Origin of the sequence: Streptomyces sp. NBC_00286, assembly GCF_036173125.1 — a bacterium.
GTDB lineage: Bacteria > Actinomycetota > Actinomycetes > Streptomycetales > Streptomycetaceae > Streptomyces.
In genome coordinates this window covers 3,543,350-3,600,097 of record NZ_CP108054.1, presented here as the reverse complement: position 1 = coordinate 3,600,097, position 56,748 = coordinate 3,543,350, and the positions used below count along the sequence as shown (strand labels likewise).

Sequence of the window (56,748 nt, the reverse complement as noted above, 5' to 3'; positions counted from 1 at the left end):
TGATCCTGAGACTCGGAGTCAGGCGTGAACTCGTACATGACGTGATCGAAGAGGAGGATCCCGTCGACGACGGGCTCACCCTCCTTCGCGGGGTGCAGGATGCATGCAAAAGCGATGGTCTGCTCTGCCCACCAGTTGAAGCGGTTCCGTTCCGACGGCTGCCACTCGGACTCAAAGCCCTGGTTGAAGGCCTTGGCAGCACCCCAGGCTCTGACGAGGCTGCCTCGCACGCCGTAGTGCTCGGCGAACTGATTGAGCCCGACCCGGAGGGCGGCCTGGACCTCGGGGCTCATCATGTCGACCCCGCGGACGTCGAAGGCAGCTTGCTTCACCTTGGTGTCGTGGAGGTGGGCCAGCATGTCCACGCCGTCCCACGTGCCCGCCTTCACCAACGATCCGGTCGCAGAGTGCATCTTGATCACGTTCAGATACTGCTGGATCAGCGCTTGGTAGAACCTTCGCGATGTCCGGCTTGCACCCGGCAGGTCCGTGACCCAATCAGGACCCTCGTGTCTGCGGCGTCTGAAGAGAGCCACGTTGCCTCCCATGTTGAAGAACCCCACCCCTGGGGAAACTGCCTGATTATGGCAGGCCAGGAGCAAGACCAGCGGACTCGGCGGCCATTCGGCGGGCCCGTGATGGCGCTTTCAGGTCTCCGCGTTCAACGCTCTGCGTGCTGCCATCTGAAAGTCGCTCCCTGGTGCACGCTTTGCTTCAACTGCCTGCACGTATCGCGCGTCGAAGACTTCGAGGCGGCTGTCTCCCGCTTGGCGCGCGGCATCGTGCCAAGCCGTCCCCGCCATGTCCACGTCGTACAGCGTCCTTCGGAGTGTGTCGGCCGCGTCAGCCACAAACCTGGGACCCACGACTGTGACAGCGGCCGCAGCAGCACTGAATGGAGCCCATGCCGCATGGGCCTCGGCCGCAGGGTCCTGCCATTGCTCCTCTGTACTGCCTTCTTGCCGTAGCCGAGCCGCCGAAGCGGCGCTGGTGGTCGGCGACGAACTGGAAGCGGTTCGCCAGCGCGTCTCCCCGGCAAACCCACGTCGCCCGCACCACCGCCTACCCCTGACCGCCGCCTTCCCCGGTGGGGATGCGACCACCACGGAAGACGCTGAACGGACATCTCAGGCTCGGCCTGGCGTTCGCGGTTGTGTGGCGGACCAGGTCATTCCTTCTGTGGCGGAAATGTGATGGCGTGTGAACTACCCGTGTATTACCGCAGGTTGACAGTGTCCGGGCAGGCGATCCACCATGTGGTCTCACTGTGGCGCATGTGACCAATGAGCCCAGTGAGTCTTCGACCACTCACCCCGGTACGGCTGGCCGCTGCGTGCTGCCCTGCTGCCGTCACCCGGGTTCTGCACAAGCCAAGATGGGATCCGCATGTCCATAGCGAGACGTGTCACCCTGCGACGCCTGCTGGGGACGGGCGCCGCAGCAATCACCCTCTGCGCCGCCTCTGCCACCGGCGCCTGGGCCACCGGTACACCCGGCGGCGACGGCTGGAAGTCCGGCGACGGCTACAAGCCCGGCACAGGCGCGGGCACGAAGACTGAGACCGATCGCTGCCAGTTCTCCCTCGACGGGACCAACTTCTACGACTCGGTCAAGGTCGACGACCAGAACCTCAAGCCCAGCGACGACGGCAAGGTCCACGTCACGGTCCGTACCGCCGGTGACGCCACTACCTGCACCGCCTCGCTCGCCGCGTACCGTGCCCACGGAGCCACCTTCGAGGCCTCCGGCCTGCAGGTCTTCCACGACTTCGACAGCGTGACGGTCAAGCCTGGAGCCACCGGCTCCCTCGACATCGCGGTGCCGGACGCGGGCTGCTTTGCGCAGATCGACCTGTACCGCGGCGCCGTCAAGTTCGACGGCCACTTCGACGCGAACGACGGTTTCGAGCACGGCGACGTGCCCAAGGGCCCGGACCGCCCGGTCATTAAAGACAAGCTGATCGCCGCATGGAACGGCGGCACGAAGGACTGCACGCAACAGCCGTCCGAAACGCCGGGCACCCCGACTCCGACGGCCCCCGAGCCCGCCCAGCCGCCGACGCCGACCACCCCGGCATCCGAGACGCCCCCGCCCGCCTCCGAGACTCCGTCGAGCCCGACCCCCTCCGAGTCCGAGTCGTCCACCCCGCCTGCCGCGCCGACGCCCAACGGCTCCAATCCGCCCCTCGCCGAGACCGGCGGCAGCAGCGCCACCATGCCGCTCGCGGCCGGCGCCGCGGTGCTCCTCGCGGCCGGTGGCGCGATCATCATCGGGACCCGACGCCGCCGCGCGGCCAAGACCGGTTCCTGACTCCGCGGTTCCGTAGTACACCCGCAGTCCCGTAGTACGTCCGCCCCGGCGATGTCTCCCATGAGGCCGCCGGGGCGCTCGTGATCTTCGCCTAATGACGTCTGGTGCATTAACGATCTAGGAAACTATCTGCGTCCGCACTCCGAGGTCGAGCAGAGGAACTTTAAGCTTTGGGGTACGCCTGGTAGTGAAGTTTCCCCGTGATCTTGGACACGTGATGGTTACGCCGCGAGGGCGTGTTGATGGCGCTGCCTGGTCTCGGCCGGGGTGAGGTAGCCGAAGGTCTTGTGCTTGCGTAGGCGGCGGCGGTTGTAGAAGGTCTCGATGAAGTTGAAGACCTCGGCGCGGGCGGTGGCCCGGTCGGGCCAGGTGCGGGTGCCGATCTCCTCCTTGAGCAGGGCCCAGAAGCTCTCCGCGGCGGCATTGTCGAAACAAGATCCGGTGCGCCCGTAGCTCTGCCGAAGCCCCAACTCACGTAGTCGGTCGCAGAATTGGGCCGAGGTGTACTCGCTGCCGCGATCGCTGTGGATCACGCAGTCGGGCTCCAGTCCGCTGCGGCCGTGGGCCATGTCGAGAGCGTCGATGACGAGTTCGGCGCGGTGGTGGTCGGCCATGGCATAGCCGACGACCTCGCGGGTGGCCAGGTCCAGCCAGCAGGCGAGGTAAAGCCAGCCCTCGGCGGTCGGCAGGTAAGTGATGTCGCCGACCAGCTTGATGCCGGGACGCTCGGCGTGGAAGTCGCGGCCGATGAGATCCGGGGCCGGCTTCGCCTTCTTGTCCGGCCGGGTCAGCGAGCGGTGCTTGCGCCGGGTGACGCCGCGGATGTCGCGTTCGCGCATGATGCGGGCGATGCGCTTGCGGTTCACCCGCTGCCCCAAGCGCCGCAGTTCGGCGTGGATGCGCGGGAGGCATAGGTCTTCCGGGAGGCGATGTGCAGCACGGTGATCTCGTGCGCGAGCGTGTCGTCGGCCGCCTGGCGCTTGCGGCGGGCGGCCTCGCCATCGCGCCAGGCGTAGTAGGAGGAGCGGGCCACTTGCAGCGCCCGGCACAGCAGAACGATCGGGTCGTTCGCCTTCTCCGCGTGGATGAACCGGTACAACTCGCTCACCGGTCGTTCTCCTTCACGAAGAAGGCGGCGCTTTTTTCAGGATTTCGATCGTCTGCTGCTGTTCCCGGTTTTCTTTGCGCAGCCGCTTGAGCTCTTCGCGTTCGGCGCTGGTCAGCTCGCTAGGGGCGCCCTCTGCCCGGTCTGCCTTGGCCTCGCGGTACCAGCCGCGCAGGGACTCGGAGCTGATGCCGAGTTCCCGGGCGACGGCGGTGACCGTCTTGCCCGAGGAGTCGACGAGCGCGATCGCGTCCCGCTTGAACTCCTCGGTGTACCGCTTCGTGTACTTGCTTCCCACCTGGTGCTACTTCCTCTGGAACCTCCGGTCCCAGTCTCCAGGTGTCCACGATCAAGGGGAAGCTTCAGGTGCCATGTGACCCGTTACATCAGACAGTGACGCCAGGTGTGAGCGCCACCAGTCCTGCGAGGAAGCTGCCTACTGCTGCGAGCGTGACGAGGGCTGCCTTCCGGTCCGAGAACAGCCCAGAGCAGTTCGCGCACTCGCCGCCGGAAGATCAGCATCTTGAACTTCTGCCACCGGTTGACGGCGGCCAGCAAGATTTCCCCAAGTACGGCCAGATACGGGGTGACTGTGCGTAACCGCCCTCGGATTGTCGTCCTCGGGCTTGCATTGCCGCGTCCGGAGGCAGCCAGGTGGGTTGACCTCAACTCTGCTTGAGGTTGCAAGGTTGAGCCGTCGGGCGAGCCGCAGACAGGAGCGGCCGCCGCGAGGTCAGGGGTCATCGTGATCGACACACAAAGCATCTTGGTCATCGGCGCAACCGGTAATCAGGGCGGCGCCACCGCAAGACAGTTACTTTCTCGCGGATGGAGCGTCCGCGCCCTGGTCCGTAACCCGGACAAGCCCGAGGCCCAGGTCCTCAAGGAGCAGGGGGCAACCCTCGTCCGGGGCGATCTGGACGACGACGCGTCCCTGCGTAGCGCCATGACCGACATCCACGGCGTATTCAGCGTGCAGGCACTCGCGTATGAGCCGGCAACGCTCGCCGCGGAGGTCCGCCAAGGCAAGGCGGTGGCGGACGCGGCCAAGGCCATGGGGGTCGAGCACCTCGTGTACAGCTCCGTGGGAGGGGCCGAACGCCGCACTGGGATCGACCACTTCGAGAGCAAGGCCGAGATCGAGCGGCACATTCTGGCCCTCGATCTGCCCGCCACCATCCTGCGGCCGGTGTTCTTCATGAACAACCTGCTGCACTACGCCGACGCCGAGGGCGAGCGGCTCATGTCGCTGCCCGTGAAGCCGGACAAGCCGATGCAGTTGATTGCCAGCGACGACATCGGGTTCTTCGCTGCGGCCGCCTTCAACGACCCGCAGGAGTACATCGGCCGCCAGATCGAGCTGGCTGGCGACGAGGTCACCTTCCCCCAGGTAGCAGAGATCTATGAACGGGTCACCGGCGTTCCAACGCGCTTCGAGGCCCTGCCGATCGAGGAGCGCATGTTCGAGTGGTTCGCGGAGGAGGGCTACCAGGCGGACATCCCCGCCCTGCGGCGCCTGCATCCAGCCCTCATGTCCTTCGAAGACTTCCTGTCCCGACGGCTGCAGACACCCGTCTCCTGACCCCCTGTCCAACCCTGTCCACACTCGGGGCCGCAGCCAACCGGGCAGCGAGCGCACCGCCGGGAACATCGAAAGCGTCTGCACGACGCATATCGCCGGGGCATCCGAGCACGGAATGCCGTGACCCGCTGTCACATTTGCGGCCAGTTAGCTCCCCGCCAACTGGCCGTCAGTAAGGAATCGGAACTGGCCACCTACACACCGGTGTTGATGGATATGACAGCCCATGAGGATGCCGGTCGCGTTGTTACGGCAGTCGTCGGCGCGTCCTCTGATCCGGAGCCCCGCAGGTCACCAGAGCTTGAAAGAAGGACCGGAGGAGCACTGCGGCAGACGGGGTGATGAACACCACCGGGCTCGGCCGGCCGCTGGCAGGTGAGCGGGGCACAGGTCTACGCCTGCGACCGGTGAGCCAAGGGTTCTCCGGATTAGGGCAGCGGCGTGGGGAGGCAACCGGTGGGTGCACTCCTCGTGGCGGCCGACCGCAGGGCCGGTTGGACGGGCACGGAATCGCTTAGAACCCTCGTGCGTTGAGGGGAATGAGTATGGGAAGCCGGTGGTGTGCGAGCCGAGCAGCCCGAGTGACCGAGCTGACAGATATTGGAGGGACCGCAATGGCTGCGCAGACGCAGAGGGCCGTGCTCGCGGGCGGATGCTTCTGGGGGATGCAGGACTTGATCCGTCGGCTCCCGGGTGTGACGGCGACTCGGGTCGGATACACCGGGGGTGACGTGCAGAACGCGACGTACCGTAACCATGGCACGCACGCGGAGGCCATCGAGATCCTTTTCGACCCTGAGAGGACAGACTTCCGCGCGATCCTGGAGTTCTTCTTCCAGATCCACGACCCGAGCACCAAGAACCGTCAGGGCAACGACATCGGCCTCAGCTACCGCTCGGCGATCTACTACGTGGATGACGAGCAGAAGCGGATCGCCGAGGACACGATCGCGGATGTGGACGCCTCCGGGCTGTGGCCGGACAAGGTCGTCACTGAGGTCGAGCCGGTTGGCCCCTTCTGGGAGGCCGAGCCCGAGCACCAGGATTACCTGGAGCGTTACCCGGACGGCTACACCTGCCACTTCCCGCGCCCTGGATGGCGGCTGCCCGCCCGCGCGGCGGGCTGACTCGGGGAAGGGCAAAACAACGGTCCAGCGATCCCGGTTGAGCTTTGCCGTGCGGAGAAAGCAAAGACTGGCCTGACAATCACGGCGATCCGGCAGCGGAAAATGTGTCTCTCGGCTGGAGGGCGCTGTACCTGGCGCGGTGACAGGATGCACCTTCGCCTGGGCGAGTCTGAGAACCACTCCGTACGCATACCGACCCCGACCACCGTGGTCAGAGCCTGTACCGCTGAAGCCGTGCGTCTCAGCCGTCGGTCGTGGCGACGCCTATGGGGCAGGAAGCGCCCTTGTTGGTCTGGGAGGGGTCACCTAGCTTGCCCCCCCCGATCCCGCACCGCCGGATTCTTGTCGAGGTATTGCTGGTGATACCCCTCCGCCGGATACAGGGGCCGCCCCTCCGCCGGAGGTATCTCCGTGGTGATGGCGCCGTAGCCCGAGCCCGTCAGGACCTGCTGGTAGGCGGCGCGGGAGGCTTCGGCTGTCGTTGCCTGGGCCGGGGTGTGGGTGTAGATGGCCGAGCGGTACTGGGTGCCCACGTCGTTGCCCTGGCGGAAGCCCGGGGTGGGGTCGTGGGACTCCCAGATGAGCTTCAGGAGGCGCTGGTACGAGATGAGCGACGCGTCGTAGACGACTCGGACCGCTTCGGTGTGGCCGGTCAGGCCCGAGCAGACCTCCTCGTACGTGGGGTAACGAGCTGTTCCATCTGGAGTGTGCTCAAGCGTGTTCTGGTGAGCGGGAGTGGGTCCTGGCGCTCCTGGGCGTGATGTGTCTGTCGGTCATCTAGCCGGTCTTGCGGGAGGGAACGGAGGTACTGGTGTCGAATGTGTGACCTTTACGGGCCGGCTTCGTTGGATGCGGTGGCAGGGTTGGGGTTCTCGAGGCTGAGCTGGGCGGGGGTGACGGATGGGCGGGCTGCGGGAGGTGGTGGAGCCGTTCGTAGTGTCCGGCCCGGCCGGTGTCGCGATCCGTACCCGGATCAAGCAGCTGACGCCCGAGGACGAGAAGGTGCTGCGCCTGGTGGGCGCGCATCTGAGCGCGCTGGCCTCGAAGGACCTCAAGGCCCGGTGCGTGGACGGCCTGGAGCACTCCACCGAGACCTGGGCGGCCAGGAAGCGTGCGCTGACGCTGGTGGCGTCTTCGCGTTGGGCCGGGGCGATCACCAAGGCTTCGCACGACCAGTGGGCGCTGGCCCGCCGCGGCCAGCTCGCTCACATCCAGAGCCTGGAGGCGGGTGTCGCCACGATCGCGGACCGGCTGGCACAACCAGTCGGGCAGAAAGGGTCGAAGAATACGCCGGGCGGCTATCGCAGCAGGCAGGAGTGGTTCGCCAAGTCCCGCCGCCTGCACGTCCTTCAGGACCGGCTGGAGCGGGCGCGGTCCGATCGCCAGGCCGGGAGCGTGCACGTGGTGCGCGGCGGCAAGCAACTGGCCCGCACCCGGCACCATCTGCAGGCAGCGCAGCTGACCGAGGCCGGGTGGCGCGAGCGGTGGGAGTGCGAGCGGTGGTTCCTCCAGGCCGACGGCGAGTCCGGCAAGCGGTATGGCAATGAGACCCTCCGTGTCACCCCGGAGGGCCGGTTGAGCATCAAGCTGCCCGCTCCGCTGAAGGACCTGGCGAACGCCCCGCACGGCCGGTACGTCCTCACCGGCACGGTCCGCTTCACCCACCGGGGTACCGAGTGGGCCGACCGCATCGAGGTCAACAGGGCCGTCGCCTACCGCATCCACTACGACACCGGCCGCAACCGCTGGTATGTGACCGCTGCCTGGCAGTCTCCGCCGACCCGGATCATCGCGCTGGACGCCGTCCTCGCCGACGGGGTGATCGCGGTGGACACCAACGCCGATCATCTGGCCGCCTGGCGCCTCGATGTGCACGGCAACCCTGTCGGCAATCCCCGGCGGTTCTTCTACGACCTGTCGGGCAGCACCGCAGGTCACCGCGACGCCCAGGTCCGGCACGCCCTGACCCGGCTGCTGCATTGGGCGAAGGGCTGCGGCGTGGCCGCGATCGCCGTCGAAGATCTGGACTTCACGGCGGAGAAGACCCGTGAGAAGCACGGCCGCCGCAAGCGGTTCAGGCAGCTGATCTCCGGTATGCCCACCGGCAGGCTGCGGGCCCGGCTGTCGTCGATGGCCGACGCCATCGGCATCGCGATCATCGCGGTCGACCCCGCGTACACCTCGAAGTGGGGCGCCCAGTACTGGCAAAAGCCCCTCACCAGTAAGGACCGCACCACCACACGCCACGACGCGGCCGCCGTGGCGATCGGCAGGCGCGCCCTGGGACACCGGATCCGGCTGGGGGCACCTCCCAGCGGTAGCTGGGGGAGGACGACACCGCCCCCACCGCACCGGAGCGATGCGGTGGGGCATCGGACCGTCCAGGCCCCATCCGGCGTCCCCGGGCGTGAGGGACCCCGCCCCCACATTCCCGGACCACGGACACGATCCGCTGGCGCCGGGTGCGGAGCGAACGTGGGGAACCAGAACGCCCAACACCGTTCGGGGCGTTCGGCTGACCATGGGTCCTGGCAGCAGGACTCACTCCCGCTCAGTCTCTAGGAACGGTGGGCAGCTGCGGTGAACGGCTGTTCAGGAACATGCGGTCTCCTCGGCGGTGGGTCCGGTCAGTGAACGTACGGGGCCCGTCCGGAATTCCAACCGGGCCGTCAGCGCGGCAGCGTCGCCGGGCTCCCTCCGTTCGCCTCGTATCCCGCGACCGCCAGCGCCCGGTACACCGCGTAGTCCGCCGCCGGGTCCGGCGTCAGCGTCCATGGCAGCGCCCCTACGTGGCCGTCGACATGCACGAGCTGGCTCATCGCCTCCGCCCAGCGCTCGCCGCGTACCAGGAAGAACACCAGGAGATGGCGTACGTGGGCGAGCATCGGGTCGTCCGGGCGGGCCGCGTGCACCGCGTAGAGCGCGCCGTGGACCGCCTTGGTGACGACCTCGCTCTGGTAGAAGCCCTGGACGAGGTTGACCTCGGGCAGGTGCTCGAAGACCGCGAAGAGGGGCATCGCCGCGAGCAGCGACCCCTGCGGGGCGCGCGCCGCAGCGGCTTCCGCGAAGTTGTACGCCACCTCGCGCGAGCCGTGCCACTTCTCGCACCAGTAGTGCAGCGCCGCCAGATGCGCGCCCATGTGCGCGGGGGCGCGGTCGAGGATCTTCAGCCAGAGCTTCTCGAACTCCGCCTGTGGATACGCCAGTCCGCGCGCCACGGAGAGCTCGATGATGTACGGGATCGGGTCACCGGGGGAGAGCAGCGCCGCCTCGTCGCAGGCCGACTTCGCCTCCTCCATGATGATCCGGAACTCGTCCGTGCCCGGTGTCGACGTACGCCACGCCTGCTGCACCAGGAACTCCGCGTGCACGGCCGCGCCGCCCGCGTCCTTGGGCTTCTCGGTCCGCCAGACCCGCAGCCACTGCCCGCCGGGGCTGTCGCTGACCCCGCCGGGGCGCTGCTGCAGCTCCAGCGACGCGGCGCCCGCGAAGGCCTGCACGCGCTGCCAGCGCAGCTCGCCGTCTGTCTCCGTGCCGGCGAGGAGCTGCGACGCTCCCCGGTAGTCCTGGCTGTGCTGCACCAGGTCCAGGACCTCCAGCAGGTCCGGATCGGGGCCGGGCATACGGATGTCCAGCTCCTCCTGGCGCAGGAAGCCGTAGTTCGCCGGGTCGGCCGCGTCCGGGTCGCCGGGAGCGACCTGCTGGATACCACCGGCACGCCTGCGCATCAAGATCGGCCCGAGGACGAAGCCCATCATGACCAGCGCCATCAGGACCCAGAGAATCTCCATGTCTCAAGCGAACCAGACGGGTCCGACAATTGGCCAACCTGGTCGGCAGTTCCTGTGGAAAACCGTCGCTCGCACCGCCGTCCCGGCGCCGTCAGAGTCTCCGGCCGTCACGATCCGCGCAAGCGCATTACCCTCGGTGCCCATGAGCGACAGGCACATCAGCCAGCACTTCGAAACCGTGGCGATCCACGCGGGGAACACCGCGGATCCCCTCACCGGCGCGGTCGTCCCGCCGATCTACCAGGTCTCGACCTACAAGCAGGACGGCGTCGGCGGACTGCGCGGCGGCTACGAGTACAGCCGCAGCGCCAATCCGACCAGGACGGCCCTGGAGGAGAACCTCGCCGCCCTGGAAGGCGGTCGCCGCGGCCTCGCGTTCGCGTCCGGACTGGCGGCCGAGGACTGCCTGTTGCGTACGCTGCTCAGCCCCGGCGACCACGTGGTCATCCCCAACGACGCGTACGGCGGTACGTTCCGCCTCTTCGCGAAGGTTGTCTCCCGGTGGGGCGTGGAGTGGTCGGTCGCCGACACCAGCGATCCCGCCGCCGTACGGGCCGCCGTCACCCCCAAGACCAAGATCGTCTGGGTGGAGACCCCGTCCAATCCGCTCCTCGGCATCACGGACATCGCCGCGGTCGCCCAGATCGCGCGCGAGGCGGGCGCCAGGCTGGTCGTCGACAACACCTTCGCCAGCCCCTACCTCCAGCAGCCACTCGCGCTCGGCGCCGACCTGGTGGTGCACTCGCTGACCAAGTACATGGGCGGCCACTCGGACGTCGTGGGCGGCGCTCTCGTCGTGAACGACGAGGAGCTCGGCGAGGAACTGGCGTACCACCAGAACGCGATGGGCGCGGTCGCGGGCCCCTTCGACTCCTGGCTGGTGCTGCGCGGCATCAAGACGCTCGCCGTACGGATGGACCGGCACAGCGAGAACGCCGCCAAGGTCGCCGAGATGCTCAGCAGGCACGCGCGCGTGACGCGCGTTCTGTACCCGGGCCTCGCGGAGCACCCCGGTCACGAGGTCGCCGCCAAGCAGATGAAGGCGTTCGGCGGCATGGTCTCCTTCCAGGTCGCGGGCGGCGAGGAGGCCGCCGTGGAGGTCTGCAATCGCGCCAAGGTGTTCACCCTGGGCGAGTCCCTGGGCGGCGTCGAGTCCCTGATCGAGCACCCGGGGCGTATGACGCACGCCTCCGCGGCCGGCTCGGCACTCGAGGTGCCCGCCGATCTCGTACGCCTCTCCGTAGGCATCGAGAACGTCGATGACCTCCTTCAGGACCTCGCACAGGCCCTGGGCTGAGCGCAGACCTGTCGGCCAGGGCAGACCGGAATCGCGCCGCCCGGCCGGTGGCGGCTACCAGCCGGTGAGCGGTGGAGTCACCTCCGACGGCGGCTGCACCCACGGCCGGGCCATCGACGCCCACACCAAGAAGGCCAGGGCGGCCGCGAACAGCAGTAGCCACAGCAGCCGCCGGGCCGCCTTCTGGCGGCGCAGCATGCGGTTGCCGCGCCGTACGACGTCCGCGTGCAGGTTGGGCGGTACAGAGGGCGTCGCGTCCTCCAGGATGCGGCGGACGGCGCCCTCCCTGCGGTCCATCGGGCTCATGAGGGCACCACCTTCGCCACCGCCGGGGCCGCCTCACGCGGTGGATGCAGCAGGTTCGCCGTCGCCCGGGCACCGATCGCCCGTACGCGCTCCAGGGGCAGCCCCAGCAGTGCCGCCGTCTGCTCCTCGGCCACGCCCTCGAAGTAGCGCAGCACCAGGACCAGCCGCTCCTGGGGAGTGAGACGGTGCAGTACGCCGCCGGTGTCCGGCCCGCCACGAGGGTGCAGCCAGCTCAGCGCGCCGTACTGGTGCCAGGCCCCGCGCGCGAAGCGCACCGCCAGCTGCTGCCGGGTGCGGTCGTACGGGTCCTCGCCGCGCAGCCGGCCCCAGGAGGCGTACGTATGGGCCAGGGACGCCGTGAGCAGGCGCCGCGCGCGTGGGTTGTCGTTCGGCGACTCCGCCGTCAGGAGTGTGGCCGCATGCAGCAGCCGCCCTGCCGCGCCCGCGACGAATGCCTCGAACTCCCGGGCCCGGCGGGCGCCTTGGGACGCCTGCCGTTCTCGCACCGCGCCTCCCGACTCTGGGAAACCGGACCCCTGGGGCGTACGGCGAGGAAAATCGCGTACTACAGGGACCCGATCTCATATGAGGCCAGGCACGGCCCCTTGGTCAAGAGGCAGACGCATGCGGGCGGTCAGAAGGGGGCCGTCAGGAGGGCGAGGGCGCCTCTACGGAGGCCCCGTCCACCGCGGCCGCGGCCATCCGGGCGGACAGCGCGACGTTGAACCGCGTGAGGAGGGTGCAGAACGCCTCCCGCTCCTCCGCCGTCCAGTCCTCGGTGAGTTCGGCCATCAACTGCCGCCTGGAGGAACGGACTTCCTCCAGCCGCGAGAGCCCGCGCGGCGACAGCTGGAGCACCACGGCACGCCCGTCCTCCGGGTGCGAGGTGCGCTTGACGAGCCCGGTGTCCACGAGCGGCGCGACCTGACGAGTGACCGTCGACGAGTCGATGCCCATGCTCGCGGCGAGCGCCTTGACGCCCATCGGGCCTTCCTTGTCGAGGCGGTTGAGCAGCAGATATGCGGCGCGGTCCATGGAGTTGCGGACCTGCCCGACCCCGCCGAGCCGGGTCTGTTCTGCACGGCGGGCGAACACCGCCACCTCGTGCTGGAGCGATTCGAGAAGACCGGTTTCACCGACGGTCGTCATGTCCATCGACATTTCTGGTGTTGTGGGCATGGCCGGGGGCTCTATTCATGCGTGGGGCTGGGTTGGTGGACAGAGTACGCGGACGGCGGGCGGGCCGTACCAGCGCTGCGCAAACAGGCGCCGGAGCTTGGTCACAGCCCGTGGGGCGGTGCATGAGCTGCGAGACTGGTGGTCATGAGCTACAGCACGGCTGACTCCTTGCCGACGGTGACCCTCGACGACGTGCGCGGCGCCCAGAAGATGCTCGCGGGCGTGGCACGGGTGACCGCCATGGAGGGCAGCAGGCATCTGTCCGGCCTTGTGGGCGCGCCGGTGCACTTCAAGTGCGAGAACCTGCAGCGGACGGGCTCGTTCAAGCTGCGCGGCGCGTACGTGCGGATAGCCGGACTGCTGCCCGAGGAGCGCGCCGCGGGAGTCGTCGCGGCGAGCGCCGGCAACCACGCCCAGGGCGTGGCCCTCGCCTCCTCGCTGCTCGGAGTGCACTCCACGGTGTTCATGCCGACCGGCGCCCCGCTGCCGAAGGTCGCCGCGACCCGCCACTACGGCGCCGAGGTGCGACTGCATGGAACGGTGGTCGACGAGACGCTGGCCGCCGCACAGGAGTACGCGGCCGAAACGGGCGCCGTGTTCATCCACCCCTTCGACCACCCCGACATCATCGCGGGCCAGGGCACGGTCGGCCTGGAGATCCTGGAGCAGTGCCCCGAGGTGCGCACGATCGTCATCGGGATCGGCGGCGGCGGTCTCGCCGCGGGCATCGCGATCGCCGTGAAGTCGCTGCGGCCCGACGTACGGATCGTGGGCGTACAGGCTGCGGGCGCGGCGGCGTACCCGCCCTCGCTGGCGGCGGGGCGCCCGGTGTCCATCGACAACCCGGCGACGATGGCCGACGGCATCAAGGTGGGACGCCCCGGCGACGTGCCCTTCCGTATCGTCGGCGATCTGGTGGACGAGGTCCGTACGGTCTCCGAGGACGCCCTGTCCAGCGCCCTGCTGCTGTGCCTGGAACGGGCCAAGCTGGTCGTCGAGCCGGCCGGCGCGAGCCCCGTCGCGGCACTGCTGAGCACGCCCGAGGAATTCGAAGGGCCGGTCGTGGCGGTGCTGTCCGGCGGCAATGTGGACCCGCTGCTGATGCAGCGCATCCTCCGGCACGGCATGGCCGCTGGCGGCCGCTACCTCCAGGTCCGGCTGCGGCTGACGGACCGCCCCGGCGCCCTGGCCACGCTCCTCGGGGTGTTGTCAGTGGTGGACGCTAACGTCCTCGATGTGAGCCACGTACGGACCGACCCGCGGCTCGGGCTCACAGAGGCGGAGGTGGAGCTGCACCTGGAGACCAAGGGGCCGGAGCACTGCGCCGAGGTGGGGCAGGCGCTGCGCAAGGCCGGGTACACGGTCATCGACTGACGTCGGGCGGTCCGCCAGACCGCAGCCCATCAGTTCGCAGCCGTCGGTCCGAAGCCCGTCAGACCGGCGGCGGAGGCCAGGTCCCCAGTTATCCACAGCCTGGAAAAACCCGTTGAGAGACGCGATACATCGCGTTATGGTGTGTCAGTCGTCACTCATGACAGAACCAAGTGCGCCATCCCCATCTTTCCGAAGAAACCCCAACGACGTGGAGAGATCACATGCCAGGCGCCATCTACGCCGAAGGCCTCGTGAAGACCTTCGGTGACGTAAGGGCTCTGGACGGCGTCGACTTCGATGTCCCGGAGGGCACCGTGCTGGGCCTGCTCGGGCCGAACGGCGCGGGCAAGACCACCGCGGTCCGCTGCCTGACCACACTGCTGCGCCCCGACCGGGGCAAGGCGATCGTCGCAGGCATCGACGTACTCAAGAACCCCAACGAAGTACGGCGCTCGATCGGCCTGTCCGGCCAGTTCGCCGCGGTCGACGAGTATCTGACCGGCCGCGAGAACCTCCAAATGGTCGGCCAGCTCTACCAGATGAAGGCGAAGGACGCGAAGGTGCGGGCGGGCGAGCTGCTCGAGCAGTTCAACCTCGCCGACGCCGCCGACCGCCCCGCCAAGACGTACTCCGGCGGCATGCGCCGCCGGCTCGACCTCGCGGCGGCGCTCGTCGTCTCGCCACCGGTCATGTTCATGGACGAGCCGACGACCGGTCTCGACCCGCGCAACCGCCAGCAGCTGTGGGAGGTCATCAAGCGACTGGTCTCCGGCGGTACGACCCTGCTGCTGACCACCCAGTACCTCGAAGAGGCCGACCACCTCGCCCACGACATCTGCGTCGTGGACCACGGCCGCGTCATCGCCCGCGGCACCTCGGACCAGCTCAAGGCTCGGACCGGCGGCGAGCGCGTAGAGGTCGTCGTCCACGAGCGCGAGCACATAGCCACCGCGTCCGAGGTGCTTCGGGGCTTCGGCAAGGGTGAGACGACCGTCGAGGAGCACACACGCAAGCTGACCGTGCCCGTGACCGGCGGCGCCAAGCTCCTCGCGGAGGTCATCCGCGAACTCGACACCCGTGGCATCGAGATCGACGACATCGGCCTGCGCCGCCCCACCCTCGACGACGTCTTCCTCTCCCTGACGGGACACCACGCCGAGGCCGAGGACGATGAGAACGGCTTGGTGCAGGACGCCAAGGGCCGTAAGCCCAAGTCCAAGCAGGACAAGGTCAAGCAGGACAAGGTCAAGCAGGACAAGGACGAGAAGGAGGCCGCAGAATGAGCGCCGTCAGCGACACCGTGCGCGTCGCGCAGCCGGGGAGTGCCATCGGCCAGTCCGTGCGCGACTCCCTCGTCGTTGCCCAGCGCAATCTGATCCGGATGAGCCGCATCCCCGAGATGATCATCTTCGGGCTCTTCCAGCCGATCATGTTCGTGGTGCTGTTCAGTTATGTGTTCGGCGGCTCCATGAACATCGCCGGCAGTACGGACCCGGGCACGTACCGCGAGTTCCTGATGGCCGGCATCTTCGCGCAGACTGTCACCTTTGCCACCGCGGGCGCCGGAGCGGGCATCGCCGACGATATGCACAAGGGGCTCATAGACCGCTTCCGCTCACTGCCCATGGCTCGCGGAGCCGTACTGACCGGCCGCACGCTCGCCGACCTGGTGCAGACGGCGGTTACGGTGTTCGTGCTGGCCGTCGTCGCCCTTCTCGTCGGCTGGCGCACCCACACCAGCGCCGGTGAGGTGCTCGGCGCCTTCGCCTTGCTGCTCCTGGCCGGGTACGCGTTCACGTGGATCGGCGCACTGATAGGCCTCTCCGTGCGTACGCCCGAGGCGGCCACCTCCGGCGGGCTGATCTGGCTCTTCCCGGTCACATTCGTCTCGAACGCGTTCGTGGACTCCAGCAGGATGACGCCCTGGTTGCAGCATGTCGCCGACTGGAATCCGTTCAGCGCCACGGTGCAGGCCTGCCGCGTGCTGTTCGGCAACCCCGGGGTCTCACCGTCGGACGCCTGGCCCATGCAGCACCCGGTCTGGGCCTCGCTGATCTACTCGATCCTGATCATCGTCATATTCCGGACGCTGGCGGTGCGCAAGTACCGCTCGGCGACGGCGTAACGTACGTACGAGGAAACCCCCGGCCATGAGGAAACCCCCGGTGCGAGGGCGACCTCGGCCGGGGGCTCAGCTCAGACTCAGGCTGTGTACGGCTTGGCCTCGAGGATCTTGACCGAGGCGAGCTTGCCGTTCGGCAGTTCGTACTGGGCGTCCTCGCCGACCTTCTTGCCGTTCACGCCGGAGCCCAGCGGGGACTGGGGCGAGTACGTCTCGATGTCCGAGCTCGCGTACTCGCGCGAGGCGAGCAGGAACGTCAGCGTGTCGTCCTCGTCACCGTCGAAGGCGATGGTGACGACCATGCCGGGCGCGACCACACCATCGGCCGCCGGCGCCTCGCCGACCTTCGCGTTCTCAAGGAGCTGGGTCAGCTGGCGCACCCGGAGCTCCTGCTTGCCCTGCTCCTCCTTGGCCGCGTGGTACCCGCCGTTCTCGCGCAGGTCGCCCTCCTCGCGCGCGGCCGCGATCTTGGCGGCGATCTCCGTGCGCGCAGGACCAGACAGGTACTCCAGCTCGGCCTTCAGCTGGTTGTACGCCTCCTGGGTCAGCCAGGTGACGTTCTCGCTGGTCTGGGTCACAGGTGCTCCTCGTCGGTACTGGGAATACAAAGCATCGCCCTACCCAGAAGAATGTTCCTCCAGGGGAGGGCGAAACCACGAGCCTAACAATTCAGCGGGCGAAGGGGGAGGACATAAGCCATCAGAATCACATCAACGCAGGTCAGCGTCGACGTATTCCAGTCGGCGCGTGCGGACCGAGGCCCGGCGCCACCGGCGCCCAGCGAGCCCGGAGTCAGTTGGCGTGGCAGCCGAGCAGCTCCGCGGTGGTGCCCTGGGACGTCGTACGCAGCGTGACGACCTTGTCGATGCGCGTGGCGTTCTGGTCGAAGGTGAAGTGGGCGCGGCCCACTTCGGCGCCGTTCTCGGCCTGCGAGCGGATGGTGCAGTAGCCGTCGGCGTCCGCGTCCTTGCGTACCTCCAGGTGCACCTTGACCGAGCCGGCGGAGGTGTCGAAGGAGATCACTTCGGCGCTGATCTTGTTGCCGCCCACGTAGTGGTAGGCGAACCAGCCGACGAGGAGGAGGAGAGCGACGCCCAGGACACTTCCGATGATCTTGAGCTTGCGGTCGGCACGCTCGTCCGCGGAGCGGCCGTAGCGGCCCTCGGGCAGCTGCGTACTCGCCGTACTCATGATCGTCCTCTCTGCGGGGCGCAAAGGGCCGGACCCGGAATTTTTCGCCCCCCGATTCGGTCACTATAGAAGCCGCCGATCGCGCCGATACATACGGGGCGCCGACTGACGAGGATTGTGATTTGACTGACCAGCTGCGACTGATGGCCGTACACGCCCACCCCGACGACGAGTCGTCGAAGGGCGCGGCCACCATGGCGAAGTACGTGTCCGAGGGGGTGGACGTGCTGGTCGTGACCTGCACGGGCGGGGAGCGCGGCTCCATCCTCAATCCGAAGCTTCAGGGTGACAAGTACGTCGAGGAGCACATCCACGAAGTACGCAAGAAGGAGATGGACGAGGCCCGCGAGATCCTCGGTGTCAAGCAGGAGTGGCTCGGCTTCGTCGACTCGGGACTGCCCGAGGGCGACCCGCTGCCGCCGCTGCCCGAGGGCTGTTTCGCGCTGGAGGACGTCGACAAGGCTTCGGGCGAACTGGTCCGCAAGATCCGCTCCTTCCGCCCGCAGGTGATCACCACCTATGACGAGAACGGCGGTTATCCGCACCCCGACCACATCATGACCCACAAGATCTCGATGGTGGCGTTCGAGGGGGCGGCGGACACCGAGAAGTACCCGGAGTCGGAGTTCGGCCCGGCCTACCAGCCGCAGAAGCTCTACTACAACCAGGGCTTCAACCGCCCGCGCACCGAGGCGCTGCACAACGCGCTGCTGGAGCGCGGCATGGAATCCCCCTACGGGGAGTGGCTCAAGCGTTGGGACGAGTTCCAGCGCGACGAGCGGACCCTGACCACACACGTTCCGTGCGCCGACTTCTACGAGATCCGCGACAAGGCCCTGATCGCCCACGCCACGCAGATCGACCCCGACGGGGGCTGGTTCCGCGTCCCGATGGAGATCCAGAAGGAGGTCTGGCCGACGGAGGAGTACGAGCTCGCGAAGTCCCTCGTCGATACGTCCCTCCCCGAGGACGACCTCTTCGCGGGCGTCCGGCAGTCCTGAGAGACAATGCCTGACATGAGCGCAAGCGCAAGCCTGGCAATGACGCACCTGGTCCCCCTCGCGGCAGAGGTCGACGAGGACAAGGTGACCCCTGGCGTCCTCGGCTTCATCGTGTTCGCGGTGATGGCCGTGGCGGTGTGGGGGCTGATGAAGTCGATGAACCGGCACATGGGCAAGGTCGACTTCGAGGAGGAGAAGGACCCGAAGGGGGACGCCTCCGATGCCTCCGACAAGAAGGCCGGTTCCGGGGGGAAGGCCTCGCCTGCGAAGGGCTGAGCGCTCAGCGGCTTGAGCTGGAGTGACGGCATGACTTCATGACACCCATGACACCCACTGGGTGTCATGAAGTCGCTGAACCACCCCACCAACGACCGAGCCGCCCCTACGAAGACCGAGCCGCCACCGCCACCCCCATGACCTCCCGCGCATGCCGGTTCGGCACCATCCCCAAGCGCCAGGCCTGCCAGCCCGCGTCCAGGTCGACGCCCCGTTCCAGCAGCAGCTGGTACGCCTCGATATAGTCGTCGAGCTTTCCGTCGCGGGTCGGGTGGTTGCTGCGGGAGAGCTGGGTCAGCTCCTCCTGGGCCACGGCTGTGCCGATCTCGGCGCCGCCCGGGGAGGCGTAGGGGAGCAGGGTGCAGCGCAGGAAGCGGGCCCAGTCCTCGCCCCGCCGGTCGCCGTACGAGGCGAACAGGCTCGCCGCCTCGTCGCACAGCGAGAGAGCCGACTGCGTACGGGCGTTGCCCGCGTCCACCACGGCCAGCTCCAGGCACGTCCACGCCTCGCCGTGAGCCACGCCGATGCGCTGGAAGTCCGCGCGGGCGTCCACCAGGAGCTGGCGGGCGAAGCCGGAGTTGCGCAACGAGCCCGTCTGGACCGCCCGTTGATCGCGCGTGGCGCGGGCCGAGTGGTGGCGGGCGCATGCCAGGCCGTACACGTCCCGGATGCGGGAGAACATGGTCCGCGAACGCTCCAGTTCGCGCACCGCCTGGTCCAGATTGCCCGACTCCTCCAGGGCCTGGCCCAGGTAGTACACCGTCCACGCCTCGCCCCGCGCGTCCTCGTTGTCACGATGACGCGAGATCGCCTGGCGCAGTCCGTCCACGGCGGAGGACGCGTCACCGTCCACCAGGCGAGCCCGCGCCAACTGAGTCAGGGCCCAGGCCTCACCCCGCGGGTCACGGGTGCGGCCGTACAGATCGAGGGCCTCGCGGAGTTCCGCCTCCGCACGCGGTACGTCGCCCATGCGCAGCCCCAGCTGGCCGAGCTGGAAGTGCGCCCAGGCCTCACCGTGCACGGACTCGCTCTGGCGGTGCATGACCAGCGCCTGCGTGAGGAGATCCAGGGCCGTGGCGAGCCGGGCCCGGTCCCGCTCCACCGCCGCCAGCGCGTGCATCGTCCAGGCGCGGTCCGCCGCGAGGGCGGGAGAGGCCTGCAGATCCATGGCCTCCTGGAGCTTCGCCGCCGCCTCGGAGAGATTGCCCTGGTGGTGGAGCGTGATGCCGAGCGAGCACAACGCCCTTGCCGCACCCGCGTCATGATGCGCCTCGAAGTACAGGTCCACCACCGAAGCGAGCTGCGTACGCGCCTTGTCGAGCTCGCCGAGCTGGCGGGCCGCGATGCCCGTGCGCCACTGGACCGAGCGCATGAGCAGTCCCTGGTCGACCGCCTGCGTCAGCTCGCTGATCTCGCCCAGCCGGTAGAGGTCGCCGCGCAGCAGGCAGTAGTCGCACAGGGCGCCGAGCAGGTTCAGTACGGCCGTTTGGTTCACGCCCTCCGCATGGCGCAGCGCCGCCGTGATGAAGCTCGACTCGTCGTCCAGCCAGCGCAGCGCCGCGTCCAGCGAGGTGAAGCCGTGGGGGCCGACCGTGTCCGCGCGCGTCGACGTCTTGCCGTCGACCAGGCGGATCACCGAGTCCGCCAACTCGCCGTAGTTCACGATGAGTCGTTCCTGCGCGGCCGTACGCTCCGCCGGGTCCTCCTCGTCCAGCAGGCGGGCCTGCGCGAAGGCACGGACCAGATCGTGCAGACGGTAACGGCTGCCCCGTACATGATCGATGAGCCCGGCCCGCGACAACGCCTCCAGATGCCGGGTCGCCTCCGCGTCGTCCGTCGCCAGCAGGGCGGCCGCCGCCGCGGCACCCAGCGAGGCGCGGCCGGCCAGCGCCAGGCGGCGCAGCAGCCGCCGGGCCGTGTCCGACTGGTCGCTGTAGCGCAGCCACAGCACCCGTTCGACCGGCTCGACCGGACCGTACGCGGCGAGATCCGTGGCCAGCTGACGATGCGTACGCGGGCCGAGTGAGGAGCCCGCGATGCGCAGCGCCAGCGGCAGGCCGCCGCACAACTCCCGTACGCGGTCGCAGGATTCGGCGTCGTACGGACCTGAGGCGTCCTGCGCCGCGGCCTTCAGCAACTCCTCGGCACCCGCCGAGTCCAGCGCCTCCACGGGGAGCTGGTGCACCCAGGCGGGGAGGTCGGCGGGCAGATCCAGCGGCTTGCGTGCCGTGACCACGACCAGGCTGTCGGAGCGCTCGGGCACCAGGGTCCGTACCTGCTCGGCGTCGCTCGCGTCGTCCAGCACGATCGTCACCGGCATGCCCGTCAGATGCTGGTGGTAGAGCTCGCTCAGCCGCCGTACCTGCTGCTCCGGCGAGGAACGCTCCCGGAACAGCAACTGCTCGCGGGACGCGCCGAGCCGGTTGAGCAGATGCAGCAGCGCGTCACGGGTGGACAGCGGCGGCTCCTCCGGGCTGTCGCCGCGCAGGTCCACCACGCACGCGCCCCGGAACTGGTCCTTCAGCGAGTGCGCGGCACGGATCGCCAGGGTGCTGCGGCCCGAGCCCGGCGCGCCGTGCAGCACGACCACCGTCGGCTTGGTCTCCGTACTCGCGCGGGCCGCGTGCACCCACTGCGTCACCCGTCCCAGCTCCTGTCTACGTCCCGCGAACGGGCCCTCCGGATCCGGGAGTTGGTCGAAGGAACGCTCCAGCACACTGCGCCTGCGCGCCGCCGCGCTCTTGTCCGTACCCCGCAGCTGCGGCGCTTTCCGCTTCGGACCGGTCGACGCGCTGAGCACCCGCTGCTGGTCCAGGAACGGACGGATACCACGCACCTCCAGCGCCGTCAGCCACTGCAGCCGCAACTGCTCAGGTCCGCCCGGCTGCCCCAGAGCCCCGGCCCGGCGACTCGCGGCCGGCACATGCGAAGCGGTCACCTTCGCCACCGTCGCCGCGGCGCCCACCACACCGACCACGGCTCCGGCACCGATCGCCGTCGCCGTACTCGTACCGAACGCCAGGTCCGCCACACAGGCCGCGACAGCAGCAACGACCGCGACCAGCAGGGGAGTTCCGGCACCCTCACGCGCCCACCGCTGCCCGAACGTCAGCCGCCCGGCCTCCGCCTCGTCCAGCGCCTTCGTATACGCCTCGTACTCCTCGGCCGCCGTCCCCGCGATGGCGTCCAGCGCCCCACGCGCCCGTGACAGCAGCACACTCCCGTCGATCCGCCCGCCCGACCGCCGGACCTCCTCCTCCACGGCCCGGGCCAACAGCCGCTCGGCCTCAGCCCGATGGCTGTCCCGCATGTCAGGTCCCCCTCCACCAGCAACGGCTTATTCCGGGTCAAGTGTCCTGCGGACGGAGTGCGAAGGCGAGAGAGCGATTGGCATGTTCACGCCCTCAGAAGCCGACCGCAAGGACCCGTACGGACTTGATCCGCACATGCCCGACCCATCACCTACCCCCGGTGCGGGCCGGTGATCCGCATCGCGCCCCCGTGATCCGCGCCGCGTTCCGCGTGCTGCGGCCGGATGGCCCCGGGGCGCCGGCGCCGGCGGCCATAGGAAGGAACGTATAGCGTTCGCTATACTTGTCGGTGGATGGTGAATGGGAGATCTTCCTCGTAGACGAGGTGCGAGAGTGGACCGGCAGCCTTGATGGTCCGGCACATGCCCGGGTGGTTCAGGCGCTGGATGCGCGGCGGAGGGAGGCCCGGGACTGGGGCGCCCGCTGGTGGACACGATTCACGGCTCCTCGATGGCGAACCTCAAGGAATTGCGTCCTGGCACGGTGCGGATCCTGTTCGCATTCGATCCGTGGCGCTGCAGCATTCTGCTGGTGGCAGGGGACAAAGCGGGGCGGTGGAACGAGTGGTACCGGGAGGCGATTCCTCTGGCTGAGGAGCGCTACGAGATCTACGTGAAGGAACGAGCTCAAGAAGAAGGAGGGCGATCGTGAGCGGCTACACGCGCTGGCAGGACATCCGCGCTGAGCATGTTGCTCGTGCCGGCGGCGAAGAGGCTGTGCGGGAGGGCAAGGAAGAGCTTCTCGCAGAGATGACCGGGCGTCGCCTGGCGGAGCTGCGGCGAGCCCGAGGGCTGACTCAGCAGGATGTGGCCGACCGTATGGGCGTCACCAAGGGGCGTGTGTCGCAGATCGAGCGGGGACACATTTCCGGTCAGGACGTCCTCGCTCGGTTCGCTGCCGCGCTGGGGGGACGTCTGCATCAGGCCATCTACTTCGACGACGGGGACATCGCGGCCATCGCCTGAGGCGAGTACGTGGCGGAACCAGGTTCGCGTGGGAGGCTGGGAGCATGAATCGCCTGGCCCATGAGACGTCCCCGTACCTCCTCCAGCACGCTGAGAACCCGGTCGACTGGTGGCCGTGGTCGGTCGACGCTTTCGAGGAGGCGCGCAAACGCGGCGTTCCCGTGCTGCTGAGCGTCGGCTATTCAAGTTGCCACTGGTGTCACGTCATGGCTCACGAGTCGTTCGAGGACCAGGAGACCGCCGACTACCTCAACGCGCACTTCGTCAGCGTCAAGGTCGACCGCGAGGAGCGGCCCGACGTGGACGCCGTCTACATGGAAGCCGTGCAGGCCGCCACCGGGCAGGGCGGCTGGCCCATGACCGTCTTCCTCACCCCGGATGCCGAGCCGTTCTACTTCGGGACCTACTTCCCGCCCGCGCCCCGGCAGGGCATGCCCTCCTTCCGGCAGGTGCTGGAGGGTGTGCACAGTGCCTGGAGTGACCGGCGTGAGGAGGTCGCAGACGTTGCCGGGAAGATCGCGCGGGATCTTGCCGGGCGGGAGATCTCGTACGGGGACGCGAGCGTGCCCGGTGAGGAGGAGCTGGCGCAGGCGTTGCTCGGGCTCACTCGGGATTACGACGTCCAGCGTGGTGGGTTCGGAGGGGCGCCGAAGTTTCCGCCGTCCATGGTGATCGAGTTTCTGTTGCGCCATCACGCGCGGACCGGGGCCGAAGGTGCGTTGCAGATGGCTGCCGATACGTGTGAGCGGATGGCGCGCGGCGGGATCTATGACCAGCTCGGGGGCGGATTCGCGCGGTACTCCGTGGACCGTGAGTGGGTGGTGCCGCACTTCGAGAAGATGCTCTATGACAATGCGCTGCTGTGCCGCGTGTACGCCCACCTGTGGCGGGCCACCGGCTCCGATCTCGCCCGCCGCATCGCCCTCGAAACCGCCGACTTCATGGTCCGTGAACTCCGTACGAACGAGGGCGGGTTCTCCTCTGCGCTCGACGCCGACAGCGATGACGGGACCGGGAAGCATGTCGAGGGCGCGTACTACGTGTGGACGCCCCGTCAGCTCGCCGACGTCCTCGGCGCTGAGGACGCTGAACTCGCCGCTCAGTACTTCGGCGTGACGGAGGAAGGAACCTTCGAGGAGGGCGACTCCGTTCTTCAACTCCCGCAGCAGGACGGCGTGTTCGACGCCGAGCGGATCGAGTCCATCAAGCAGCGGCTCATCCATGCGCGTGCCCAGCGGCCCGCTCCTGGACGCGATGACAAGGTGGTCGCCGCCTGGAACGGGCTCGCGATCGCCGCTCTCGCGGAGACCGGCGCGTACTTCGACCGCCCCGACCTCGTCGAGGCCGCGCTCGGTGCCGCCGATCTTCTCGTACGTCTGCATCTGGACGAGCGCGCCCGGCTGGCCCGTACGTCGAAGGATGGCCAAGTCGGCGCGAACGCGGGCGTGTTGGAGGACTACGCGGATGTCGCCGAGGGGTTCCTGGCGCTTGCCTCGGTGACCGGTGAGGGGGTCTGGCTGGAGTTCGCCGGGTTCCTGCTTGACCATGTGCTGACGCGGTTCGTGGACGAGGAGTCGGGGGCCTTGTACGACACGGCCGCCGATGCCGAGCAGTTGATCCGCCGCCCGCAAGACCCGACCGACAGCGCCACGCCCTCGGGGTGGAGCGCGGCGGCCGGTGCGTTGTTGAGTTACGCGGCGCAGACCGGCGCCGAGCCTCATCGCACGGCTGCGGAACGGGCGTTGGGCGTCGTCAAGGCCCTCGGTCCGCGGGCGCCGCGCTTCATCGGCTGGGGGCTCGCGACGGCGGAGGCGCTGCTCGACGGGCCGCGTGAGGTGGCCGTGGTCGGACCGGCGGACTCCCCGGCGACGAAGGACCTTCACCGCACCGCCCTCCTTGCCACCGCCCCGGGAGCGGTCGTCGCGGCGGGTACGCCCGGCAGCGACGAACTCCCGCTTCTCGCCGACCGGCCGCTGGTCGAGGGCGAACCGGCGGCGTACGTCTGCCGCCACTTCACGTGCGATGCACCGGTGACGGATGTGGGGTCCCTGCGGGAGAAGCTGGTTTCTTGACGTCCCCGAGGCCGCTCAAGAGCGGTGCTCCTCGTCTCGGCGTTGCCGAGGTGGTGTGAGGATCAGTGAGGCGTCGAGCGCGTCCCCGGTGGGATCACCGCCGTCGCGGAGGGGGGTTCGCTGGGCGGCGACGGTTGTCCGACCAGGGCCTCCGCCGGTACGTGCGGCCGGTCCGAAGAGGCGAACGTCGGGTCCATCGAGAGCACCCGGATCAGCCATGCGCCGGCGAGTTGGGAGGTGAGGATGGACAGCAGCACGAGCGCGACGAAGAACTGGCCGTTGATGACTCCTGCGCCGAAGGTCACCGATGCCACGACGATGCCGGGGCCGCCGCGCGCGTTCATCGCCACCGCGAAGTGGGTCGCTCAACTGGCCCCCGTAGCCGGAGGCCGGAGCCCGCACACCGTCGTGTGGGCTCCGGCCTCCCGGGATGGTGGGTGTCAGCCCAGGCGCTCAACCAGCGCCCGGTACTCGTCCCACAGCTCCTTCGGCGTGTGCGAGCCGAACGTGTTGAGGTGGTCCGGGACCAGTGCCGCTTCCTCGCGCCAGACGTCCTTGTCCACCGTCAGGAGGAAGTCCAGCTCGGACTCGGACAGGTCGAGACCCTCCGTGTCCAGGGCGGACTTCGTCGGCAGGACGCCGATCGGCGTCTCGACGCCCTCCGCCTTGCCGTCCAGACGGTCCACGATCCACTTCAGAACGCGGCTGTTCTCCCCGAAGCCCGGCCACACGAACTTGCCCTCGTCGTTCTTGCGGAACCAGTTCACGTAGTAGATCTTCGGCAGCTTCGACGCGTCCTTGTCCTTGGCGACATCGATCCAGTGCCCCATGTAGTCGCCCATGTTGTAGCCGCAGAACGGCAGCATGGCGAACGGGTCGCGACGCAGCTCGCCGACCTTGCCCTCGGCGGCAGCCGTCTTCTCGGAGGCGACGTTCGCACCGAGGAAGACGCCGTGGTTCCAGTCGAAGGACTCCGTGACCAGCGGCACCGCGGTGGCGCGACGCCCGCCGAACAGGATCGCCGAGATCGGCACACCCTTCGGGTCCTCCCACTCGGGCGCGATGATCGGGCACTGCGAGGCGGGAACGGTGAAGCGGGCGTTCGGATGGGCGGCGGGCGTCTCGGACTCCGGCGTCCAGTCGTTGCCCTTCCAGTCCGTGAGGTGCGCGGGCGTCTCCTCGGTCATCCCCTCCCACCAGATGTCACCGTCGTCCGTCAGCGCGACGTTCGTGAAGACGGAGTTGCCCCACAGCGTCTTCATCGCGTTGGCGTTGGTGTGCTCGCCCGTACCGGGCGCGACGCCGAAGAAACCGGCCTCGGGGTTGATGGCGTACAGCCGGCCGTCCTCACCGAACCGCATCCAGGCGATGTCGTCGCCGATGGTCTCGACGGTCCAGCCGCGGACCGTGGGCTCCAGCATGGCGAGGTTGGTCTTGCCGCAGGCGCTCGGGAAGGCTGCGGCGACGTACTTCGACTCACCCTGCGGCGGGGTCAGCTTCAGGATCAGCATGTGCTCGGCCAGCCAGCCCTCGTCACGCGCCATGACGGAGGCGATGCGCAGGGCGTAGCACTTCTTGCCGAGCAGCGCGTTGCCGCCGTATCCGGAGCCGTACGACCAGATCTCACGGGACTCGGGGAAGTGGGAGATGTACTTCGTGGAGTTGCACGGCCACGGAACGTCCTCCTGGCCCTCCTCCAGCGGCGCGCCGAGCGAGTGGACGGCCTTCACGAAGAAGCCGTCGGAGCCGAGCTCCTCCAGAACCGCCTGGCCCATACGCGTCATCGTGCGCATGGAGACGGCGACATACGCGGAGTCGGTGATCTCGACGCCTATCGCGGACAGCGGCGAGCCCAGCGGGCCCATGCAGAACGGCACGACGTACATGGTCCGGCCACGCATCGAGCCGCGGAACACACCCTGCTCGCCCGCGAAGATCTCCCGCATCTCGGCGGGGTCCTTCCAGTGGTTCGTCGGACCCGCGTCCTCCTCCTTCTCGGAGCAGATGAAGGTGCGGTCCTCGACCCGGGCGACATCGGACGGGTCGGAAGCCGCGTAGTAGGAGTTGGGGCGTTTGATCGGGTCGAGTTTCTTGAAGGTGCCCTTACGGACGAGCTCCTCGCTCAGTCGCTCGTATTCCGCCTCTGAGCCGTCACACCAGACCACGTTGTCCGGCTGCGTGAGTTCCGCGATCTCGTTGACCCACGAGATCAGTTCTTGGTGGTTGGTGGGAACGGCAGGGGGAGCCGCGATGTCGCGCGCCACGGTTGCTCCTAGATGAGGGATTTTGTTGTCGAATGCCCCTTGGGGGCCGCGGCCCGGATGCTTCGTCTGGATCATGGCGCTCATCCGGTGCCGACCGCACTCATTTGATCATCCGACGGGTTCGCCCATATGTCCAGAGCGCCTCACACCTGAGCAGACGTGACCATCGCCACGCCATTCCCCCCGGGGGTTTCATGTTTATTGTCCACTTCGTTAGCAATTCGCCCTAGCGGACCGAGGTTCCCAGCCCCCAAACCCCGGTGAGAGGAAAGCCACTTGGCCCCTATCACATCGGCGAACTGATTCAGGACTTACGGTTCCGTAGGTACGATTCGGCCTATGACTGCGTCCGCCTCCGACGCGCCCTTGGACTCGCCGGCCGCCGGCCGCGTCTCCGCCGCGCTCTCCCATCTGCCACATCCGGCCAAGCCCAAGCTCAGGGGCTGGCTGCATGCCGGGATGTTTCCGGCCGTGCTCGTCTCCGGCCTGGTCCTGACCGCCCTCACGGAATCGACACGCGGACGCATAGCCTGCGGGATCTACGTCCTGACCGCCTGCCTGCTCTTCGGTGTGAGCGCCATCTACCACCGGGGCGACTGGTCGCCCCGGGCCGACGGCGTACTGCGCCGGCTCGACCACGCGAACATCTTCCTGATCATCGCGGGGACGTACACACCGCTGACCATGTTCCTGCTGCCGGGCGCCAAGGGGCAGTGGCTGCTCTGGGGCATCTGGGGCGCCGCCATCGCCGGCATCCTCTTCCGGGTGTTCTGGGTCGGCGCTCCGCGCTGGCTCTACACCCCCTGCTACATCGCGATGGGCTGGGCGGCCGTCTTCTTCCTCCCCGACTTCATGCGCACGGGCGGGATCGCCGTTCTCGTCCTGGTGATCGTCGGCGGGCTGCTCTACAGCGCGGGCGGCGTGATCTACGGCCTCAAGCGCCCCGACCCGTCACCGCGCTGGTTCGGCTTCCACGAGGTGTTCCACTCGTTCACGCTGGTCGCGTTCGTCACGCACTACATCGGGATCTCGATCGTGGCGTACCAGCACGGATAGCCCCATCGACCTTGCCCTCAGTGGCCGCGGCTCTTGAGCTGCGGCCACTTTTGCGTGCGTATTCGCGCCCACGCATTGACAGTTGGAGTCTTTTGAGAGTTACTCTCATTTTATGGCTACTGTCACCCCTCGGGCCGAGACCCGGCCCGACCCCCGCCGCTGGTGGGCCCTCGGCGCCCTCGTCGCGAGCATGCTCGTCCTCGGCTTCGACCTGACGATCCTCAACGTCGCGCTGCCGACGATGGCCGAGCAGCTGCAGGCCAGCACGGGCGAACTCCAGTGGATCGTGGACTCGTACGTCGTCGTCTTCGCGGCCCTCATGCTCCCCGCCGGACTGCTCGGCGACCGCTTCGGACGGCGCAGGATGCTGATCGCGGGACTCCTCGTGTTCCTCGCCGGAGCCCTGTTCGGCACCCTCGTCTCGACGCCTGAGCTGGTCATCGCGGCCCGTACGGTCATGGGTGTGGGCGCCGCGCTGGTGATCCCGCTCGGGCTGTCCGTGCTGCCGTCGATGTTCGGGCCCGAGGAGCGCAGCAAGGCGGTCGCCGCCGTCACCGCCTCGATGGCCGCGGGCATGCCGCTCGGACCACTCGTCGGCGGGCTGCTGCTGGACCACTACTGGTGGGGCTCGATCTTCCTGATCAACATCCCCATGGTCGCCATCGGCGTCGCCGCCTGCCTGTTCCTGCTGCCGGAGTCCCGCGACCCGGCATCGCCACGCGTCGACGTCCTGTCCACCGCGTACAGCGCGATCGGTCTCGGCGCCCTGGTGTTCGGCATCATCGAGGCGCCCGAGCACGGCTGGGGCAGTCCGCTGGTCCTCGGCTCGTTCGCGCTGGCCGCGGTACTGCTGGCCGCCCTCGTCGTACGGGAGCGCCGGGCCGTGCGGCCGATGCTGGATCTGAAGCTGCTCGGGCACCGCGGTTTCCTGTTCAACAGTCTGGCCGCGACGCTCGGCACCTTCGTCTTCTCGGGGCTGCTGTTCATGCTTCCGACGTACCTCCAGGAGGTAGGCGGCAGCGACGCGTTCGGCACCGGGCTGCGGCTGCTGCCGATGATGGGCGGACTGATGATCGCCGCCCGGATGAGCACACCCCTGGTACGGCGCATGGGGCCACGCCCGGTGGTCACGGCGGGCCTGGCAGTGCTGTGCTTCGCCGCGCTGCTCGGGTCCCGTACCGAGGCGGACAGCGGGTACGGGTTCACCGCGCTGTGGCTGACCATCGCGGGACTGGGCTTCGGGCTCGCGATGGTGCCCGCGATGGACGCGGCGCTCGGCGGGATCCCTCGCGACGAAGCCGGAAGCGGGTCCGGGCTGCTGATGACGTTGCGACAGGTGGGCGGCGCGATCGGCATCGCGTTGCTCGGCAGCCTGATCGCCGGTGCCTACGGCGACCGCATCGACACCTCGGGCCTACCCGCCGGCGCCGCCGACGCTGCGCGCGAGTCGCTGACCGGCGCGCACGCGGTCGCCGAGCGGCTCGGACTGCCCGGCCTCGCGCGCTCCGCCGACGCCGCGTACGTGGACGGCATGGGCACGGTCCTGGTGGTGTGCGGCATGGCGGCGCTGGTGACCGCCCTGCTGACGGCGGCGCTGCTGCCGAACGTACGGCCCGCCAAGGCGGAGGGAGGCGCGGAGGACGAGGCTCCGGCCATGGCTCGTACCGAATCCGATGGCGGACAATGACGGGATGACCACGGCACGAACCTCCCTCCCCGAAGCCGCCCGGCACCTGAGCCTGCGGGAGCGCAAGAAGCTCAAGACGCGCATCGCGATCAGGAACGCCACGTATGAGCTGATCGAGGAGCAGGGGTACGACGCCACGACGGTCGAGCAGATCGCCGACCGCGCGGAGGTCTCGCCGAGCACCGTCTTCCGGTACTTCCCGACCAAGGAGGACATCGTGCTCACCGACGAGTACGACCCCATTGCCGAGGACCTGCTGCGGTCGCGTCCGGCGGACGAGAGCCTGCTCGACTCGTTGCGGGCCATCATCCGGCAGTCGATGACCATGGCCATGACCGACGACCCGACCTTCGCGGAGCGCGAGATGAAGGTGCGCCTCCGCCTGATGACGGAGGTCCCGGCCGTGCGCTCCCGGATCATGGAGAGCATGTCCGTCACGGGCCGCCTGCTGTGCCGGGCGATCGCGGAACGCACCGGCCGGGACGAGAACGACCTGGAGGTACGGGTCTACACGATGGGGCTGATGGGCGCCCTCCTCGAAGCGACCATCTACTGGGTAGAGCACGACTACCAAGGTGACGTGCTGGACCTGCTCGACCGCACTCTCGACACCTTCAAGGACCTCCCCAGGCGATGACCCGGATGACCCGGCGATGACCTCAGGGCGCCGGAAAAGGACCCGGCCACCGTACGGCGGTCATGGCATCCTGACCCCGTGAACGGACCGGAGATCCACGTCGAGTTCGCCCCCGAGCTGGGCATGTTCGTGCCGCAGGGGCGGCGGGTGGGGGCCACGGACGTCGTCACGGACGGAGTCTCCACGCTGGGGCATGTCGTGGAGTCGCTGGGTGTGCCGTTGACGGAGGTCGGGGCGCTCGTCGTGGACGGGCGTGAGGTGTCTGTGTCGTACGTGCCCGGGGAGGGCGAGTCGGTCGAGGTGCGGGCTGTTGAGCGGCCGCAGCGGGTGCCGGGGGCGCCGCTGCGTTTCCTGCTCGACGTGCATCTGGGGACGCTTGCCCGGCGGCTGCGGCTGCTGGGCGTGGACGCCGCGTACGAGTCCACAGACATCGGCGACCCGGCCCTCGCGGCGCGCTCGGCGGCCGAGCGGCGCGTGATGCTCAGCCGCGACCGGGGGCTGCTGCGCCGGCGCGAGCTGTGGGCCGGGGCGTTCGTCTACAGCACGCGGCCCGATGACCAACTCCGGGATGTACTGGGCCGGTTCGAGCCCGAGCTGAAGCCGTGGACTCGGTGCACGGCCTGCAACGGCCTGCTCAAGGAGGCCGTCAAGGAGGAGATCGCCGACCGGCTCGAGGGCGGGACGCAGCGGTCGTACGACGTGTTCGCGCAGTGCGAGGAGTGTGGGCGCGTGTACTGGCGGGGCGCCCATCACGATCGCTTGGAGGCGATCGTGACGCGCGCCGTTGCGGAGTTCGGTTAGGCCGGTTCGCGACGACGGGTGCGTGTGGCGCCGCATCTGGTGGCGGATCCGGTGCCGGGTCCCCTCGGCTGAGGGGGGGAGGCGTCTAGTGGGGCCAGCGCCCCTCGTCTACCGGGGGCAGCGCCCCTCCAGGGCTGCAGGTCCGCGCCCCTTCGGGGCGCGGGGCTGTATCAACTTGCGGCTCCGCCGCGATGGGGGTCCCCCGCTCGAGCTGAGCCCCGAAAGGGTCTGGGGCGAGTGAGCCCCGGGGCTGGGCCGAGGGCGCAGTCCTACGCTGGGGTCTGGGGCGCAGCCCCGGGCGGGTCCAGGGTGGAGGCCCAGGACGGGGCCCGAGGGCGCAGTCCTACGCTGGGGTCTGGGGCGCAGCCCCGGGCGGGTCCAGGGTGGAGGCCCAGGACGGGGCCCGAGGGCGCAGTCCTACGCTGGGGTCTGGGGCGGAGCCCCGAAGGGGTCACGGAGCCTGGGGCTGGGCCGAGGGCGCAAGCCCACGCTGGGGTCTGGGGCGGAGACCCAGGACTGGGCCCGAGGACGCTCCTGGTGGGGGTCTGGGGCGAAGCCCCAGCGGGGTCCTAGGGCGCAAGCATCTGGTGGGCTCTGGGCGGAGCCCAGGGGACGACGGGGGTCCCCCCGCTCGAGCGAAGCCGAGAGTGGGGGAGGGTAGGGGCGGCGGGGGCGAAGAACCCCCAGGCACCCACCGGCAGGTACCCGCCTACGACCGCTCCTCCAAGTACCGCGTATGCGACTCCTGGCGACGAGCCTCCACCTCTCGGAGGCTCGTCGTCAGCGTTTCCATCTCGTCCTGCAGCAGCGCGAGCTGGCGCTCCAGGTGCCGTTCCGGCGGCTCCGCGCCGGGCGTCAGGCGCGTCCACCAGCGGGCCCGCACGTACGCGTCCACCGCCTCCGGCACGTCCTGCCGCACCGTACGCGACAACGCATGCACCCCCTCCGCATCCTGCGCCAGCACCTCCGTGACCCAGCCGGGAGCCAGCAGCGCCGTGAGGAGTTCCGTCAGTTCGGTGAGGCGGCCGGAGGCGGCAGGCGGGAGTTCGACGTCCGCCAGGTAGTCGCGCAGCTTGGCGAAGTCGTCGCGCAACTCGTCCAGTTGGGCCGACGGGTCGGGGAAGTCCGGCAGGGGCGGGCGTTCCGGCGGGGCCAGGAGCGCGCCCGCGCCGTACAGACCGGCGACCACGACGGGCCAGTACGCCCCCGCCACCCCCGTGAACGTCAGCCCAAGACCGACAATCCCCAGCGCACTGCCCGTGAGGTTTTTACGGGACTCCAAGTACGCAAAGGACTTCGCCACGAAACTCACGTCATTACTGGTAGCCACGGATCTCCTCGAAGGCACCGTCGAGCGAGCCCTTCCGGGCGTCGAAGAGACGGCCGCCGGTCAGCTCGGCGATGTGCTCCAGCTCCGCCCGGTCGGAGTCGCCGAAGACGATCGGGAAGACCGGGATCTCCCGCTGCTCACCGGGCAGCCCGGCGTAGAAGCCGTCGAACTCCTCCGGCCCCGCCCCCGTCGTGTTCTCGCCGTCCGTCATCAGCACGATCGACGTGAACGTGTCGTCATCGGCGCCCAGATGCTCGTACGCCTTCTCCAGCGACGTATAGATCGCCGTGTCCCCGGAGGCCGTGAGCGCCTCGGCGTCGCGGCGGATCCCGTCGAGACCCGTCTGCGGGTCCTCGGGCCGCACCACATGCGTCCGCACGCTCTTGACGGCGGAGCCGAACGGCATCAGCGTCACCTCCTCCCGGTCGCGGAAGTCACTGGTCAGGGCGGTGAGCGCCTTCTTCAGCCGACCGAGGCGGCCTTCCTCGCGCATCGAGCCCGAAGTGTCGAGGACGTACACCGTGCGCGAGGGCCGGCGCAGCTTGTTCTCGTATGCGTCGAGGAGCCCGTCGGCGACGGATCGGCTCGCAGGGAAGGGGAGCTCGCGCCGGCGGCTCGAGTCGAGCCACGGCGCGGGCTTCACGGAGGCGACGACCGGACGGCGGCCCGTACGTTCCGTGATCTGCTGCTGGGCGTCCGGGGCGCGCAGGGCGTCGGTGAGGCGACGCACGGTGTCGCGGGTGCTCTCGTCGGTGGCGGCGAGCGAGGCGAGCGGGTAGTCCGCCGTGACCACTCCGTCCTTGGGGCGGATCACCGTGAGGTTCTCCTTCACGCCACGCATGGTCATCAGCACCGACTCGTAGTTGAGCAGCGCGTCGACGGTGCCGCGACGGGCGTACGCGGATGCCAGCCAGCCGGAGGAACCCGACGTCAGCTCCTGCCCCTTGAAGAACTCCGCCAGCTTGGGCGTCGCCCGCTCCACATCCGCGTCCGTCAGCGCGGACTGGGCGCCGGAAAGGCCGGAGGCCACCGAGATCAGCGCGGAGAAACCGGAGTTGGAGCGGGACGGGTCCGTCATGCCGTACGTCAGATCACCGGCCGCCACCGCCTTGTGCACCTGCGACCAGGTGACATCCCCGGGCTTCCAGCCCAGCCGGCGTACGGTCTCCGGCTTCATACCGATCGCCACCGGACTGGACATGATCGGCGTCTGGGACACGACCTTCTTCGCGGCTGCCGCGTCCAGGCGCAGGTAGTCGCTGGAGGCCAGCCACGCTGCTTCGTACGCGCCGTCCGCCTTCCCCGAGGCGAGCCGGTCCACCGCGTCGCGCGTGCCCATGTACGTGGGGACGACCTTGATGCCGGTGTCCTTGCGGATCTCCTCCAGTACGGGGTCCATGTCGGACAGCTCGCTGGAGGCGAGGACGCGGAGGGTGCCGGGTTCGGCCTTGGCGGGCTGACCGGGCTTCTTGGAGCTCTCGCTCCCCGTGCACGCGGTGACCGCCAGCAGCAGAACGGCGGCCAGAGCGGTGTGGCGACCTCTCATCCGAGCCCTCCTTCCAGCGCGCCCTGCGAGCGGGACCGCTCCAAGTACGCGGAGGCGTGCTGGAGTTCGGAGGTCAGCGACTCCACTGTGGCGGCCATCGTCTCCGTGGCCTGGGCCTTGTAGTTGTCGATCGTGTCGAGCGTCCGGTAGATCTGTTGGAAGGCGCTGCGGAGCGTCTCCGCACCGACCGCCGGGTCTGCCGCGATGCGCTGGATCTCGCCGGACTGCGTGGCGAGCATCTCCGCGTTGCCGCGGATGAGGTCCTCCGTCGTACCGCGCAGGGCGTTGACCTGCTCTACGACCTGGCGCTGGTTGTCGAGGGCGGAGGCCAGCATCACCGAGATGCGCAGCGCGGACACGGTGGTGGTGGCCGCGCGGTCGACGCCCTTGATCAGGTCCTCGTTGTTGCGCCGTACGACATCCATGGCCAGGTAGCCCTGCGCGCACACCGCGAGCTGGGTGAGCAGGTCCTGGTGCTTCTGGCGCACCGGGAAGAGGACATCGGCGCGCAGGGTGTCGGCCTGCGCCGGATCCGTGGCCTCGACGCCGGCGATGTGCCGCTCGACCGCCTCGTCCAGGGCCTGGGTCAGGACGACGTACTCCTGGAGCTTGCCCATCGTGTCCCAGAGGCGGACGCGCTCGGTCTGCAAGGCCGCGTTGTCGCGGCGCAGTTCGTCCTGGCCGCCGCGCAGGGAGCCCACGATCTTGTTCAACGTGCCTTGTGCGGAGGCGTACTTGGCGACATGGTCGCGCAGCTTGTTGCCGCCGGGGAGCCTGGACAGCAGCTTGCGGCCCTTGCTCGCGGGCAGGTCGCGCGGGTCCAGGTCCTCGACCGTACGGCGCAGCTCGACGAGCGAGGAGGAGACGCGGGACTGGGCGTCCTCACCGTTCGCGGGCAGGCTGCGGATCGTACGGTCCAGCATGCGGTTGGACTGCGCGGACGCGGAACGCATCTCGCCCGAGCCGAGGGCGACGATCTCCCCGATCTTCCCCGCGAACTCGGGGGAGCGGGCGTCGAGGGCGGCGAGCCCGCCGACGTACTCCTCGGCCTTGCGCGCCATGTCCGTACGGACCGACTCGTCGACGGGCACGAGCCCGCCGGCCTTGTCCTTCGGCACGGCCGCGACGGGCTCGGGCGGAGTGAGGACGAAGTCTTCGTTGTCACTGGTCACTTGCGGTTTCCCCCTAGCCCCGCGCCTGGCGTGCCATCTCGTGCAGCACCTTGGAGGCGGGCACGGGCGCCTGCCGGACGCCGGTCAGCTTCTGGTTCAGATACGTGGTGTGGGCGGCGGTCGCCGCCGTGAACTCCGCACTCGCGCCCTGCGGCCGGAACCCGTGCCGCACCGCCAGCTTGCGCAACTCCTTGTCGGTGCTGAGGAGTTCACCGAGCGCCCGGCCCTCTTCGGTGAGGGGTACGACGGTGTGGTCGCTGTTGGCGGTGGTGTCCGGGTAGAGGACGGTCAGGTCGTCGACGGACTGGTCCCGCATGAGCAGCGAGGCGACCTGGGACTCGTACACGAGGACGAGCGGATTGCCGACCCCGCTGATGAAGTCCCGGAACGTCGCGTCCGTACTGGTCTGCTGGGCGCCCTGGACGCTGACCAGCTTGCGCATCAGGGGCGCGGTCTCGCCTACGGCGGACGTGTCGGCGGCGACCCGGCCGCCGGCGGCGACGTACGAGGCGGCGGCGAGGTAGAGCGCGCCGGAGTTCGAACTGGTCGGGTCGGTGGTGGACACGAACAGCGTCCCCGTCAACTCCCCGTACCTGTCCGCGCCCTTGAGCTGCTGCCACGTCTTGTTGGCCTGCGCCGCCTTCAGATAGGCGGTCATGTTCAGGGTGCCGTTGCCCTTGTTGACGGTCGCGAGTCCGTTCGCGGCCAGCACCTCGGCGGCGTTGCGGTGCGCCACGACCACGAGGGGCGAGTAGAAGGGGCGCGGCAGGGGCTGCCGTACGCCGTACTTCTTCGCCAGCTCATCGGCGGGCGCCTGGCTGCCCGGAAACGCGAAGTCGTGTCCCTTCAGGTCCAGGCCTTCCATGGCCCAGGAACCGGACGTCTCCGTCTCTACGGTGTAGCCCTTTGCAGCGAGGGCCTTCACCACGTCGGGGTCGGCGAAGAACTCGGCCTTCTCCGATCCGATCACTCCTCGCACGGTCTTCGTTGCCGTGCTCTTGTCCTGGTCTTCGCGGCCCGCTACGACGGCTGCTGCTACTCCGCCGATGAGGAATACCGCCAGGACGACTGCGACGATTCTTCTCACACCGGGAGAGTGCTCGCGGAACCCAAAGTTCCCCGGCGCCTGGGGTGAACGGGGGGTGACACACCGGTCCCGGTATGGCCCCGGGGTTTTTGCCCCAGCCCCGCCCCTTCCCGGCTGTAACAATTTGCGGCTCCGCCGCGTGGGGGCTGCGCCCCCAGGCCCCCGCCAGGGGGTGGTGGGTGACACTGCGTGTCGCGGGTGCGGGTGCGTTGTGGCTGGTCGCGCAGTTCCCCGCGCCCCTAAACAGCCTGCGACTGCCCGCACCCTGAAGAGCAAGCGAACCGAAAAAGCCCGCGCCCCGACGAAACCGGCTCCCTCCCGCCGGTGGGAGGGGACGTGGGCCGGTGCGTCCTATGCCCGTCGCTTAGCTTCGGTCTGGGCACACCAGCACCCTGTATCAGCACGGGGTCGTATGCCCTGTTGGCGACGGGCTGACGCACCGGCCCGCGGCCCCGCACCCACCACGCACCCCAGGGGCGCGGGGAACTGCGCGAGCAACCACAACGCACCCGCACCCGCCCAACCGCCGGAGGCACCCCGCGGGGCGGTGTCAATTTGCGGCTCCGCCGCGATGGGGGAGCGACCAGCCACAACGGCGCCGCAGCCGACAACGAACCCAACCGCTCAAGCGAACGCAGTGCCATGGCGCCCGGTCCGCGCGTCGCTGCGGGTGCGCGCGGACCGGGGCCGATCTAGGGGAGCCCGGAGGGCTCAGTGCGGGGCGAGTTCGCGGGCGCCGGCGATGGCGGCGGTATGCGCATCCATGCGCTCCGCCGCGAGGATCGCCGCCGCCGTATCCGCTCGCGACGCGGCCACGACGAGCGCGCGACCGGCAAGGGCATGCGCGCGCTCGTGCAGCGCGACCAGCTGCGGCTCATGCACGCCCGCCGACGTGCGGACCGGCGGTCGACCGCCCCGAAGGCGCGAAACCTGCCGAGCCAGCCGCTCGGCGGCCGCGTCCAGGTCCGCTGACGGCGAAAGCCCGCGCAACTCATCCGTCACCGCAAGCAACGCCCCAAGATGCCCCGCAAGCTGGATGTCCAGCTCCTCCTCCCGCGACCGGTGCGGAAAGTCGGCGCTGCCGACCGGCGTGTGGACCGACTTGGTGCGGATCGGTTCGTACATGGGGACGGCCTCCTGTGCTCTGACAGGAAGCCATCCTAGCTTAGATTCAGTCTAAAGTTGAGCCGGTTCGCGGAACACGTTCAGAGCATCACGCACTGTCACGCCCGGCAGGGCCGTCGCAGCGTCACGGCTGACTGTAGCCATCAAGAAAGTTCCCGATCCGCGTCACCGCGTCCGTCAGATCCCGCGCCGTAGGCAACGTCACGACCCGGAAATGGTCGGGCTCCGGCCAGTTGAAGCCCGAACCCTGCACCACCATGATCTTCTCGGCCCGCAGCAGATCCAGCACCAGCTGCCGGTCGTCCTTGACCTTGAATACCTTCGGATCGAGCCGCGGGAAGAGATACAGCGCCCCCTTCGGCTTCACGCACGTCACGCCCGGAATCTGCGTGAGCAGTTCATGCGCCACGTCCCGCTGCTCCCGCAGCCGCCCGCCGGGCAGCACCAGATCCTGGATCGTCTGCCGCCCGCTCAACGCGGCGACCACCCCGTGCTGACCGGGCATGTTCGCGCACAGCCGCATGTTCGCCAGGATCGTCAGGCCCTCGATGTACGAGTCGGCGTGCGCCCGCGGCCCGGAGATAGACATCCAGCCCACCCGGTAACCCGCCACGCGGTACGCCTTCGACATCCCGTTGAAGGTGAGCGTCAGCAGATCCGGGGCGACCTTGGCGGTCGCGGTGTGTGTGGCGTCGTCGTAAAGGATCTTGTCGTAGATCTCGTCGGAGCAGACGAGCAGGTTGTGGCGGCGGGCGATGTCCGTCAGGCCGCGCAGCATCGCCTCGTCGTATACCGCGCCCGTCGGGTTGTTCGGGTTGATGATCACGAGCGCCTTGGTCCGGTCGGTGACCTTGCGCTCGATGTCGGCGAGGTCCGGCATCCAGTCGGACTGCTCGTCGCAGCGGTAGTGCACGGCCGTACCGCCGGACAGCGACACCGCGGCCGTCCACAGCGGATAGTCGGGCGCCGGTACGAGGACCTCGTCGCCGTCGTCGAGCAGGCCCTGCATCGCCATCACGATCAGCTCGGAGACGCCGTTGCCGATGAAGACGTGCTCGACGTCCGTCTCGATGCCGAGGGTCTGGTTGTGCATGACGACCGCCCGCCGCGCGGCCAGCAGGCCCTTCGCATCGCCGTAGCCGTGCGCCGACGACACGTTGCGGAGGATGTCCTCCAGGATCTCGGGCGGGCACTCGAAGCCGAATGCCGCCGGGTTCCCGGTGTTCAGCTTGAGGATGCGGTGACCGGCCGCCTCGAGCCGCATCGCCTCCTCGAGAACCGGGCCCCGGATCTCGTAACAGACGTTGGCGAGCTTGGTCGACTGGATCACCTGCATGTCCGCGAGCTTACGGCCGCGTAACGCTCCGTGGGACGTGTTTTCCACCACGCGAGACATGGCGGTTTGGGTGGATATCGTCCCCAGTTACACCACAGGCCCCTCTTTTCTCTACAATCCCCCTCCATGTTCCGGACACAGAGCGCGGCAGAAGTACGCACGACGCCCAGGCCGCGAATAAGTCAGCCGGTGCGCACGACGTGAACGACGCGCACCGGGAGAACGTCGAAGGTCAAGGCGCGCCGCCTGTGTACCACCCGTACGGCGACACGGCTCCGCCGTACGACGAGTACGCGGATCCGGCGGTCGCGCACGGGTGGCAGAACACGTACGACGACACGGTCCGCATCGAGCCCGCGGAGGACGCGGGGGACGCGGGGGACGCGGATCTCCCCGATGGCGTACTCGATGGCGTACTCGATGACGTAGGGCGTCACGAGCGGCTGATGCGCCGCCGCCGGGTCCGGACGAAGAGGCGCGGAGCCGTGGCGGCCGGTGTGGCCGTCGCCGGGATCTTCGCCGTCGCGATCTCCGGGCTCTTCGGTTCCGAGTCCTCCGAGAAGGAGGACCAAGAGGCGCCGAAGGCCCAGCAGTCCTCATCGGCCACGGACGAACCCGGCTCGACCGCCCCGTTGGTCGACAACCCGTCAGGAGCGTCGGCCAAGGCCTCGGACGGGTCGTCGTCCGAGGCATCGGACAATGCCTCGGACGACGACCAGGCCGCGGTGGACCCTTCACCGAACTCCTCACCGAGCGACTCCCGATCCGACGAGTCCGACGAGTCCGATGACTCCGGCGAACCCACCACCGGGACACCCTCGACCACGGCTACCGCCCCAACGAGCGAGCCGGACAAGGGGAATGGCAACCCCGGTCGGGGGCAGGGAGCCACCAAGCGTCCCAAATAGCGGCGACCGCCAGGCCGTACGGCGTGAACCAACCTCAACCGGCGGCGTAATACAACTCCTTGCCCCTACACCCCTCTAACGATCACAATGCGCATGACAATGCAGCGGGCGGCCGGAAATTCTCCGGTCGCCCAAGTCGTAAGAGGGGACCCCCACATGAGAAAGCCTCTCGTCGCCGCGCTCAGCGCCCTGGCTCTTGCCGGGCTCGGCGCGGTACCCGCCGGTGCGGCAACCGCCGTGGCGGCCGAGCCCACGGCCTCGACCGCGGGCAAGGGCGTGGACACGGACACCGTCACTTCGGTGGCCCATGACGCGGTCACGTCCACCACGGCGAACCTGTCCCGCGTCACCGCGCCGAAGGCCCAGGCCGTGGACTTCGCCGGCACGGTCTCGCTCAGCAACTGCTCCGGCTCGGTCGTGCGCATGCCCGACTCGGAGGCGAACGATCCCGCCCTCGTGATGTCCAACGGACACTGCCTGGAAGGCGGCTTCCCGGAGCCCGGCGAGGTCATCGTCGACCAGCCCTCCACTCGCAGCTTCGGGCTGCTCAACTCGGCCGGTACGCGCGTAGCGACACTCCGGGCCAACAAGATCGCGTACGCCACGATGACGGACACCGACGTCTCGCTGTACCAGCTGACCAGCACGTACCAGCAGATCCAGGACTCGTACGACATCCAGGCCCTGGAACTCAGCGCCGCGCGCCCCGCCGCCGGAACCGACATCAGCGTCGTCTCCGGCTACTGGAAGCGCATATACAGCTGCAGCGTCGACGGCTTCGCGCACCGCCTGCGCGAGGGGGCCTGGACCTGGAAGGACTCGGTCCGCTACACCTCCGCCTGCGACACCATCGGCGGCACGTCCGGTTCGCCCGTCGTCGACGACGCCACCGGCAAGGTCGTCGCCGTCAACAACACCGGCAACGAGGACGGCGCCCGCTGCACCGACAACAACCCCTGTGAGGTCGACGAGAGCGGCAACATCACGGTCCGCGAGGGCATCAACTACGGGCAGCAGACGTACAACATCGTCCCCTGCGTCGGTCTCGACAACAAGATCGACCTGAGCCGCCCCGGGTGCACCCTGCCCAAACCGTAGCGCTCCGCTGGAAGTCCGGTGCGTCCTCTGCGGGTCCGTCGTGGCTGGTCGCTCCCCCACTCTCGAATTCGCTCGAGCGGGGGGACCCCCATCGCGGCGGAGCCGCATGTGTCACAGCCCCGCGCCCCTCGGGGCGCCGTCGCGCCCTGGGGGCGCCGGACGGCGGGCGGTCACGTGGTAATCCGGCGGACCGCCCGCCCCGCCAACACGTCCGTACGCCGGCCGTCCTCGATGACGAAACGGCCGTCGATCAGGACGTACGGGATGCCCGTCGGGAGCGTGCGCGGCGCCTCGAACGTCGAGCCCGCGGCGACCGTGGCCGGGTCGAAGAGGACCAGGTCGGCCCGGTACCCCTCGCGTACCAGCCCGCGGTCCGGCAACCTCAGCCGGGCCGCCGGGCGCGAGGTGAGATGCGCGACGCACTCCTCCAAGCCGAGGACGCCCAACTCCCGTACGTACCGGCCGAGATACTGCGGAAACGTCCCGTACGCCCGCGGATGCGGCTTGTCGCCCTGGAGGATGCCGTCCGAGCCGCCGGTGTGGACAGGGTGGCGCATGATCTCCTGCACGTTCTCCTCGTGGCCGACGTGCTGCAGGATCGTCGAGCCGAGTCCGTCGTCGAGGAGGAGGCGGCGGGCGGTGGTCCAGGGGCTTTCGCCGCGCTCGTCCGCCGACTGCTTGACCGTACGGCCCACGTAGGGCGCCAGGGCCGGATGGGATACACCCGAGATCTCGATGGTGTCCCACTCGATGGGGACGCCGTGGCAGCCGTCCGCGCCCACGACCTCCATGTGGTGGCGGATCCGTTCGGCGGTGTCCTCGTCCTTCAGCCGGGCGAGGGTCGCCTCCGGGCCGCCCTCGCTCGCCCAACTGGGCAGCATCGCCGCGAGAGTTGTGCTGCCGGGGGTGTAGGGGTACGTGTCGAGGCTGATGTCGGCGCCTGAGGCGAGTGCCTCGTCGAGGAGCGCCAACAGATCCGGGGCCTTCCCCTTGTTCACGCCGAAGTTCATGGTGGCGTGGGCGAGATGGAGGGAGCAGTTCGCGGTGTGCGTGAGCTCCACCATCTCCTTGTACGCGTCCAGGGCGCCCGCTCCGTACGAGCGGTGGTGCGGGCAGTAGTAGCCGCCGTACTCCGCCACCACCCGGCACAGCTCGGTGAGTTCGGCGTCCTTGGCGTACATGCCGGGCGTGTACGTCAGCCCGGACGACAGGCCCACGGCCCCCTCGCGCAGCCCCTCGGCCACCAACTGCCGCATCCCGTCCAGCTCTTGGGGCGTCGCCTCGCGGTCGTCCCAGCCGACGGCCAGCATGCGGACGGTGCCTTGGGGGACGAGGTACGCCGCGTTCACCGCGATGCCCTCGCCGTCGAAGCCGTGGTCCAGGCGGTCCAGATACTCGCCCACCGAACGCCAGGTGAAGTCGATGTCGTCGCCGTGGCCGTTCCAGCCGGTGATCGCGCGGCGCACCTCGGCGAGGGTGCGGTCGTCGACCGGCGCGTACGACAGCCCGTCCTGCCCGATGACTTCGAGGGTCACCCCCTGCGCGACCTTCGCACTGTGGTCCGGGTCCCTGAGCAGGGCGAGGTCGCTGTGGGCGTGCATGTCGATGAAGCCGGGGGAGAGGACGAGGCCCTCGGCGTCGAGAACGCGGGTGGCGGTGGGGCGCAGGCACCCGGCCGCCGCGGCTTCCTTGACGATCGCGGTGATACGGCCGTCCGCGACGGCCACATCGGCGCGGTAGGAGTCCCCACCGCTGCCGTCGACGACCTCCGCGTCGCGAATGACGAGATCCATGGCGCCGCCTTTCCGGGCTCCGTCCGAGCTGTCGGTTGTCCGCGCCGCCGGCGCGGCCCCCTGGGGGTGTCGGGGGCTTGCCCCCGACGAAAAAGGGCAGGTGGGGTGGGCTAGAAGAACGTGCGGACGTAGTCCACCACCGTGCCGTCCGCCTCCACCAGCGGGATCAGCTGCCACTTGTCGAACGACGTGCAGGGGTGGGAGAGGCCGAGGCCGACCCAGTCGCCCACGCGCACATCCGCCTCCGGAGTCGTACGGAGCCAGCCGTGCTGGTCGGAGAGTCCGGTGACCGTGATGCCGGTCGCCGGGCGCTCTTCGCCGCCGGAGCGGATGACCTGGGCGAACGGGAGGTCCAGGTCGTACGCCGCGTCCCGCTTGCCCGCGTTGACGAAGGCCTGCTCGGGGGAAGGGCGGGAGACGACCTGGGCCCAGAGGCGGAAGGCGGGGTGGAGGGCGCCCTCCTCGGGGACGCGGTTGAAGGGGGTGATCCGGTGGTAGTGGCCGTCGTCGTGCGAGACGTACGCGCCGGAGCGCAGCAACTTCAGTACGGGGAGGGAGAGTTCGGGGATCCCGTCGAAGACGTCGGCGACCGCGTCGAACCAGGCGCTGCCGCCCGCGCTGACCACGATCTCGTCGAGGCCCGCTCCGGCGAAGCGGCCCGCCTTGTCGAAGTCGGCGGCGAGTGCGGTGAGGCGGCGGAGCCACGCGTGCACGCGCTCCGGAGTCGCGTCCGGCACTTCGCCCTCGTAACCCGCCACGCCCACCAGGCGCAGCGTGTCCGTCGCGGCCACCGCGTCCGCGACGGCCGCGCATTCCGTCTCCGTACGGACGCCGGTGCGGGCGCCGTCGCCCGCGGCCAGCTCGACGACGACGTCCACGGGGCGGGTGGATCCGCTTCCGGACGCGCGCAGGGCCGCGTCCATCAGCTCGACGCCGCGTACGGAGTCGACGTAGCAGATGAGCTGGAAGGCCGGGTCGGCGGCGAGCTGCGAGGCGACCCACGTCAGCGCGGCCGGGTCCACCAACTCGTTGGCCAGGAAGACCCGTTGGATGCCGAAGGCGCGCGCCACGCGGACCTGGTGCGGTACGGCGAGGGTGATGCCCCACGCCCCGTACTCGATCTGGCGGTGGAAGAGCTGGGGTGCCATCGAGGTCTTGCCGTGCGGGGCGAAGGCGAGGCCGTGGCGGTTCGCGTACGTCTCCATGAGCTGGAGGTTGTGCTCCAGGCGCTCGGCGGAGAGGGCGAGGACGGGGGTGGTGAAGCCGTCGGTGAAGAGGTTGCGGCGCTGGGCGGTCAGCTCGCCGACGGTCAGACCGTCGGCGTCGGGAGGGAGGCCCTTGAAGCGGTGGTCGACGGGCTCCTCGGCGAGCGCGGAGAGTCGGTGGGCGCCTTCTGAGGCGGGGTCGGTGGGGGTACCGGCAGCCATGGGGCCTCCCTGTTTCTACGGCATTGCAACATATGCAACGCTCATTGCGCATAGCGCTCACTGCTGTCTAACATCTCGGCCAACGCCGGGTCAACGGAGCCGCTGCGACCCGCGAACCCACGAGGAGCCTCCGCCATCGTTACCCGCACCGGACCCGCTCACCCCGAAGCCGCCGGGGACGCCGTGGACGTCGTCACGCTCGGGGAGTCCATGGTCACGTTCCTGCCCTCCCGGCCGGGGCGTCTCGCCGACGTGCCGTCCTTCGACCGGGGCATCGGCGGAGCGGAGTCCAACGTGGCGTGCGGGTTGGCTGCCGCCGGGCACTCCGTGAAATGGGTCAGCCGGGTGGGCGCGGACGGCTTCGGCCGGCACCTGGTGGAACGCATCGCCGCCCACGGCGTCGACACGAGCGCGGTCCGGACCGACCCGTCCCGGCCCACGGGCATCTACTTCCGTACGGCGGGGGAGCGGGCGCTCACCGCGGACGCGGACCCTGCGCGGGGCGTGGGCGGGGCGAGGGGATCGCGGGGCGCGGACGGCGTGCGTGGCTCGGGGAATCTCCGTGAACCGGACGCCGCCGGGGTCTCCGACAGGGCGGGGGTCTCCGACAGGGCGGGGGTCTCCGACAGGGCCGGGGTCTCCGACAGCGCGGGGGTCTCCGACAGCGGCGCTGAGGGCGACCTGCCTGCCGAGGTCGCCTACTACCGCACGGGTTCCGCCGCCTCCGCGATGTCCCCCGCCAACATGCCGGGTGAGGAGATCCGTTCCGGCCGTGTGCTCCACCTCTCCGGCATCACCGCCGCCCTCTCCGACGACTGCCTCGCCCTTCTCCGCGACCTCACGGCTCCCCGCCCCGGCCGCCCCCTCGTCTCCTTCGACGTCAACTACCGCGTCGACCTCTGGCACGACCGGGCCGAGGCGGCCGGGATCCTGCTCGACCTGGCCCGCGGCAGCGACCTGGTCTTCGTGGGCGCCGACGAGGCCGAGGCCGCCTGGGGCGTCACCGGCGGCCCCGCGGCGATCCGCGCGACGCTGCCCGAGCCGCGCCTGCTGGTCGTCAAGGAGGGCGGCCGGGGCGTCACCGTCTTCCAGCGCGAGCCGCACGACGACGCATCCGGCGAAGCCAGGGCCGTCCGCCGTCCGGGAGCCGGCCCGGCCGGCCGGTTCCACGGCAGCGAGTCGCACGACGACGCGGCCGGCGAAGCCGGTGCTGTCCGTCGCCCGAGAGCCGGCCCGGCCGTCGAGAAGGCGCGGGCGGCGGGCGGGCCCCCGGCAGCCGGTCGGCTCCACGTCCCTGACACCGTCACCCACGTCCCCGACACCGTCACCCACGTCCCTGACACCGTCACCCACGTCCCTGACACCGTCACCCACGTCCCCGACACCGTCACCCACGTCCCCGACACCGTCACCCACGTCCCCGCCCTCCGTGTCGACGTCGTCGCCCACGTCGGCGCCGGGGACGCGTTCGCCGCCGGTTTCCTGTCCGCGACCCTTCGCGGGCTCCCCGTGCGGGACCGCATCCGGCACGGGCATCTCATGGCCGCCGCCGTGCTCACCGCGCCCGGGGATCTCGGGGTGCCTCCGGCCCGCGAGTACGCCGACCGGCTGGTGGCGCTGGACGACGACGCGTGGGGGAGACTTCGACTCGGCCCCGGCTGGACGCAAGCCGATCGGGCCGAGGAGGAGGTACGTACCCCATGAGCCAGACCGTCGACAGAGCGCTGAGCATCCTGCCGCTGCTCGCCGAAGGACCCGCCGACCTCGGCCAGGTCGCCGAACGCCTCGGCGTCCACAAGTCCACGGCTCTTCGCCTCCTCCGCACCCTCCACGAGCACGGCCTCGTCTACCGCCAGTCCGACCAGCGCTACCGCCTCGGCGCCCGCCTCTTCGCCCTCGCCCAGGAAGCCGTCGAGAACCTCGACATCCGCGAGATCGCCCACCCTCACCTCGTACGCCTCAACGAACAGTGCGGCCACACCGTCCACCTCGCCGTGTACGAGGACGGCGAGGTCCTCTACATCGACAAGGTCGAGAGCCGCTACCCGGTGCGCATGTACTCCCGTATCGGCAAACCCGTCGCCATCACCGTCGCCGCCGTCGCCAAGCTCCTCCTCGCCGATCTGCCCGAGCCCGAGCGCCGCGCCCTCGCGGAGAAGCTCGACTACCCGATGTACACGGCCCGTTCGATCCCCAACTCCCGCGCTTTCCTGGAGGAGTTGGCGACCGTACGCGAACAGGGCTGGGCCACCGACCTCGGCGGCCACGAGGAGTCCATCAACTGCGTCGGCGCCCCCATCCGCGGCACCGACGGCCGCGTCGTCGCCGCCATGTCGGTCTCCGCCCCGAACGTCGTCGTCACCGCCGACGAACTCCTCACGTTGCTCCCACTGGTGCGCCGTACGGCCGAGGCCATCAGCCACGAGTACTCCGGCACCGCCCCTCTCAAGGACCTCAAAGACCTCAAGGAAGCGAGCTCATGACGGAAAAGATCGCCATCACCCCGAAGACCCACACCACCCCGCCCGCCAAGTTCTCGCACGGAGTCAAGAAGGGGAACATCCTCCAGGTAGCCGGCCAGGTCGGCTTCCCGCCGGCGGTGGAGGGCCAACCGCCGACCCCCGCCGGACCGACCCTGCGCGACCAGACCCTCCAGACCCTCGCCAACGTCAAGTCGGTCCTCGAAGAGGGCGGCGCGACCTGGGACGACGTGATGATGATCCGCGTCTACCTGACGGACGTCGACCACTTCGCCGAGATGAACGCGATTTACAACCAGTACTTCGAGGAGCAGGGCCTCACCGGGCCGCCGTCGGCCCGCACGACGGTGTACGTAGGCCTCCCGGCAGGCCTCTTGATCGAGATCGACGCACTGGCAGTACTGGACAGCTGAGCTTCGCGCCCGCGCCCCTTTTGGGGCGCGGGGCTGTATCGATATGCGGCTCCCGCGTGGGCGCGACAACCACGACGTACCCGCGCCCGGCAGCCATCAGCACCCCCCCCACACAAACCCCGCACCCCGTACGACGATCCCCCCTGCCCAAAAACACCATGCCCCCACCCAGAGGACCCCCACATGTCCGAAACCCCACCCCACACCGGCGGCCTGCTCCTCCTCATAGACGGCACCGCAGGCCTGCTGACCATCGCAGCCCTCGGAATCGCCCTCCTCCTGTTCCTGATCATCAAGGTCAGACTCCAGCCATTCGTCGCCCTGCTCGCCGTTTCGATAGCCGTCGGGCTGTCAGCCGGACTCTCCGTCACCGAACTCTTCGGCACCGTCCAGCGATCCGAAGCCGTCTCGCTCATCGAGGACGGAATGGGCGGCACCCTCGGACACGTAGCGATCATCATCGGCCTCGGCACCATGCTCGGCGCCGTACTCGAGGTCTCCGGCGGAGCCGAGGTGCTCGCCTCCAGGCTGCTGGGCCTCTTCGGCGAGCATCGGGCCCCGCTCGCGATGGGCCTGACCGGCCTGATCTTCGGCATCCCCGTCTTCTTCGACGTCGGCATTTTCGTGCTCGCGCCGATCGTGTACGCGGCGGCCAAGCGCGGCGGCAAATCGATCGTGCTCTACGCGATGCCGCTGCTCGCCGGTCTGTCCATGACGCACGCCTTTCTGCCGCCGCACCCCGGCCCCGTCGCTGCCGCCGGACTGCTGAAGGTCGACCTCGGCTGGGTCATCCTGATGGGCATCGTCTGCGGCATGCCCGCCGTGCTCGCCGCTTGGGCCTGGTCCGCGTGGATCGGCAGGCGGCTCTTCGTGCCCGTACCGCAGGACATGGTCGAGGCGGCCGACGAGGCGAAGGCGGCGCTCGCCGAGGAGCAGCGCAAGGACGGCGTCACCCCGCCGGAGAAGCCGGTCCCGCTGAGCATCGTCCTCGCGATCATCGGCACCCCGCTGCTCCTGATCCTGATGGCGACGTTCTCCTCCATCGCCTTCGACCCCTCCACGGGCCGCAGCGTGATCGAGTTCTTCGGCCACCCCTTCGTCGCGCTCACCATCGCGCTGCTGCTCGCGTACTATCTCCTCGGCATCCGCCGCGGCTGGTCCCGCAAGTCCCTGGAAACCGTGTCGAGCGCCTCCCTCAAGCCGGTCGGCAACATCCTGCTGGTCGTCGGTGCGGGCGGCATCTTCGGTGCCGTGCTCCAGGGCAGCGGGGTCGCGCAGGCCCTCTCGGACACCTTCAACGACGTGGGCCTGCCGGTGCTCGTGCTCTCGTATCTGATCTCGCTGGTGCTGCGCGTGGCCCAGGGCTCGGCGACGGTCGCGATCGTGACGACGGCGGGCATCGTGGCTCCGCTCCTCTCGGAGGGCGACCACTCCCAGGCCTTCATCGCCCTCGTCATCATGGCGATCTCGGCCGGCTCGATCTTCGCCTCGCACGTCAACGACGGCGGCTTCTGGATCGTGGCCAAGTACTTCGGCCTCTCGGAGAGGGACACCCTGAAGACCTGGACCGTCCTGGAGTCGGTGCTGTCCGTCGCCGGGTTCGTGGTGGCGGCGGCGCTGAGTGTGTTCGTATAGCGGCTGACCGTACGGACTCCGGCCACGCCTCGATCACGAGTGACGCCCCGGCCCCCCACGCCACAGCTTCATCGGCCATACTGCCCACCGTGGAGCAGCGCAGAGGACCCAGCATCCAGCCCTTGCAAGGCGCGGCAGCCGACCCGGCGTTCGTCCCCGGCATCACGGGCCCGCGCCCTGCCGAGCCGAAGGGCCGCAAGGACCCGGACCCGGCCGAGGAGACCGCAACAGCGGAAGTGACGGCCGCCGAGGAGACGGAGACGGCCGCCGAGGAGACGGAGACGGCCGCCAACCAGGCCGACGACGTCTCCGACGAGGGCGCCTCGGCGGAGACCGACGACGCGGATCAGCCGGACGAGGCGGAGGACCGGGACGAGACAGCCGAGTCGGAGTCAGACGACTCGGACGACTCGGACGACTCTGAGGCGACCCTCGCCGACGGCCCCGTCTTCGAAGCCTCCGACTACCGCGCGAAGATCACCGCCGACCACAGCGGCGTACGACTGCGCCTGGACGACCACGAGGCCGAGTTCCGCTGGGACGAGATCGGCGCCGTCGAGTCGGAGACCTCGCGCTTCGGCCGCTGGTACACGATCACGGTCCACACCCCCGAACGCCGCTGGTACCCGGTCGAGCTCCGTGTCCCCTCCCGCTCCAAGGTCAAGGAGTGGGAGAAGGAGCTGGACGAGGTCCTGGACGCGTACTTCCAGGAGTAGCCGCGTACAACAAGCGCGTACAACAAGAGGGTGCGCCCCCGAGCCGATCCGGGGGCGCACCCTCATGCACCTCACACACCCGTCAGCAGTACTGGTCCTCCTTGCCTATGGACCGGTACATACAGTCCGCGTTCTCCAGCAGTTGGAGCACCGCGTCCCGGTTGCGGGACGTCTCGCGCTCGATGACCTCGTCGGGCGGGTAGAAACCGCCGCCCGACGCGGACCCCGGGTACATCTCGAAGGTGTAGCCGAAGATCTTCTGGTCGCCCCACAGCCAGTCGTCGATCGAGCCGTCCGTGATGTAGAGGTCGCTGGACTGCTCGGCCGTGTAGCCGTTGCTGGCGGCCATCTTTCCGCCGACCGTGGCGAAGGCGTTCCGGTCGTCGGCCGTCATGCCGGTGGTCGTGTCCGAGTACGTGTAGCCGAAGGGCCACAGCACCAGCTCGCTGTACGTGTGGAAGTCGATGCCCGCTTTGATCTGCTGCTTACCGCCGACGACCCGGCTGCGGACGAAGTCGGCGACGACCTTCACCTCGGGCGCGGACTCGGCGGCCCTGCCCCGGTAGGTGTCGGAGGACGGCGAACCGGACGAGCCGCCGCAACAGCCCCAGCGATAGGCCCAGTTGCGGTTCATGTCCGTACCGACGTACGAGGAGCCGCTGTTGGGCTGCCGGTTCTTGCGCCAGGAGCGGTACTGCCCGGTCGCGATGTCGTACTCGCCGCCGTCCGGGTTGAGGTCCGGGAGGATCCAGATCTCGCGGTTGTTGACCATGTTCGTGATGCGCTGGTCGGAGCCGTAACCGGCGCCCAGTTCGCGGATCAGATACAGCGCCATCTCGACGGTGAGGTGCTCGCGCGCGTGCTGATGATGCGTCATCAGGACTTCGGGCTCGGACTCGTCGGTCGCGACGTTGTCGCTGATCTTGATGGCGACGATGTCCCGGCCCTGGTACGACTTCCCGATCACGCGCTTGCTCATGATGTTCGGGTACGCCTGGAGCCGCTGGCTGATCTCCGCGTTCATCTCGGCGAAGTTGTGGTAGCGCGAGTCGGCGGAGGGGAAGTCCAGGGGCCGTACGTCCTTCTCGCCGTTCGTCCGGTCGGGTACGGCGCCCATCGGCGTGACCTCGTAGCCGAGTTGCCGCAGCTTCTTGACCTGGTCGGCGCGGCCGGAGATGAACACGGTGTGCTGGTCGGCGTCGTCGACCGTCACGCCGGACTTCTGCAGTGCCGTACGGGACTTGGAGTCCGAGTGCATATGGACCTCGTACTGGCGGATCTCGCGGTCCGCCTCGGACGCGGCCACCGGGGCCTGGTCGGGCGCGCCGGACGCGCTGTTCGTCGTGGCGGCGATGGGCGCCGCGAGGGCGAGCGCGAGGAGGGTGCCGAGGAAGGCGGTGCGCCTGCCTCTTATGCGTAGCCGCATTGAGTCTCCTTGTTTCTCCAGAACTTCCGGGGTCTCCGGAAGGTGGGGGGTTGGAGCGGGGGGTGGGACAGTGCGACGTGCGGGTGCGGGCGTTCAGATGTGTGCGGGTGCGTGTGTATGGCCCGTGCGCGTGTGGCGCTCATCGTGAAGGTCTGGCATGGCCGGGTCAAGACCAGGAGGAGGTCAACCGCGCGTACGCGCATGCCCCCTTGTGCCCTCGCCCGCTTTGCGCTTTCTTGATCGGCATGGCGGACACCACGGGAAACACCGGCAAGACGGCGGGAAACTCAGGGGAAACGGCATCGGGCGAGGCCAACTCCAGCCCGCGTAAATCCAGTTGGAAGTACATCGGCCCCGGCATCGTGGTCGCAGCCACCGGCGTCGGCGCGGGCGACCTCGTCGCGACCCTCATCGCCGGCTCGAACTTCGGCTACACCCTCCTGTGGGCCGCCATCATCGGCTGCGTCGTCAAGATCTCCCTGGCCGAGGCGGCGGGCCGCTGGCATCTGTCCACCGGCCGCACCCTGTTCGACGGCTGGGAGAGCCTCGGCCGCTGGACGACGTGGTTCTTCGTCGTGTACGTGGTGATCTGGGGCTTCGTCTACGGCGCCGCGGCCATGTCGTCCTCGGGCCTCCCCCTCCAGGCGCTCTTCCCGGACGTCATGGACCTCAAGTGGTGGGCCATTCTCACCGGCTTGGTCGGCCTGGTCTTCGTCTGGTTCAACAAGTACGCCGTCTTCGAGAAGGTCATGACGGTCCTGGTCGGCGTCATGTTCGTGGTGACGGTGTACCTGGCGATCCGTGTCACCCCGAACCTCGGTGACGCCTTCGCGGGCCTGCTGCCCGTCCTCCCCGACGAGAAGGACTCCATCCTCAACACCCTCGGCCTGATCGGCGGCGTCGGCGGCACCATCACCCTTGCCGCGTACGGCTACTGGGTCAACGCGAAGGGCTGGACCAACACCGGCTGGATGAAGGTGATGCGCCTCGACAACCGCGTCGCGTACGCCACCACCGGCATCTTCGTCATCGCCATGCTCATCGTCGGCGCGGAACTCCTGCACGCCTCGAACATCGCCATCGCGAGCGGCGACCAGGGCCTCGTCCAGCTCGGCGGCATCCTGGAGGACGAGTACGGCACGGCGACGTCGAAGTTTTTCCTCATCGGCTTCTTCGCCACGTCGTTCACCTCGCTGATCGGCGTCTGGCACGGCGTCAGCCTGATGTTCGCGGACTTCGTCGAGCGCTTCCGGGCGCGCCGCGGGGCTTCAGCGACCGGCGACGAGGCGGCGGCCAAGGCCAAGGCCGAGGCCGGCTCCGGTGAGGCGGTGGCGTCCGGCGCCCGCGAGAAGTCCTGGCCGTTCCGCGCGTACCTGCTGTGGCTGACCTTCCCGCCGATGATCCTGCTGTTCGAGGGCCAGCCCTTCCGCCTGATCATCCTGTACGGCGTCCTCGGCGCGGCCTTCCTCCCCTTCCTCGCCCTCACCCTGGTCTGGCTCCTCAACTCCTCCCGCACACCGAGGGAATGGCGCAACGGTCCGCTCAGCAACGGCATGCTGGTGCTCGCGGGTCTGCTCTTCATCGTCCTGTGCGTGAAGCAGATCTGGGACCAGCCGTGGTCTGAGTTCTTCTGACGCTTTGATCTGACGCTGTGTTCTGACGCGGCCGCTCGCGGGACGGGCACGGCCCGGGCTCGGGCTCGGGCTCGGGCCGTTCAGCCGAGTTGCTGCCACTTCTCGCTCGTGGCGATGTCCCTGAGCTGCTCCATCGTGAGCGCGGGCGTCTCGCGGGTCGCGGGGTCGTGCTGCCTACCGGTGTTGAAGGCGCTGACCACCACCCGCAGGCCGTTGGTCCTGATGGTGTCGACGGTCCACATGACGACGCCCTCGGCCCCCTGCTCGCCCGGACCCTGGCTCGTGGCGACCTTCGTGCCGTCGGGCAGGGTTTCCGCGTCCGCCCCGAAGAGCTGGTCCTCGACATCGGACATGTCGGGCTGCACGTTGATCTGGACGAAGCTCTTCCCCTTCCCGTCGTCGACCACGAGATACGCGTACTCGGTCTCCTGACCGCCCTTCGAGACCACGTCGACGTTCTTGGGGAGCAACGACGCGAGGGTCTGACCGATCGCGCCGCCGTCGGCACCCGGAGGCGTGTTCGGGGTGTCCTCCGGGGCCTGGGCGTTCGAGTCCTCGCCCTTCGAGTCCTGGCCCTTCGGGTCCTGGCCGTTGGAGTCCTGGCCCTTCGGGTTCTTGGGCATGGCGTCGATCGCGGTACGCCAGTCCTTGGCGGTGACCAGCTGCTTCAACTGGTTCGTGGACAGAGGCGGGTTGGCCCGGCTGACCGGAGCGCCCTTCTCCGCCGCGGCGTTCCATTCGCTCACGCTGATGTGGTGGCCCTGAGGGGTGACGAGATCGGCCGTCCACCGCTTCGTGTCCACGCGGCGGTCCGGGTACTCGTACCCCTGGAAGATCATGAGCGTCGAGTTGTCGGGCAGTCGGCTCGAGGTGCAGCCTTCGTACGACATCAGGTTCCTGTCCGGGCACTGAGTCCACTGACGGGCCTCCGCGCTTCCCGGCTCGACCCGGTTCAGGCCGACGGAGACGGCACCAGGGCCCTTGCCGTCGTCGAACACGACCTGCGCGTACGGCCCCAGCTCCGCGTCCGTACCCCGCCCCTGCTCCTCGCTGAACTCCCCTTTGGGCAGCAGCTTCTTGAGGGTGTGGACCAGCTTGGCACCGGAGACCCTGCCGTCGTTCTCGGCGGGAGGGGTCGGTGTCGACCGGCGGCCGGCCACGGACTGCTGCCCGTCCGCCGCCCCGCCCCACGGCACGAGCAGAGTCCCGCCCACCGCGACGAGGGCGACGGCGGTCACGCCTCCCACTACGGCGGCCCGGCGCCGCAGCAGGAGTCGGCGACCGCGTACCTCACCGGCGGCGACGAGGCCACTCCGGTCGGCCTCGAAGGAGTCGCCGGCCTGGCGCAGGGCTAGGCCGAGCCGGTCCTCGAAAAGGCCGGCGTCGATGTCGTGGCGGCTCTCGTGGTGTTCATCGGGCATGGCAAAACCACCGTCTCTGCAAGGTCGTTGGAATGGGGACGTGTTGGGTCGCGGTGACCGTTCAGCGGGCCGCGTACTCGCTGAGGCCGTCGCCGAGAAGCACCCGCAGCCGGCCGAGGGCCCGTACGCAGCGGGTGCGCACGGCCGCCGAGCTGACGTTCATCACGTCGGCGGTCTCCTCGATGCTGCGGTCCTCCCAGTACCGCAGGACGACGACGGCCCGGTCCTTGGCGGACAGCTGCCCCAGCGCCTCCAGGAGGGTCATCCGCAACGGCGTGTCATCGGCGGCGCTGTGCGGATCGGCCAGGTCGGGAAGGACGTCGGTGGCACGCTCGGTACTGCTGCGCCGCCGCTGGTGGGCGAGGAACGTACGGGTGAGGACGGTCTGTGCGTACCCGGCGGGATTGCCGACGCGCGACACCCGCCGCCAGCTGACGTACAGCCGCCCGAGGGTCTCCTGCACGAGATCCTCGGCGAGATGCGTGTCACCGCCGGTCAGCAGACAGGCCGACCGGTACAGATGCCCGGCCCGCGCCGCAGCGAACTCGGCGTAGCCGTCCTCGCCCCTCAGTCTCATGCGTACGTCCCCCGTGATCCCTCGGCCGTCCCCCGTACCGTCCTCACTTCATTGATGCGGTGGACCCCAGGAAATGTTTCACGGTTGCCGGTCGGACACGGAAGGTTGCCTGTTATTGGATTGCTGCCGGCCGGCCCGGTCGGATAGGAACCTTGCATGCTTAAGGGTGGCAAGGTCGGGCTCAGGGCCCGGCACGAGGACGACATACCGATCCTGCAGGCCGAGCTCTACGAGGACGTGGTCAACCAGGCACGGGCCGATGGCCGGCCGTGGCGGCCGATCACACCCGGCTCGAAGGATGCGCCGTTCGTGGTGGACGACAAGGAGCAGCGGCACGTCAAGTTCTCCGTGGTGGAGTTGGACGGCGGCACGCTGGTCGGCGACGCGACGCTGTGGGACATCGACAACCACAACCGGTCCGCGCACATCGGCATCGAGCTGCTGCCGTCCTCCCGCGGTAAGGGTTACGGCACCGACGTGGTCGCGGTGCTGTGCCACTACGGTTTCGTCGTGCGCGGCCTGCATCGGCTGCAGATCGAGACGGTGTCGGACAACGTCGCGATGCTGACCGCCGCCGAGCGCAACGGATTCGTCCGCGAGGGCGTGTTGCGCTCCGCGGCCTGGGTGATGGGGGAGTTCCTGGACGAGGTGCTGCTCGGGCTCCTCGTCCAGGACTGGAAGCCGGACTCGAAGGGCTAGGGCTAGGCAGCCGCCCTACGGTCGAGGGGTGGCTGCGGTGGTGAGCGTTAGGGCAGCCCGTGGACGTGCGGTCCCACCGCGTTCGACCACGCGTTGCCCGCCGCCGCGTCCCAGTTCGTCGACCAGGTCATCGCGCCGCGCAGGTCGGGATACGTCTTCGACGGCTTGAAGGAACCGCAGTTCGTGCCCTTGGTCAGGCAGTCCAGGGCGTTGTTCACCACGGACGGTGGGACGTAGCCGCTGCCCGCGCCGCTGGGGGAGGCGGGGAGGCCGAGGCCCACCTGGGACGGGGCCAGGCCGCCCTCCAACTGGATGCAGGCCAGCGCCGTCAGGAAGTCCACGGACCCCTGGGCGTACACCTTGCCGTCGCAGCCCAGCATCGAACCGCTGTTGTAGTACTGCATGTTGACGACCGTGAGGATGTCCTTGATGTTCAAGGCCGTCTGGAAGTAGCCGTTCGACGTCGACTGCATGTCGATGGTCTGCGGCGCCATCGTGATGACCAGCGACGCGCCCGCCTTCTCGGACAGGGAGCGGAGCGCCTGCGTCATGTACGTCGCGTTCAGGCCGTTCTCCAGGTCGATGTCGACGCCGTCGAAGCCGTACTCCTGCATCAGGGAGTGGACCGAGTTCGCGAAGTTCGTCGCCGACGCGGAGTCGTTGACCGACACGGTGCCGCGTTCGCCGCCGACCGAGACGATCACCTTCTTGCCTTCGGCCTGCTTGGCCTTGATGTCCGCCTTGAACTGGTCGACCGTGTAGCCGCCGAGCCCGGCCGAATCGAGGTTGAAGGTCACCGCACCCGGCGTTCCCGTCGCGTCCGCGAAGGCGACCGCGATGATGTCGTACTGGGACTGGACGTCGGAGAGCTTCTGCACCGTCGCGCCGTTGTTGAAGTTCTGCCAGTAGCCGGTGACGGCGTGCTTGGGCAGGGCGTCGGCGTCTTGCTCCGCCGCCGGCGCCTGGGCGGCCAGGCCGGCGAAGGCGAGCGCGGACCCGGTCAGCACGGCGGCCAGGGCGCGCGCCCATCGCCGTCGTCTGGATCCGGTGGATCCGGTGGATCCGGATCCGGGCATGCCTGGTACGCGGTTCATTTCGGCCTCCGGTGGGGGGAGTTGAGTGGGGAACGGTGGCCACCGCTGGCCGTACAAGCTGGTCCAGACCAATAGAGTTGTCAAGACCTCTCGCGCGAAGTCGCCAGGCCCGTAGGGCAGTTAGACTTCCGCCCATGACGTACTTCTTCCACCTCCGCTAGGCACCGTCGGCGAAGCGAGGGTCCCCCCCCGTCGCCGACGAGGCGGGGCAGCGGAGCGCTGCCCCGAGTGCTGACGTGGAAGAAGAACAACACCATGCACACGCCCCTCGTGGCGCGCTGCCTCCGCGGCCTGGAGGCCGTGGTCGCCGCCGAGGTTCTCGGGTCCGGACTCGGCGCCGTCACCGAACTACGCCACCGCGAAGTCCATTTCCGTAC

50 protein-coding genes and 2 pseudogenes (2 of these 52 only partly in view) are annotated in these 56,748 nt (G+C 69.1%); 27 read left to right on the top strand and 25 right to left on the bottom strand.

Going from position 1 to position 56,748, the window contains the following annotated elements; all coding sequences use genetic code 11:
- Nucleotides 1–548, bottom strand: partial view of a hypothetical protein gene (locus OHT21_RS16290; protein WP_328769041.1) — the 5' portion only. The gene continues 214 nt to the left of window position 1, outside the view; the window shows 548 of its 762 coding nt (coding positions 1–548); its start codon is at nt 546–548; its stop codon lies off the left edge, out of view.
- Between the two features lie 838 nt (nt 549–1,386).
- Between OHT21_RS16290 and OHT21_RS16285 the strand changes: the two genes are divergently transcribed.
- Nucleotides 1,387–2,310: an LAETG motif-containing sortase-dependent surface protein gene (locus tag OHT21_RS16285; protein ID WP_328769040.1), complete on the top strand. Its 924-nt coding sequence runs from the start codon at nt 1,387–1,389 to the stop codon at nt 2,308–2,310.
- Nucleotides 2,311–2,531: 221 nt separating this feature from the next.
- Here the strand turns inward: OHT21_RS16285 and OHT21_RS16280 are convergent, their stop codons facing one another.
- The gene (locus OHT21_RS16280; RefSeq protein ID WP_328769039.1) at nt 2,532–3,359 is read right to left on the bottom strand and encodes an IS3 family transposase; all 828 of its coding nucleotides are present in this window, start codon (nt 3,357–3,359) and stop codon (nt 2,532–2,534) included.
- A gap of 72 nt (nt 3,360–3,431) precedes the next feature.
- Nucleotides 3,432–3,713: a transposase gene (locus OHT21_RS16275; protein WP_328769038.1), complete on the bottom strand. Its 282-nt coding sequence runs from the start codon at nt 3,711–3,713 to the stop codon at nt 3,432–3,434.
- A gap of 447 nt (nt 3,714–4,160) precedes the next feature.
- On the opposite strand from OHT21_RS16275, the gene OHT21_RS16270 reads away from it, so the two are divergent.
- Together OHT21_RS16270 and msrA (OHT21_RS16265) are read left to right on the top strand one after the other, a co-directional pair.
- The gene (locus tag OHT21_RS16270; protein ID WP_328769037.1) at nt 4,161–4,997 is read left to right on the top strand and encodes an NmrA/HSCARG family protein; all 837 of its coding nucleotides are present in this window, start codon (nt 4,161–4,163) and stop codon (nt 4,995–4,997) included.
- 614 nt (nt 4,998–5,611) lie between these two features.
- Entirely contained in the window at nt 5,612–6,124 is a 513-nt protein-coding gene (msrA, locus tag OHT21_RS16265; RefSeq protein ID WP_328769036.1) for a peptide-methionine (S)-S-oxide reductase MsrA, read from the top strand.
- A 241-nt stretch (nt 6,125–6,365) separates the two neighbouring features.
- Here msrA (OHT21_RS16265) and msrA (OHT21_RS16260) read toward each other — a convergent pair.
- Nucleotides 6,366–6,813 (bottom strand): annotated as a pseudogene (gene msrA / locus OHT21_RS16260) (peptide-methionine (S)-S-oxide reductase MsrA); the annotation flags it as partial.
- Nucleotides 6,814–7,024: 211 nt separating this feature from the next.
- Between msrA (OHT21_RS16260) and OHT21_RS16255 the strand changes: the two are divergent.
- Nucleotides 7,025–8,686 (top strand): transposase, encoded by a 1,662-nt coding sequence (locus tag OHT21_RS16255; RefSeq protein WP_328769035.1) that lies wholly within the window; start codon nt 7,025–7,027, stop codon nt 8,684–8,686.
- Between the two features lie 107 nt (nt 8,687–8,793).
- Here the strand turns inward: OHT21_RS16255 and OHT21_RS16250 are convergent, their stop codons facing one another.
- Entirely contained in the window at nt 8,794–9,915 is a 1,122-nt protein-coding gene (locus OHT21_RS16250) for a hypothetical protein (RefSeq protein WP_328769034.1), read from the bottom strand.
- Between the two features lie 142 nt (nt 9,916–10,057).
- On the opposite strand from OHT21_RS16250, the gene OHT21_RS16245 reads away from it, so the two are divergent.
- Nucleotides 10,058–11,212 carry a cystathionine gamma-synthase gene (locus tag OHT21_RS16245; RefSeq protein WP_328769033.1) on the top strand — a complete coding sequence of 385 codons (1,155 nt, stop codon included), beginning with the start codon at nt 10,058–10,060 and terminating at the stop codon, nt 11,210–11,212.
- Nucleotides 11,213–11,266: 54 nt separating this feature from the next.
- On the opposite strand, the gene OHT21_RS16240 is transcribed toward OHT21_RS16245, so the two are convergent.
- The 3 genes from OHT21_RS16240 to OHT21_RS16230 all read right to left on the bottom strand — a co-directional run bounded on the left by OHT21_RS16240 (nt 11,267) and on the right by OHT21_RS16230 (nt 12,679).
- A complete protein-coding gene (locus OHT21_RS16240; RefSeq protein ID WP_443050375.1) occupies nt 11,267–11,518 on the bottom strand; it encodes a hypothetical protein in 252 nt (83 codons plus the stop codon).
- A complete protein-coding gene (locus tag OHT21_RS16235) occupies nt 11,515–12,024 on the bottom strand; it encodes a sigma factor-like helix-turn-helix DNA-binding protein (protein WP_328769032.1) in 510 nt (169 codons plus the stop codon). Before OHT21_RS16235 ends, OHT21_RS16240 begins: the two co-directional genes overlap by 4 nt.
- A gap of 142 nt (nt 12,025–12,166) precedes the next feature.
- Nucleotides 12,167–12,679: a MarR family winged helix-turn-helix transcriptional regulator gene (locus OHT21_RS16230; protein WP_328774100.1), complete on the bottom strand. Its 513-nt coding sequence runs from the start codon at nt 12,677–12,679 to the stop codon at nt 12,167–12,169.
- A 162-nt stretch (nt 12,680–12,841) separates the two neighbouring features.
- On the opposite strand from OHT21_RS16230, the gene ilvA reads away from it, so the two are divergent.
- From ilvA to OHT21_RS16215, 3 genes are all read left to right on the top strand, one after another.
- The gene (gene ilvA, locus OHT21_RS16225) at nt 12,842–14,071 is read left to right on the top strand and encodes a threonine ammonia-lyase (RefSeq protein ID WP_328769031.1); all 1,230 of its coding nucleotides are present in this window, start codon (nt 12,842–12,844) and stop codon (nt 14,069–14,071) included.
- A 221-nt stretch (nt 14,072–14,292) separates the two neighbouring features.
- Nucleotides 14,293–15,354 (top strand): ATP-binding cassette domain-containing protein, encoded by a 1,062-nt coding sequence (locus OHT21_RS16220; protein ID WP_328769030.1) that lies wholly within the window; start codon nt 14,293–14,295, stop codon nt 15,352–15,354.
- Complete coding sequence (locus tag OHT21_RS16215; RefSeq protein ID WP_328769029.1) at nt 15,351–16,196, top strand: ABC transporter permease; 846 nt, start codon at nt 15,351–15,353, stop codon at nt 16,194–16,196. Before OHT21_RS16220 ends, OHT21_RS16215 begins: the two co-directional genes overlap by 4 nt.
- A 77-nt stretch (nt 16,197–16,273) precedes the next feature.
- Here OHT21_RS16215 and greA read toward each other — a convergent pair whose 3' ends face one another.
- Together greA and OHT21_RS16205 are read right to left on the bottom strand one after the other, a co-directional pair.
- Nucleotides 16,274–16,771 (bottom strand): transcription elongation factor GreA, encoded by a 498-nt coding sequence (gene greA, locus OHT21_RS16210; protein WP_328769028.1) that lies wholly within the window; start codon nt 16,769–16,771, stop codon nt 16,274–16,276.
- Between the two features lie 214 nt (nt 16,772–16,985).
- A complete protein-coding gene (locus OHT21_RS16205; protein WP_328769027.1) occupies nt 16,986–17,384 on the bottom strand; it encodes a DUF4307 domain-containing protein in 399 nt (132 codons plus the stop codon).
- Between the two features lie 122 nt (nt 17,385–17,506).
- Here OHT21_RS16205 and mca point away from each other — a divergent pair, with 122 nt between their 5' ends.
- Entirely contained in the window at nt 17,507–18,385 is an 879-nt protein-coding gene (gene mca, locus OHT21_RS16200; RefSeq protein WP_328769026.1) for a mycothiol conjugate amidase Mca, read from the top strand.
- 6 nt (nt 18,386–18,391) lie between these two features.
- Nucleotides 18,392–18,661, top strand: a complete 270-nt coding sequence (locus OHT21_RS16195) for a hypothetical protein (RefSeq protein WP_328769025.1) — start codon at nt 18,392–18,394, stop codon at nt 18,659–18,661.
- A gap of 106 nt (nt 18,662–18,767) precedes the next feature.
- On the opposite strand, the gene OHT21_RS16190 is transcribed toward OHT21_RS16195, so the two are convergent.
- Nucleotides 18,768–21,971, bottom strand: a complete 3,204-nt coding sequence (locus OHT21_RS16190; RefSeq protein WP_328769024.1) for a tetratricopeptide repeat protein — start codon at nt 21,969–21,971, stop codon at nt 18,768–18,770.
- Nucleotides 21,972–22,261: 290 nt separating this feature from the next.
- On the opposite strand from OHT21_RS16190, the pseudogene OHT21_RS16185 reads away from it, so the two are divergent.
- The 3 genes and pseudogenes from OHT21_RS16185 (at nt 22,262) to OHT21_RS16175 (ending at nt 25,009) form a co-directional block, all read left to right on the top strand.
- Nucleotides 22,262–22,623, top strand: a pseudogene (locus tag OHT21_RS16185) (type II toxin-antitoxin system RelE/ParE family toxin).
- A complete protein-coding gene (locus OHT21_RS16180; protein ID WP_328769023.1) occupies nt 22,620–22,937 on the top strand; it encodes a helix-turn-helix domain-containing protein in 318 nt (105 codons plus the stop codon). Before OHT21_RS16185 ends, OHT21_RS16180 begins: the two are co-directional and overlap by 4 nt.
- Before the next feature lie 44 nt (nt 22,938–22,981).
- Nucleotides 22,982–25,009 (top strand): thioredoxin domain-containing protein, encoded by a 2,028-nt coding sequence (locus tag OHT21_RS16175; protein ID WP_328769022.1) that lies wholly within the window; start codon nt 22,982–22,984, stop codon nt 25,007–25,009.
- Nucleotides 25,010–25,071: 62 nt separating this feature from the next.
- Here the strand turns inward: OHT21_RS16175 and OHT21_RS16170 are convergent, their stop codons facing one another.
- Nucleotides 25,072–25,359: a hypothetical protein gene (locus OHT21_RS16170; RefSeq protein WP_328769021.1), complete on the bottom strand. Its 288-nt coding sequence runs from the start codon at nt 25,357–25,359 to the stop codon at nt 25,072–25,074.
- Nucleotides 25,360–25,449: 90 nt separating this feature from the next.
- Nucleotides 25,450–27,273 carry a phosphoenolpyruvate carboxykinase (GTP) gene (locus tag OHT21_RS16165; protein WP_328769020.1) on the bottom strand — a complete coding sequence of 608 codons (1,824 nt, stop codon included), beginning with the start codon at nt 27,271–27,273 and terminating at the stop codon, nt 25,450–25,452.
- A gap of 339 nt (nt 27,274–27,612) precedes the next feature.
- Here OHT21_RS16165 and trhA point away from each other — a divergent pair, with 339 nt between their 5' ends.
- From trhA to OHT21_RS16145, 4 genes are all read left to right on the top strand, one after another.
- On the top strand, nt 27,613–28,329 hold the full coding sequence (trhA, locus tag OHT21_RS16160; protein ID WP_328769019.1) for a PAQR family membrane homeostasis protein TrhA: 717 nt from the start codon (nt 27,613–27,615) through the stop codon (nt 28,327–28,329).
- A gap of 112 nt (nt 28,330–28,441) precedes the next feature.
- Nucleotides 28,442–30,016: an MFS transporter gene (locus OHT21_RS16155; RefSeq protein WP_328769018.1), complete on the top strand. Its 1,575-nt coding sequence runs from the start codon at nt 28,442–28,444 to the stop codon at nt 30,014–30,016.
- Nucleotides 30,017–30,020: 4 nt separating this feature from the next.
- A complete protein-coding gene (locus OHT21_RS16150; protein WP_328769017.1) occupies nt 30,021–30,653 on the top strand; it encodes a TetR/AcrR family transcriptional regulator in 633 nt (210 codons plus the stop codon).
- Nucleotides 30,654–30,731: 78 nt separating this feature from the next.
- The gene (locus tag OHT21_RS16145; RefSeq protein WP_328769016.1) at nt 30,732–31,454 is read left to right on the top strand and encodes a Mut7-C RNAse domain-containing protein; all 723 of its coding nucleotides are present in this window, start codon (nt 30,732–30,734) and stop codon (nt 31,452–31,454) included.
- A 709-nt stretch (nt 31,455–32,163) separates the two neighbouring features.
- On the opposite strand, the gene OHT21_RS16140 is transcribed toward OHT21_RS16145, so the two are convergent.
- From OHT21_RS16140 to OHT21_RS16115, 6 genes are all read right to left on the bottom strand, one after another.
- The gene (locus OHT21_RS16140; RefSeq protein WP_328769015.1) at nt 32,164–32,784 is read right to left on the bottom strand and encodes a hypothetical protein; all 621 of its coding nucleotides are present in this window, start codon (nt 32,782–32,784) and stop codon (nt 32,164–32,166) included.
- Complete coding sequence (locus OHT21_RS16135; RefSeq protein WP_328769014.1) at nt 32,771–34,330, bottom strand: substrate-binding and vWA domain-containing protein; 1,560 nt, start codon at nt 34,328–34,330, stop codon at nt 32,771–32,773. The genes OHT21_RS16140 and OHT21_RS16135 overlap by 14 nt, the downstream gene beginning before the upstream one ends.
- Nucleotides 34,327–35,502 (bottom strand): toxic anion resistance protein, encoded by a 1,176-nt coding sequence (locus OHT21_RS16130; protein ID WP_328769013.1) that lies wholly within the window; start codon nt 35,500–35,502, stop codon nt 34,327–34,329. The genes OHT21_RS16135 and OHT21_RS16130 overlap by 4 nt, the downstream gene beginning before the upstream one ends.
- A gap of 13 nt (nt 35,503–35,515) precedes the next feature.
- Nucleotides 35,516–36,589 carry a hypothetical protein gene (locus tag OHT21_RS16125; protein WP_328769012.1) on the bottom strand — a complete coding sequence of 358 codons (1,074 nt, stop codon included), beginning with the start codon at nt 36,587–36,589 and terminating at the stop codon, nt 35,516–35,518.
- Nucleotides 36,590–37,300: 711 nt separating this feature from the next.
- Nucleotides 37,301–37,714 carry an SCO4983 family protein gene (locus OHT21_RS16120; protein WP_328769011.1) on the bottom strand — a complete coding sequence of 138 codons (414 nt, stop codon included), beginning with the start codon at nt 37,712–37,714 and terminating at the stop codon, nt 37,301–37,303.
- 124 nt (nt 37,715–37,838) lie between these two features.
- A complete protein-coding gene (locus tag OHT21_RS16115; RefSeq protein ID WP_328769010.1) occupies nt 37,839–39,050 on the bottom strand; it encodes a pyridoxal phosphate-dependent aminotransferase in 1,212 nt (403 codons plus the stop codon).
- Nucleotides 39,051–39,250: 200 nt separating this feature from the next.
- Here OHT21_RS16115 and OHT21_RS16110 point away from each other — a divergent pair, with 200 nt between their 5' ends.
- Nucleotides 39,251–39,958, top strand: coding sequence for a hypothetical protein (locus tag OHT21_RS16110; protein ID WP_328769009.1), 708 nt, complete (start codon nt 39,251–39,253; stop codon nt 39,956–39,958).
- A 156-nt stretch (nt 39,959–40,114) separates the two neighbouring features.
- Nucleotides 40,115–41,056, top strand: coding sequence for a S1 family peptidase (locus tag OHT21_RS16105; RefSeq protein ID WP_328769008.1), 942 nt, complete (start codon nt 40,115–40,117; stop codon nt 41,054–41,056).
- A 170-nt stretch (nt 41,057–41,226) separates the two neighbouring features.
- Here OHT21_RS16105 and OHT21_RS16100 read toward each other — a convergent pair whose 3' ends face one another.
- Together OHT21_RS16100 and OHT21_RS16095 are read right to left on the bottom strand one after the other, a co-directional pair.
- Nucleotides 41,227–42,849 (bottom strand): N-acyl-D-amino-acid deacylase family protein, encoded by a 1,623-nt coding sequence (locus tag OHT21_RS16100; protein WP_328769007.1) that lies wholly within the window; start codon nt 42,847–42,849, stop codon nt 41,227–41,229.
- 110 nt (nt 42,850–42,959) lie between these two features.
- On the bottom strand, nt 42,960–44,276 hold the full coding sequence (locus tag OHT21_RS16095; protein ID WP_328769006.1) for an amino acid deaminase: 1,317 nt from the start codon (nt 44,274–44,276) through the stop codon (nt 42,960–42,962).
- Between the two features lie 183 nt (nt 44,277–44,459).
- Here OHT21_RS16095 and OHT21_RS16090 point away from each other — a divergent pair, with 183 nt between their 5' ends.
- The 5 genes from OHT21_RS16090 to OHT21_RS16070 all read left to right on the top strand — a co-directional run bounded on the left by OHT21_RS16090 (nt 44,460) and on the right by OHT21_RS16070 (nt 49,520).
- Nucleotides 44,460–45,980, top strand: a complete 1,521-nt coding sequence (locus OHT21_RS16090) for a sugar kinase (RefSeq protein ID WP_328769005.1) — start codon at nt 44,460–44,462, stop codon at nt 45,978–45,980.
- Entirely contained in the window at nt 45,977–46,759 is a 783-nt protein-coding gene (locus OHT21_RS16085; protein WP_328769004.1) for an IclR family transcriptional regulator, read from the top strand. Before OHT21_RS16090 ends, OHT21_RS16085 begins: the two co-directional genes overlap by 4 nt.
- A complete protein-coding gene (locus OHT21_RS16080) occupies nt 46,756–47,169 on the top strand; it encodes a RidA family protein (protein ID WP_328769003.1) in 414 nt (137 codons plus the stop codon). The genes OHT21_RS16085 and OHT21_RS16080 overlap by 4 nt, the downstream gene beginning before the upstream one ends.
- Nucleotides 47,170–47,352: 183 nt before the next feature.
- Nucleotides 47,353–48,804, top strand: a complete 1,452-nt coding sequence (locus OHT21_RS16075) for a GntP family permease (protein ID WP_328769002.1) — start codon at nt 47,353–47,355, stop codon at nt 48,802–48,804.
- Between the two features lie 89 nt (nt 48,805–48,893).
- Nucleotides 48,894–49,520, top strand: a complete 627-nt coding sequence (locus tag OHT21_RS16070) for a hypothetical protein (protein WP_328769001.1) — start codon at nt 48,894–48,896, stop codon at nt 49,518–49,520.
- 82 nt (nt 49,521–49,602) lie between these two features.
- Here OHT21_RS16070 and OHT21_RS16065 read toward each other — a convergent pair whose 3' ends face one another.
- The gene (locus OHT21_RS16065; protein WP_328769000.1) at nt 49,603–50,946 is read right to left on the bottom strand and encodes a M14 family metallopeptidase; all 1,344 of its coding nucleotides are present in this window, start codon (nt 50,944–50,946) and stop codon (nt 49,603–49,605) included.
- A gap of 245 nt (nt 50,947–51,191) precedes the next feature.
- Between OHT21_RS16065 and OHT21_RS16060 the strand changes: the two genes are divergently transcribed.
- Entirely contained in the window at nt 51,192–52,580 is a 1,389-nt protein-coding gene (locus OHT21_RS16060; protein WP_328768999.1) for an Nramp family divalent metal transporter, read from the top strand.
- A gap of 80 nt (nt 52,581–52,660) precedes the next feature.
- Here the strand turns inward: OHT21_RS16060 and OHT21_RS16055 are convergent, their stop codons facing one another.
- Nucleotides 52,661–54,001: a hypothetical protein gene (locus OHT21_RS16055; RefSeq protein ID WP_328768998.1), complete on the bottom strand. Its 1,341-nt coding sequence runs from the start codon at nt 53,999–54,001 to the stop codon at nt 52,661–52,663.
- Nucleotides 54,002–54,062: 61 nt separating this feature from the next.
- Entirely contained in the window at nt 54,063–54,578 is a 516-nt protein-coding gene (locus OHT21_RS16050; RefSeq protein WP_328768997.1) for a SigE family RNA polymerase sigma factor, read from the bottom strand.
- Nucleotides 54,579–54,734: 156 nt separating this feature from the next.
- Between OHT21_RS16050 and OHT21_RS16045 the strand changes: the two genes are divergently transcribed.
- Complete coding sequence (locus OHT21_RS16045) at nt 54,735–55,277, top strand: GNAT family N-acetyltransferase (protein ID WP_328768996.1); 543 nt, start codon at nt 54,735–54,737, stop codon at nt 55,275–55,277.
- A gap of 47 nt (nt 55,278–55,324) precedes the next feature.
- On the opposite strand, the gene OHT21_RS16040 is transcribed toward OHT21_RS16045, so the two are convergent.
- The gene (locus tag OHT21_RS16040) at nt 55,325–56,371 is read right to left on the bottom strand and encodes a chitinase (RefSeq protein WP_328768995.1); all 1,047 of its coding nucleotides are present in this window, start codon (nt 56,369–56,371) and stop codon (nt 55,325–55,327) included.
- A gap of 255 nt (nt 56,372–56,626) precedes the next feature.
- Here OHT21_RS16040 and OHT21_RS16035 point away from each other — a divergent pair, with 255 nt between their 5' ends.
- On the top strand, nt 56,627–56,748 hold the start of the coding sequence (locus OHT21_RS16035) for a methyltransferase domain-containing protein (RefSeq protein WP_328768994.1). Its footprint extends 1,063 nt past the window's final position; only the first 122 of its 1,185 coding nucleotides appear in the window; the start codon lies at nt 56,627–56,629; the stop codon falls past the right edge of the window.

Excerpts from the sequence above, each read along its gene's own strand:
- OHT21_RS16155 (WP_328769018.1), top strand. The coding sequence starts at position 28,442 with ATGGCTACTGTCACCCCTCGGGCCGAGACCCGGCCCGACCCCCGCCGC.
- OHT21_RS16245 (WP_328769033.1), top strand. The coding sequence starts at position 10,058 with ATGAGCGACAGGCACATCAGCCAGCACTTCGAAACCGTGGCGATCCAC.
- OHT21_RS16220 (WP_328769030.1), top strand. The coding sequence starts at position 14,293 with ATGCCAGGCGCCATCTACGCCGAAGGCCTCGTGAAGACCTTCGGTGAC.
- OHT21_RS16055 (WP_328768998.1), bottom strand. The coding sequence starts at position 54,001 with ATGCCCGATGAACACCACGAGAGCCGCCACGACATCGACGCCGGCCTT.
- OHT21_RS16095 (WP_328769006.1), bottom strand. The coding sequence starts at position 44,276 with ATGGCTGCCGGTACCCCCACCGACCCCGCCTCAGAAGGCGCCCACCGA.
- OHT21_RS16250 (WP_328769034.1), bottom strand. The coding sequence starts at position 9,915 with ATGGAGATTCTCTGGGTCCTGATGGCGCTGGTCATGATGGGCTTCGTC.
- OHT21_RS16175 (WP_328769022.1), top strand. The coding sequence starts at position 22,982 with ATGAATCGCCTGGCCCATGAGACGTCCCCGTACCTCCTCCAGCACGCT.
- OHT21_RS16100 (WP_328769007.1), bottom strand. The coding sequence starts at position 42,849 with ATGGATCTCGTCATTCGCGACGCGGAGGTCGTCGACGGCAGCGGTGGG.
- OHT21_RS16135 (WP_328769014.1), bottom strand. The coding sequence starts at position 34,330 with ATGAGAGGTCGCCACACCGCTCTGGCCGCCGTTCTGCTGCTGGCGGTC.
- OHT21_RS16065 (WP_328769000.1), bottom strand. The coding sequence starts at position 50,946 with ATGCGGCTACGCATAAGAGGCAGGCGCACCGCCTTCCTCGGCACCCTC.
- ilvA (WP_328769031.1), top strand. The coding sequence starts at position 12,842 with ATGAGCTACAGCACGGCTGACTCCTTGCCGACGGTGACCCTCGACGAC.
- OHT21_RS16060 (WP_328768999.1), top strand. The coding sequence starts at position 51,192 with ATGGCGGACACCACGGGAAACACCGGCAAGACGGCGGGAAACTCAGGG.
- OHT21_RS16040 (WP_328768995.1), bottom strand. The coding sequence starts at position 56,371 with ATGAACCGCGTACCAGGCATGCCCGGATCCGGATCCACCGGATCCACC.
- OHT21_RS16230 (WP_328774100.1), bottom strand. The coding sequence starts at position 12,679 with ATGTCGATGGACATGACGACCGTCGGTGAAACCGGTCTTCTCGAATCG.
- OHT21_RS16075 (WP_328769002.1), top strand. The coding sequence starts at position 47,353 with ATGTCCGAAACCCCACCCCACACCGGCGGCCTGCTCCTCCTCATAGAC.
- OHT21_RS16205 (WP_328769027.1), bottom strand. The coding sequence starts at position 17,384 with ATGAGTACGGCGAGTACGCAGCTGCCCGAGGGCCGCTACGGCCGCTCC.
- OHT21_RS16240 (WP_443050375.1), bottom strand. The coding sequence starts at position 11,518 with ATGAGCCCGATGGACCGCAGGGAGGGCGCCGTCCGCCGCATCCTGGAG.
- OHT21_RS16115 (WP_328769010.1), bottom strand. The coding sequence starts at position 39,050 with ATGCAGGTGATCCAGTCGACCAAGCTCGCCAACGTCTGTTACGAGATC.
- OHT21_RS16195 (WP_328769025.1), top strand. The coding sequence starts at position 18,392 with ATGCCTGACATGAGCGCAAGCGCAAGCCTGGCAATGACGCACCTGGTC.
- OHT21_RS16045 (WP_328768996.1), top strand. The coding sequence starts at position 54,735 with ATGCTTAAGGGTGGCAAGGTCGGGCTCAGGGCCCGGCACGAGGACGAC.
- OHT21_RS16190 (WP_328769024.1), bottom strand. The coding sequence starts at position 21,971 with ATGCGGGACAGCCATCGGGCTGAGGCCGAGCGGCTGTTGGCCCGGGCC.
- OHT21_RS16255 (WP_328769035.1), top strand. The coding sequence starts at position 7,025 with ATGGGCGGGCTGCGGGAGGTGGTGGAGCCGTTCGTAGTGTCCGGCCCG.
- msrA (WP_328769036.1), top strand. The coding sequence starts at position 5,612 with ATGGCTGCGCAGACGCAGAGGGCCGTGCTCGCGGGCGGATGCTTCTGG.
- OHT21_RS16080 (WP_328769003.1), top strand. The coding sequence starts at position 46,756 with ATGACGGAAAAGATCGCCATCACCCCGAAGACCCACACCACCCCGCCC.
- OHT21_RS16285 (WP_328769040.1), top strand. The coding sequence starts at position 1,387 with ATGTCCATAGCGAGACGTGTCACCCTGCGACGCCTGCTGGGGACGGGC.
- OHT21_RS16215 (WP_328769029.1), top strand. The coding sequence starts at position 15,351 with ATGAGCGCCGTCAGCGACACCGTGCGCGTCGCGCAGCCGGGGAGTGCC.
- OHT21_RS16120 (WP_328769011.1), bottom strand. The coding sequence starts at position 37,714 with ATGTACGAACCGATCCGCACCAAGTCGGTCCACACGCCGGTCGGCAGC.
- OHT21_RS16105 (WP_328769008.1), top strand. The coding sequence starts at position 40,115 with ATGAGAAAGCCTCTCGTCGCCGCGCTCAGCGCCCTGGCTCTTGCCGGG.
- trhA (WP_328769019.1), top strand. The coding sequence starts at position 27,613 with ATGACTGCGTCCGCCTCCGACGCGCCCTTGGACTCGCCGGCCGCCGGC.
- OHT21_RS16085 (WP_328769004.1), top strand. The coding sequence starts at position 45,977 with ATGAGCCAGACCGTCGACAGAGCGCTGAGCATCCTGCCGCTGCTCGCC.
- OHT21_RS16150 (WP_328769017.1), top strand. The coding sequence starts at position 30,021 with ATGACCACGGCACGAACCTCCCTCCCCGAAGCCGCCCGGCACCTGAGC.
- OHT21_RS16050 (WP_328768997.1), bottom strand. The coding sequence starts at position 54,578 with ATGAGACTGAGGGGCGAGGACGGCTACGCCGAGTTCGCTGCGGCGCGG.